At 71.2% G+C, this 56732-nt stretch carries 49 protein-coding genes (2 of these 49 only partly in view); 26 read left to right on the forward strand and 23 right to left on the reverse strand.

The window, feature by feature from the left end:
- From ACFUO4_RS26770 to ACFUO4_RS26780, 3 genes are all read right to left on the reverse strand, one after another.
- Positions 1-2415 carry the 5' portion of a HEAT repeat domain-containing protein gene (locus tag ACFUO4_RS26770; RefSeq protein ID WP_383489326.1) on the reverse strand. It extends 1539 nt beyond the left edge of the window, so the window shows 2415 of its 3954 coding nt (coding positions 1-2415); the start codon lies at positions 2413-2415; the stop codon falls past the left edge of the window.
- A gap of 30 nt (positions 2416-2445) precedes the next feature.
- Entirely contained in the window at positions 2446-2829 is a 384-nt protein-coding gene (locus ACFUO4_RS26775; protein WP_383489329.1) for a toll/interleukin-1 receptor domain-containing protein, read from the reverse strand.
- A gap of 106 nt (positions 2830-2935) precedes the next feature.
- Positions 2936-4693: a serine hydrolase gene (locus ACFUO4_RS26780; RefSeq protein WP_383489332.1), complete on the reverse strand. Its 1758-nt coding sequence runs from the start codon at positions 4691-4693 to the stop codon at positions 2936-2938.
- A gap of 104 nt (positions 4694-4797) precedes the next feature.
- Here ACFUO4_RS26780 and ACFUO4_RS26785 point away from each other — a divergent pair, with 104 nt between their 5' ends.
- Positions 4798-5907, forward strand: coding sequence for an NAD(P)H-dependent flavin oxidoreductase (locus ACFUO4_RS26785; protein ID WP_383489335.1), 1110 nt, complete (start codon positions 4798-4800; stop codon positions 5905-5907).
- Positions 5908-5971: 64 nt separating this feature from the next.
- Positions 5972-7534 (forward strand): acyl-CoA synthetase, encoded by a 1563-nt coding sequence (locus tag ACFUO4_RS26790; protein ID WP_383489338.1) that lies wholly within the window; start codon positions 5972-5974, stop codon positions 7532-7534.
- Position 7535: 1 nt separating this feature from the next.
- On the opposite strand, the gene ACFUO4_RS26795 is transcribed toward ACFUO4_RS26790, so the two are convergent.
- The gene (locus tag ACFUO4_RS26795) at positions 7536-9926 is read right to left on the reverse strand and encodes a penicillin acylase family protein (protein ID WP_383489341.1); all 2391 of its coding nucleotides are present in this window, start codon (positions 9924-9926) and stop codon (positions 7536-7538) included.
- Between the two features lie 63 nt (positions 9927-9989).
- On the opposite strand from ACFUO4_RS26795, the gene ACFUO4_RS26800 reads away from it, so the two are divergent.
- A complete protein-coding gene (locus ACFUO4_RS26800; protein ID WP_383489344.1) occupies positions 9990-11483 on the forward strand; it encodes an acyl-CoA synthetase in 1494 nt (497 codons plus the stop codon).
- Here ACFUO4_RS26800 and paaK read toward each other — a convergent pair.
- Entirely contained in the window at positions 11480-12775 is a 1296-nt protein-coding gene (gene paaK, locus ACFUO4_RS26805; RefSeq protein ID WP_383489347.1) for a phenylacetate--CoA ligase PaaK, read from the reverse strand. The genes ACFUO4_RS26800 and paaK overlap by 4 nt on opposite strands.
- Before the next feature lie 211 nt (positions 12776-12986).
- On the opposite strand from paaK, the gene ACFUO4_RS26810 reads away from it, so the two are divergent.
- Both ACFUO4_RS26810 and ACFUO4_RS26815 read left to right on the forward strand, forming a co-directional pair.
- Positions 12987-13853, forward strand: coding sequence for an alpha/beta fold hydrolase (locus ACFUO4_RS26810; protein ID WP_383489350.1), 867 nt, complete (start codon positions 12987-12989; stop codon positions 13851-13853).
- Positions 13854-13891: 38 nt separating this feature from the next.
- Positions 13892-14578 carry an alpha/beta fold hydrolase gene (locus ACFUO4_RS26815; RefSeq protein WP_383489353.1) on the forward strand — a complete coding sequence of 229 codons (687 nt, stop codon included), beginning with the start codon at positions 13892-13894 and terminating at the stop codon, positions 14576-14578.
- Positions 14579-14582: 4 nt separating this feature from the next.
- Here the strand turns inward: ACFUO4_RS26815 and ACFUO4_RS26820 are convergent, their stop codons facing one another.
- Both ACFUO4_RS26820 and ACFUO4_RS26825 read right to left on the reverse strand, forming a co-directional pair.
- Positions 14583-16307 (reverse strand): sulfatase, encoded by a 1725-nt coding sequence (locus ACFUO4_RS26820; protein ID WP_383489356.1) that lies wholly within the window; start codon positions 16305-16307, stop codon positions 14583-14585.
- A 163-nt stretch (positions 16308-16470) separates the two neighbouring features.
- Positions 16471-18096 (reverse strand): acyl-CoA synthetase, encoded by a 1626-nt coding sequence (locus ACFUO4_RS26825; RefSeq protein ID WP_383489359.1) that lies wholly within the window; start codon positions 18094-18096, stop codon positions 16471-16473.
- 181 nt (positions 18097-18277) lie between these two features.
- Here ACFUO4_RS26825 and ACFUO4_RS26830 point away from each other — a divergent pair, with 181 nt between their 5' ends.
- From ACFUO4_RS26830 to ACFUO4_RS26870, 9 genes are all read left to right on the forward strand, one after another.
- A complete protein-coding gene (locus tag ACFUO4_RS26830) occupies positions 18278-19078 on the forward strand; it encodes a crotonase/enoyl-CoA hydratase family protein (RefSeq protein ID WP_383489362.1) in 801 nt (266 codons plus the stop codon).
- Positions 19079-19090: 12 nt separating this feature from the next.
- The gene (locus tag ACFUO4_RS26835; RefSeq protein WP_383489364.1) at positions 19091-20074 is read left to right on the forward strand and encodes a Zn-ribbon domain-containing OB-fold protein; all 984 of its coding nucleotides are present in this window, start codon (positions 19091-19093) and stop codon (positions 20072-20074) included.
- A 5-nt stretch (positions 20075-20079) separates the two neighbouring features.
- Entirely contained in the window at positions 20080-21123 is a 1044-nt protein-coding gene (locus ACFUO4_RS26840) for a thiolase domain-containing protein (RefSeq protein WP_383489807.1), read from the forward strand.
- Positions 21120-22286, forward strand: coding sequence for a thiolase domain-containing protein (locus ACFUO4_RS26845; protein WP_383489367.1), 1167 nt, complete (start codon positions 21120-21122; stop codon positions 22284-22286). Before ACFUO4_RS26840 ends, ACFUO4_RS26845 begins: the two co-directional genes overlap by 4 nt.
- A gap of 106 nt (positions 22287-22392) precedes the next feature.
- Entirely contained in the window at positions 22393-22635 is a 243-nt protein-coding gene (locus tag ACFUO4_RS26850; protein ID WP_097260181.1) for a DUF397 domain-containing protein, read from the forward strand.
- 161 nt (positions 22636-22796) lie between these two features.
- A complete protein-coding gene (locus ACFUO4_RS26855; protein ID WP_383489371.1) occupies positions 22797-23699 on the forward strand; it encodes a universal stress protein in 903 nt (300 codons plus the stop codon).
- Between the two features lie 23 nt (positions 23700-23722).
- Positions 23723-24331, forward strand: coding sequence for a CGNR zinc finger domain-containing protein (locus tag ACFUO4_RS26860; RefSeq protein WP_383489374.1), 609 nt, complete (start codon positions 23723-23725; stop codon positions 24329-24331).
- Positions 24332-24440: 109 nt separating this feature from the next.
- Positions 24441-27323: an ATP-binding protein gene (locus tag ACFUO4_RS26865; RefSeq protein ID WP_383489377.1), complete on the forward strand. Its 2883-nt coding sequence runs from the start codon at positions 24441-24443 to the stop codon at positions 27321-27323.
- Positions 27324-27463: 140 nt separating this feature from the next.
- Positions 27464-27961 carry a hypothetical protein gene (locus tag ACFUO4_RS26870; RefSeq protein ID WP_383489380.1) on the forward strand — a complete coding sequence of 166 codons (498 nt, stop codon included), beginning with the start codon at positions 27464-27466 and terminating at the stop codon, positions 27959-27961.
- A 12-nt stretch (positions 27962-27973) separates the two neighbouring features.
- Here the strand turns inward: ACFUO4_RS26870 and ACFUO4_RS26875 are convergent, their stop codons facing one another.
- Complete coding sequence (locus ACFUO4_RS26875; protein WP_383489383.1) at positions 27974-29920, reverse strand: N-acetylmuramoyl-L-alanine amidase; 1947 nt, start codon at positions 29918-29920, stop codon at positions 27974-27976.
- Between the two features lie 272 nt (positions 29921-30192).
- Complete coding sequence (locus tag ACFUO4_RS26880; RefSeq protein WP_383489386.1) at positions 30193-31332, reverse strand: aminoglycoside phosphotransferase family protein; 1140 nt, start codon at positions 31330-31332, stop codon at positions 30193-30195.
- 289 nt (positions 31333-31621) lie between these two features.
- On the opposite strand from ACFUO4_RS26880, the gene ACFUO4_RS26885 reads away from it, so the two are divergent.
- Complete coding sequence (locus ACFUO4_RS26885) at positions 31622-33112, forward strand: hypothetical protein (protein WP_383489389.1); 1491 nt, start codon at positions 31622-31624, stop codon at positions 33110-33112.
- Between the two features lie 43 nt (positions 33113-33155).
- Here ACFUO4_RS26885 and ACFUO4_RS26890 read toward each other — a convergent pair whose 3' ends face one another.
- Complete coding sequence (locus ACFUO4_RS26890) at positions 33156-34583, reverse strand: PP2C family protein-serine/threonine phosphatase (protein WP_383489392.1); 1428 nt, start codon at positions 34581-34583, stop codon at positions 33156-33158.
- A gap of 413 nt (positions 34584-34996) precedes the next feature.
- Between ACFUO4_RS26890 and ACFUO4_RS26895 the strand changes: the two genes are divergently transcribed.
- Positions 34997-35410: an SsgA family sporulation/cell division regulator gene (locus ACFUO4_RS26895; protein WP_383489395.1), complete on the forward strand. Its 414-nt coding sequence runs from the start codon at positions 34997-34999 to the stop codon at positions 35408-35410.
- A gap of 11 nt (positions 35411-35421) precedes the next feature.
- Here the strand turns inward: ACFUO4_RS26895 and ACFUO4_RS26900 are convergent, their stop codons facing one another.
- Entirely contained in the window at positions 35422-35847 is a 426-nt protein-coding gene (locus ACFUO4_RS26900) for a hypothetical protein (protein WP_383489397.1), read from the reverse strand.
- A gap of 43 nt (positions 35848-35890) precedes the next feature.
- On the reverse strand, positions 35891-36991 hold the full coding sequence (locus tag ACFUO4_RS26905) for a chemotaxis protein (protein ID WP_079310318.1): 1101 nt from the start codon (positions 36989-36991) through the stop codon (positions 35891-35893).
- 116 nt (positions 36992-37107) lie between these two features.
- Here ACFUO4_RS26905 and ACFUO4_RS26910 point away from each other — a divergent pair, with 116 nt between their 5' ends.
- Together ACFUO4_RS26910 and ACFUO4_RS26915 are read left to right on the forward strand one after the other, a co-directional pair.
- Positions 37108-38526, forward strand: a complete 1419-nt coding sequence (locus tag ACFUO4_RS26910; RefSeq protein WP_079310317.1) for a basic amino acid/polyamine antiporter — start codon at positions 37108-37110, stop codon at positions 38524-38526.
- Between the two features lie 18 nt (positions 38527-38544).
- Positions 38545-39804 (forward strand): arginine deiminase, encoded by a 1260-nt coding sequence (locus ACFUO4_RS26915; RefSeq protein WP_079310316.1) that lies wholly within the window; start codon positions 38545-38547, stop codon positions 39802-39804.
- Position 39805: 1 nt separating this feature from the next.
- Here the strand turns inward: ACFUO4_RS26915 and ACFUO4_RS26920 are convergent, their stop codons facing one another.
- A complete protein-coding gene (locus ACFUO4_RS26920; RefSeq protein ID WP_383489402.1) occupies positions 39806-40240 on the reverse strand; it encodes a PaaI family thioesterase in 435 nt (144 codons plus the stop codon).
- 66 nt (positions 40241-40306) lie between these two features.
- On the opposite strand from ACFUO4_RS26920, the gene ACFUO4_RS26925 reads away from it, so the two are divergent.
- Entirely contained in the window at positions 40307-40735 is a 429-nt protein-coding gene (locus ACFUO4_RS26925; protein ID WP_383489405.1) for a MarR family winged helix-turn-helix transcriptional regulator, read from the forward strand.
- Positions 40736-40738: 3 nt separating this feature from the next.
- Here ACFUO4_RS26925 and ACFUO4_RS26930 read toward each other — a convergent pair whose 3' ends face one another.
- Both ACFUO4_RS26930 and ACFUO4_RS26935 read right to left on the reverse strand, forming a co-directional pair.
- Entirely contained in the window at positions 40739-42319 is a 1581-nt protein-coding gene (locus tag ACFUO4_RS26930; RefSeq protein ID WP_383489408.1) for an FMN-binding glutamate synthase family protein, read from the reverse strand.
- 90 nt (positions 42320-42409) lie between these two features.
- Entirely contained in the window at positions 42410-44005 is a 1596-nt protein-coding gene (locus ACFUO4_RS26935; protein ID WP_383489411.1) for an alpha/beta hydrolase, read from the reverse strand.
- A 296-nt stretch (positions 44006-44301) separates the two neighbouring features.
- Between ACFUO4_RS26935 and ACFUO4_RS26940 the strand changes: the two genes are divergently transcribed.
- A complete protein-coding gene (locus ACFUO4_RS26940) occupies positions 44302-44925 on the forward strand; it encodes a chaplin (RefSeq protein WP_383489414.1) in 624 nt (207 codons plus the stop codon).
- Between the two features lie 384 nt (positions 44926-45309).
- Here ACFUO4_RS26940 and ACFUO4_RS26945 read toward each other — a convergent pair whose 3' ends face one another.
- A complete protein-coding gene (locus ACFUO4_RS26945) occupies positions 45310-45789 on the reverse strand; it encodes a nucleoside deaminase (RefSeq protein ID WP_079310312.1) in 480 nt (159 codons plus the stop codon).
- A gap of 100 nt (positions 45790-45889) precedes the next feature.
- Here ACFUO4_RS26945 and ACFUO4_RS26950 point away from each other — a divergent pair, with 100 nt between their 5' ends.
- Together ACFUO4_RS26950 and ACFUO4_RS26955 are read left to right on the forward strand one after the other, a co-directional pair.
- On the forward strand, positions 45890-46666 hold the full coding sequence (locus tag ACFUO4_RS26950) for a GNAT family N-acetyltransferase (RefSeq protein ID WP_383489417.1): 777 nt from the start codon (positions 45890-45892) through the stop codon (positions 46664-46666).
- Between the two features lie 55 nt (positions 46667-46721).
- Entirely contained in the window at positions 46722-47663 is a 942-nt protein-coding gene (locus ACFUO4_RS26955) for an NAD(P)-dependent oxidoreductase (RefSeq protein WP_079310311.1), read from the forward strand.
- Positions 47664-47692: 29 nt separating this feature from the next.
- Here the strand turns inward: ACFUO4_RS26955 and ACFUO4_RS26960 are convergent, their stop codons facing one another.
- Both ACFUO4_RS26960 and ACFUO4_RS26965 read right to left on the reverse strand, forming a co-directional pair.
- On the reverse strand, positions 47693-48565 hold the full coding sequence (locus tag ACFUO4_RS26960) for a GNAT family N-acetyltransferase (RefSeq protein WP_383489420.1): 873 nt from the start codon (positions 48563-48565) through the stop codon (positions 47693-47695).
- Between the two features lie 93 nt (positions 48566-48658).
- Positions 48659-48922 carry a GlsB/YeaQ/YmgE family stress response membrane protein gene (locus ACFUO4_RS26965; RefSeq protein ID WP_059197029.1) on the reverse strand — a complete coding sequence of 88 codons (264 nt, stop codon included), beginning with the start codon at positions 48920-48922 and terminating at the stop codon, positions 48659-48661.
- 287 nt (positions 48923-49209) lie between these two features.
- Between ACFUO4_RS26965 and ACFUO4_RS26970 the strand changes: the two genes are divergently transcribed.
- Positions 49210-50655, forward strand: a complete 1446-nt coding sequence (locus tag ACFUO4_RS26970) for a hydrolase (protein ID WP_383489424.1) — start codon at positions 49210-49212, stop codon at positions 50653-50655.
- Here ACFUO4_RS26970 and ACFUO4_RS26975 read toward each other — a convergent pair.
- A complete protein-coding gene (locus tag ACFUO4_RS26975; RefSeq protein WP_383489427.1) occupies positions 50648-51193 on the reverse strand; it encodes a hypothetical protein in 546 nt (181 codons plus the stop codon). The two genes, ACFUO4_RS26970 and ACFUO4_RS26975, sit on opposite strands and share 8 nt — an antisense overlap.
- A gap of 55 nt (positions 51194-51248) precedes the next feature.
- On the opposite strand from ACFUO4_RS26975, the gene ACFUO4_RS26980 reads away from it, so the two are divergent.
- Positions 51249-51977, forward strand: coding sequence for a phosphotransferase (locus ACFUO4_RS26980; RefSeq protein WP_383489810.1), 729 nt, complete (start codon positions 51249-51251; stop codon positions 51975-51977).
- 152 nt (positions 51978-52129) lie between these two features.
- On the forward strand, positions 52130-52897 hold the full coding sequence (locus tag ACFUO4_RS26985; protein ID WP_383489812.1) for an ArsR/SmtB family transcription factor: 768 nt from the start codon (positions 52130-52132) through the stop codon (positions 52895-52897).
- A 67-nt stretch (positions 52898-52964) separates the two neighbouring features.
- On the opposite strand, the gene ACFUO4_RS26990 is transcribed toward ACFUO4_RS26985, so the two are convergent.
- On the reverse strand, positions 52965-53402 hold the full coding sequence (locus ACFUO4_RS26990; protein WP_079310307.1) for an SPW repeat protein: 438 nt from the start codon (positions 53400-53402) through the stop codon (positions 52965-52967).
- A gap of 151 nt (positions 53403-53553) precedes the next feature.
- Complete coding sequence (locus ACFUO4_RS26995; protein WP_383489430.1) at positions 53554-54159, reverse strand: sigma-70 family RNA polymerase sigma factor; 606 nt, start codon at positions 54157-54159, stop codon at positions 53554-53556.
- A gap of 118 nt (positions 54160-54277) precedes the next feature.
- Between ACFUO4_RS26995 and ACFUO4_RS27000 the strand changes: the two genes are divergently transcribed.
- Complete coding sequence (locus tag ACFUO4_RS27000) at positions 54278-55276, forward strand: MerR family transcriptional regulator (RefSeq protein WP_383489433.1); 999 nt, start codon at positions 54278-54280, stop codon at positions 55274-55276.
- An 11-nt stretch (positions 55277-55287) separates the two neighbouring features.
- On the opposite strand, the gene ACFUO4_RS27005 is transcribed toward ACFUO4_RS27000, so the two are convergent.
- Both ACFUO4_RS27005 and ACFUO4_RS27010 read right to left on the reverse strand, forming a co-directional pair.
- Entirely contained in the window at positions 55288-56661 is a 1374-nt protein-coding gene (locus tag ACFUO4_RS27005; protein ID WP_383489436.1) for a cryptochrome/photolyase family protein, read from the reverse strand.
- A 42-nt stretch (positions 56662-56703) separates the two neighbouring features.
- Positions 56704-56732, reverse strand: the end of a protein-coding gene (locus tag ACFUO4_RS27010) for an SDR family oxidoreductase (RefSeq protein ID WP_383489439.1). It continues 1501 nt past the right edge of the window; the window shows 29 of its 1530 coding nt (coding positions 1502-1530); the start codon falls outside the window, past its right edge; its stop codon occupies positions 56704-56706.

The following is a 56732-nucleotide window of genomic DNA, read 5'->3' on the forward strand; positions in this document are numbered from 1 at the left end:
GGTCAGATCGGGGACCTGGACGATTCTGCGGGTATAGGCGATCTCCATGAGTGCCAACGCGGCTTCGACGACCACCTCGGGCTCCGACCCGTCGAGGAGGGCGACCTGGTTCCGGACCCAGTCGGACAGAGCTTGCTCGTCGATCGGTGCCGACCGGCCCAGGACCATGGCGGCGGGGCCGGCCAGGCGGTGGTACTCGGAGGGATTGAGCAACCACTCGGCGACGGTCCTCCGGCTGAGAACCGCGGCCCAAGCGGAGCCGCCCACCTCTTCAAGAGTGAGGTCTGCGACGGTCTCTGCGGGGCCGGTTCCGTCGTGGTCGGTCAGCTCGGCGACGAACCGGGTGATGATGTCGGCCGCGACCTCCTCGCTGACGTTGGGTTCATCGGCCAGGCACGCACACGCGAGCGCTGCCCGCGCCCGTGCCGTCGTGGCCGCGTCCTCCCCGGGCAACGGCGTGGCGATGGCCCGGAGAACATCGTCCACGTCATCGTCGTTGCAGGTCATCACGGTCAGCCGGATGGCCTCCCGCCAGTTCTCGGCGATCACGGCCTCCACGCGATCCGTCGCCGTCTCGACGGGGGAGGTCTGCGCGGTCAGCGCGCCTACCTGTTCCGCGAGCGACATCTGCCGATTGCGTCCTGGGTATCTCCGCGCGACAAGGGCCAGGCCCGCCAGGTACTCCTGAAAGGTCAGATGCCGGAACTCATAGACCGGGATCAGCTCGCCGTCATGGCTGACGTGCCCCGATTCGACGAGGATTCCGGTCTGCCGTTCCAGTCGGCGCAGGAACTCGACGGCGGAACGCTGCCGGACCGCGCGCACGGCGGGAAACTCCCTGCGCATCCGCTCCAGGGTGTCGACGACCTTGTCCTGCCGAATCTGCTGGTCCCCGGACGCGCACATCGAATACGCGAGGTACTGCAACTGCGGAAGCGCCTCATGAGGATCCATGCGCTCGTCCACGTCACTGCGCCAGTGCAGCAACACGTCGACGGCCTCCCGGTACAGGTCCGCCCGGCGGCTCGGCAGCTTTCCGACCTTCTTCTTCACCAGCGCCATGGTGGTGAGCAGCATGGGGCTGCCGGTCAGACGCTCGATGCGGTCCGTGCTGTGGATGTCGCTGATGAGTTCCTGTGCCGCCGACTCACGCCGTGCCGGCGATTCGGTCACCACACACCAACGGCGGGCGAAGTCGTCCTTGTCCTCGGGTGTCAGCTCCTGGACCGTGACGTGCTCGAAGCCCCGGGTGATCCGCAGCTTCATCTCCCGGTATCCGACGATCCGGGACGTGACGATGACGGGGGCCTCGGGGAAGGCGAGGTGTATTTTCTCGACCTTGCGGCAGAACCGGGCCCGTAGACCGGCGTCCGAGATCTCGTCCAGGCCGTCGATGAGCAGCAGCACCCGGCCCTCCCGCATGCGGCGCAGCAGGAGCGGGGTGAGCTCGGCGGCCTCTTCGCTGGAGAACTCCGTGTCGCACAGATGATGCTGGATCATGTCTTCCAGCGACCCGGCGATCCTGCTCGTGTCGAGATCACGGCAGCGGATGAGCAGGGGGAGCCAGTCGGCGTCGGGCAGGGTGTCGACGTCCGGGAGCTGGCTCCAGTCGGGGTCGGACTTCAGGCGCAGCAGATACGCCGTCGCGATCCACCGCAGCATGGTGCTCTTGCCTGCGCCCGGGTCGCCGAGGACCACCAGGTGCTTGGAGTGGGTGAGCCGCTCTCCGACCGAGAAGCGCGATCCGGCCTCTTCCTGGTCTTCCTCCGGTTCCTCGTCCTGCTCCTTGCGCCGCGCTTCGAGATCCTGGAGCTTTCGGTCGAGGTCGTGCGACTCCATGCCCGGGGGAACGTCCACCGTGACGCGTAGCGACACGTACAGACTCCGCAGCAGCAGGTCCCTGGTGATGAGTTCACGGTCCCCGATGGGGAAGTTGGCGAGATCGACGATGTCGCAGGTTTCCAGGGCGAGTTCGCGATATCGCTGTTCGAGCTGGTCCAGCCGCTGCTCGGCGCCGGCCGGTTTCCGGGTCGGGTAGTACTCCGACAGCGCCGCCAGGAGCTCGGTGACGGCCCTGGCGGGGTCCTCCCAGTACCGGGCGATCCGGCCGTCGAGCGTCAGGAAGTCGAGATAGGCGTTCTCTTCCATCTGGAGCGCGAAGATCCGGGCCTCTTGATGCCGTCTGACGGCGTTGACGAGGAAGTGGGCCCAGCCGGTTCCCATCGCCTGGACGGTTCCGCACAGCACCACCGGACTGCCCTGCGCGATCGCCTGCGACGCCTTCTGCACGAGGGAGTCGCCGACGAACAGACTGCCGTGGTGCACGACTTCGTACCCGGCGTCCTCCAGCGGTCTCGCGACCTCGGCGGCCACCGCCTCGTCGCCGTCGGCATGCGCGATCAGGATCTGGACCATCGTGCCCCCGAACATGGTCAGCGAACGGCCTCAGCGAATGGCCTTCAAGAGCTGCCCGAATCCCGTGTCCCAGTCCTGGGAGAGATCCGCGTAGCGGAGATCGGCCAGAATCGCCGGTGCGGAGCCACCGAACTTCACCGGCAGGATGCGGACCCCGCAGCCGTCCAGTTGGCGGTGGAGGGCCGACATCCATTCCCGGGAGATCCACGGGCTCATGACACCGGCCGCCGAATAGCAGAGCACCAGATAGGACGTTCCTTCGAGCCCGGAGGTGATGCGGTCGACGATGGAGTCCCCGATTCCGATCTCCCACTCGTCGAACCACACCTGGTGCCCCGCGGCGGAGACATCCTTGGCGAGCCGCTCCGCCTGGGACACATCGACCTTGCGATGACTGATGAAGACGTTCGCCATTTCCATCCCGGGTCGACGGTCGTGCGCGAGAAAGCCCGCGAACTACCTTAATTTACGCGGCTCATGTGATTCCCCAAGATGCTACCTGCCGGTGGCAGCACCACCGTCAGTCGACGGCCGGGGCCCACCCCGCGGTGGCGATCCGCCCGGCGTCACCCGCCCGTGACTCGTCGAAGAGGACGGCGTCAGCGGTCTCAACCCGCAGGCCGTCGACATACGCCCCACGCCCCACGTACAGCCGGTCCGTGGTGTAACGCCAGCGCAGGGTCAGCTGCCGGTGTGCCGGGAGGCCGGCCGTCAGCCGGTGCCACACCCGCCCCGACCAACCGGTGACCGTCCCGGAGGGGTGCTCCTCATGGCCGGTCGTGAACGGCACCGGCTCCCAGCTCGCGCCCCCGTCCGTCGAGGCCTCCAACGCCAGGGCGTCCGCCTGCGGTTCGGTGTCCCACCACAGGGCGCAGCGCAGGCGTGCGGCTCCGGAGGAGGTGTCCAGCACGGGGAGCGTGAGGGTTGCCGTCGTGGCGTTCGCCATCCCGGAGAACCAGGCGGTACGACCGTGCCGTGGGCGGACGGGGACCGCCCGCGACAGGTTGTTCGCGGCGGCTACCCGGGGCGCCGAGCCCGAGCGCCAACTGCGCACGGGGTGCACCGAGTTGCCCAGCACGATCAGGAACGAGTCGGTCGTCGGGTCGAGGACCAGTGACGTGCCGGTGAAACCGGTGTGGCCCGCGGTGCGCGGTGTGGCCATCGCGCCCATGTACCAGTGCTGGTAGAGCTCGAAACCGAGGCCGTGTTCGTCGCCGGGGAAGGCGGTGTTGAAGTCGGTGAACATCAGCTCCACCGACTCGGGGCGCAGGATGCACGTCCGGCCGTACACGCCGCCGTTGAGCAGTGTCCGCCCGAGTACCGCCAGATCCCAGGCGCAGGAGAAGACGCCCGCGTGACCGGCGACCCCGCCCAGGCTGAACGCGTTCTCGTCGTGGACCTTGCCCCACACCAGGCCCCGGTCGAGGCCTGACCAGGGCTTACGGGCGTCCTCTGTCGCCGCGATCCGCGGTTTCCAGGAGGCGGGCGGGTTGTAGCGGGTGCGGCGCATGCCGAGCGGGGCGGTGATCTCGTCGTGCAGGAGGGCGTCCAGGGTGCGGCCGGTCAGCTTCTCCAGGACCAGTTGGAGCGAGATCAGATTCAGGTCGGAGTAGAGGTACTTGGTGCCGGGCGGGTTGAGCGGCGCCTCGTTCCAGATGAGGCGCAGCTTCTCCTCGTAGGTCGGCGCGTTGTAGAGCGGGATCCAGGCACGGAATCCCGAGGTATGGGTCAGGAGTTGACGGATGGTCATGCCCTGCTTGCCCGCGGCGCCGAACTCCGGGAGGTAGGAAGCGACGGTTGCTTCCAGCTCCACGTGACCTCGCTCGATCTGCTGGACGGCGAGGATCGAGGTGAACAGCTTGGAGACCGAGGCCAGGTCGAAGACGGTGTCCTCGGCCATGGGGATCTGGTCGGCGGGCGGGAACTCCACGCCCGTGTCCGTCTTCTCGTCGTACGCCGAATAGCGCACCGCCGTCCCGATCGGCCTGTGCAGGGCCACGGTGCCGCCGCGTCCGGCGAGGAGCACCGCGCCCGCGTACCAGGGGTGCTTGGGGGAGGGGCCGAGGAACGTCTCGGCGTCGGTGACGAGTCGGCGGAGGTGGTCCTCCAGGAGACCTGCCCGCTGCGCGGATCCGTGGCGGAGAGTGGGCCGGCCTCCGAGGGGCGCCGCCGACGCGGGGCCGGCCGGGAACGGGGCGATGGCGAGGGCGCCTCCGAGTGCGAGGGCTCTTCGGGTGAGCTGACGGCGGGACAGTCCGGTGTGCGCCTCATCAGTCATCGGGAAACTCTATCCCCGGCAGATGACTTCAGCCCCGGCACGGAATCTGACGGAGCATCAGAAAACCTCTTCCGTCCTCCGGAGGACTGCGGCATCCTGCGCCCATGCAGACGGAGCTGAGCAAGAAACTGGGAGTCGAGCACGCCGTCTTCGGCTTCACGCCGTTCCCCGCCGTCGCTGCGGCCATCAGCCGGGCCGGTGGCTTCGGGGTGCTCGGCGCGGTCCGCTACACCGCCCCCGACGACCTCAAGCGCGACCTCGACTGGATCGAGGGGCATGTGGACGGCAAGCCGTACGGCCTGGACGTCGTCATGCCCGCCAAGAAGGTGGAGGGCGTCACGGAGGCGGACGTCGAGGCGATGATCCCCGAGGGACACCGGCAGTTCGTCCGGGACACCCTCGCCAAGTACGGCGTGCCCGAGCTGGCCGAGGGGGAGGCGTCCGGGTGGCGCATCACCGGGTGGATGGAGCAGGTCGCCCGCACCCAGCTCGACGTCGCCTTCGACTACCCGATCAAGCTGCTCGCCAACGCCCTCGGCTCGCCGCCCGCCGACGTGGTGGAGCGCGCCCATGACCGGGGCGTCCTCGTGGCCGCGCTCGCGGGCAGCGCCCGGCACGCGCTCAAGCACAAGGAGGGCGGCATCGACGTCGTCGTCGCCCAGGGCTACGAGGCCGGCGGCCACACCGGCGAGATCGCCTCCATGGTGCTGACCCCCGAGGTCGTGGACGCCGTCGGCCCGCTGCCCGTGCTGGCCGCGGGCGGCATCGGCAGCGGCCAGCAGGTGGCGGCCGCGCTCGCCCTCGGCGCGCAGGGTGTGTGGCTGGGCTCGCTCTGGCTCACCTGCACCGAGGCCGACATGTCCTCGCCCGCGGTGACCCGCAAACTCCTCGCCGCGAGCTCCTCCGACACCGTCCGCTCCCGTGCCCTCACCGGCAAACCCGCACGTCAGCTGCGCACCGAGTGGACCGACGCCTGGGACGACCCGAACGGCCCCGGCACCCTCCCCATGCCGCTTCAGGGCCTCCTCGTCGCCGACGCCCTCACCCGCATCCAGAAGTACGAGGTCGAGCCGCTGCTCGGCACCCCCGTCGGACAGATCGTCGGCCGGATGAACCGCGAACGCAGTGTCCAGGACGTCTTCGACGACCTCACCCGCGGCTTCGAACAGGCCGTGGACCGCATCAACCGCATCGCCGGAAGGAGCGGCCGGTGACCAGCACACGCCCGCCGGAAGAAGCGGTGGGGGACAGGCGCACGTCCACCGGAAGGAGCGGCCGATGACCAGCACCACGAGCACACCCCCCGCCGGATTCTGGGCGCAGGCCGCCGCCGACCCCGATCGCCCTGTCCTCGTCGACCCGGGCGGTGAGGAATGGACCGCCGGCCGGCTGCACGCCGCCGCCAACCGTCTCGTCCACGGCCTGCGTGCCGCCGGGCTGCGGCGCGGTGACGCCTTCGCCGTCGTCCTGCCCAACGGTGTCGAGCTCTTCACCGCTCATCTCGCCGCCACCCAGGCGGGGTTGTACCTCGTCCCGATCAACCACCACTTCGTCGGCCCCGAGATCGCCTGGATCGTCGCCGACTCCGGCGCCAAGGTCTTCCTCGCCCACGAACGCTTCGCCGCGGCCGCCCGCCACGCCGCCGACGAGGCCGGCCTCCCGGCCACGCACCGGTACGCCGTCGGGAAGGTCGAGGGCTTCCGGCCGTACGCCGAACTCCTCGACGGACAACCGGAGTCGGCGCCCCGGGACCGCGAGCTCGGCTGGGTCATGAACTACACCTCGGGTACCACGGGCCGCCCCCGCGGCATCCGCCGCCCGCTGCCCGGCAAGGCCCCCGAGGAGGCCTATCTGGGCGGTTTCCTCGGCATCTTCGGGATCAAGCCGTACGACGACAACGTCCACCTCGTCTGCTCGCCGCTGTACCACACGGCGGTCCTCCAGTTCGCGAGCGCGTCCCTGCACATCGGCCACCGCCTGGTCCTGATGGACAAGTGGACGCCCGAGGAGATGCTGCGCCTGATCGACACGCACCGCTGCACGCACACCCACATGGTCCCCACCCAGTTCCACCGCCTGCTGGCGCTGCCCGAGGAGACGCGGGCACGGTACGACGTCTCGTCGATGCGGCACGCCATCCACGGCGCCGCCCCCTGCCCCGACCATGTCAAGCGGGCGATGCTGGACTGGTGGGGTCCGTGCGTGGAGGAGTACTACGCGGCCAGCGAGGGCGGCGGCGCCTTCGCCACCGCGGAGGACTGGCTGAAGAAGCCCGGCACGGTCGGAAAGGCCTGGCCCATCAGCGAGTTGGCGATCTTCGACGACGAGGGCAACCGGCTGCCTGCCGGTGAACTCGGCACCGTCTACCTGAAGATGAACACCGGCGGCTTCGCGTACCACAAGGACGAGACGAAGACGAAGAAGAACCGCATCGGCGACTTCTTCACCGTCGGGGACCTCGGCTACCTCGACGAGGACGGCTATCTCTTCCTGCGCGACCGCAAGATCGACATGATCATCTCGGGCGGGGTCAACATCTACCCCGCCGAGATCGAGTCCGCCCTCCTGTCCCACCCCGCCGTCGCCGACGCGGCCGCCTTCGGCATCCCGCACGACGACTGGGGCGAGGAGGTCAAGGCCGTCGTCGAACCGGCCCCCGGTCAGGAACCCGGCCCGGACCTCGCCGCCACCCTCCTCGCCCACTGCGCCGGGCAACTGGCCGGCTACAAATGCCCCAAGACCGTCGACTTCATCACGGAGATGCCCCGCGACCCCAACGGCAAGCTGTACAAGCGGCGGTTGCGGGATCCGTACTGGGAGGGGCGTTCCCGGCCGGTCTGAGTCACGAGTGAACCCGCACCACGCGCAGCGACGGCGACGACAGGATGTCCTTCTCGCAGAAGCGGGACGTCACCCAGCGCTCCTGGGAGAAGAGCCGGGTCTGGTCGCTGTAGTGCGGGGAGTTGGGGTTCGAGGACTGGGAGTACGTCAGGAGGGTGCGGGCCACCGGGCAGCGGCTGCCGTCCCAGCCGACCGCCTGGATGTAGCTTGAGCCGGTCGACACCTCGGTGTAACCGCCGGCCGCCGCGTCCCACACGGGCTCGACCTTGTTCCAGACGCCGAGCGACTCGGTGCCCCCGGGGACGGGGATGCGCTTGCCGTTCCGGACGACGAACTGGTGGTCACCCAACGGGGAGTTGAGCGGGATGTCCGCCGTGCGCAGCTCGGTGACGGTGTCCGCCAGCGCGGTGGTGAACGCCGCGGTGCCCGCGTTCAGGGTGTTCGGGGTGCCGACCGGGTCGGCTGCCGAGAACGGCACCTTCCACAGCTGGGCCGCGGGGAGGCGACGCCACAGGCGGTCGAAGAGCAGCGCGCCCCGGCTGTCGGTGTCCGCCGTCCGGTCCCACGCCGCGAGCACCCCGCACGCCTCGGACACGTCGACGGCCTTGCCGTCACTGCCCGTTGCCGTGCCGCCCGGCAACGCGGCACAGGCCTTCGCCGCGTCGGCCGCGATCAGGTCGCCGGCCGGGACCCGGTTGGCGAACTGCTGCCCCTGGAGGTCCTTCACCGTCAGATCGCCGCGCCGCGCCATCGCCGCCACGTCCTCGATCGCCCCGCGCGTCCGCATCGACCGCTGCGTACCGATCGTGCCGAAGATCCGCTCGTATCCGGTCAACGGCCGCTCGGCGTTGGCCAGCCAGGCGCTGTCGTTGGAGTTCTCCGCGTACGGGGCGTCCGTGAGGGTCGGCATCCTCGCCGGGCCGAAGATCCCCGGCTGGACGGCGTCGGGGTCGCTGCCGAGAGCGCAGTCGCCGCGCGAACCGTCGAGCACCGCCAGACCCGCGGACGGGTAGGTGACCTTGCCGAGCGGGGTGGAGCAGCGCTGGGCCAGCTCGTCGGTGATGCGGGGGAGCACCTGGGACTGGGTGAACAGCGAGTGACCGGCCGCGTCGGCGGCGATCGTGTTCACCCACGGCAACCCCTGCGTCCGCTGCAGGGACTTCAGCACGTCCGCCGTGCCGCGCGCCTTGCTGAAACCGAGCGCGGTGTCCGAGGCGCGCAGGTTCGCCGCGTTCGGGTCGTTGAGGGCGTACGCCGTCGTGGTCGTCCAGGGCAGCGGGACGGACGCGCCGAGCGAGGTGACGACGGGGCCGTACCGCGTCCACCACTGGGTGCGGGTGACCGGGGCGCCGTCCTTCGTCTCGACGGTGACCGTGCGCTTCGTCATCCGCTCGGGCCTGCCGTCCACGAGGTACGTCGTCGGGTCGGCCGGATCGAGGGTGAGCTGGTGGAGGTTGAGGGGGACTCCCGTGGCGACGGTGTGGCTCCACGCCACCCGGGAGTTGTGGCCTATGGACACCGTCGCCGTGCCGAGCAACGAGCCACCGGAGACGTTCAGTTCACCCGGGATCGTCTGCTGCGACTGCCAGAACCGCCGGCCGCCCTGCCAGGGGTAGTGGGGATTGCCCAGCAGCAGACCGCGGCCGTTCGCGGTCGTCGCGCCGCTGAAGGCGACGGCGTTGGACCCCATGTCGGCGGAGTCGGCGGCCAGCAGCTCGCGGGCCGCCCGGGCCGTGTCCCGGGCGTTCGGGGCGCCGGTCGCGGTCGTCGTCGGCGGCTGGGCGGCCGTGATGCCGTCGACGCCTCTGCCCTGGCCACCCAGCACGGCGAACGCCAACCCGCGCGCCGCGACGTCGAGTTCGGTCACCGGCCGGACCCAGGCGGCACCCTTGCACGCCGGGTCGGTGATCCGGTTCTGCCGCAGCCAGGCGTTGTACCCGGTGGCGAAGCCCCGCATCAGATCCTTCGCCCGTCGGCTCGGGCCCGTCGGCGCCGGTTCGGCGAGGAGCTTCTCCACCGTGCCCGACTCCCGAACTCCCTTGAAATAGAGGTCGCTCGAGAGGTTCTTTGTGGCCGAGGAGAGGGAGAAGTCGGGTGCGGCGTCCGGCCCGAAGAAGCGGGACCGCTCGCCGCGCACGGTCACGAATCCGTCGGCGAGCGTGCACACCTGGTCGGCGGCCTGTGCCCACCCGGTGCCGAAGCCGAGGTCCGCGTAGTCCTTGGCGACGATGTGCGGAATGCCGTACTCGGTGTAGCGGATGGTGGCGGACAGTCCGCCGTGCGAGGGGTGTTGCTGCCGGCCTTGGCCCTGAGCGGCGGCGGCCGGCAGGGCGGTGGCGGCGGTGAGCAGGGCGACGGCCGTGACGACGGCACGTCTGAGGCGGGTGCGCATGGTGCCTCCCAACGTCATTGAGGGAAGGAGCGGTTGAGCGTACCAACCGGTAGGTTGACCTGTATGACGTCTGGACACGGCAGCACGGTTGACGGGGTGCTGCGCCGCAGCGCCCGGCGCACCCCGGCGCGGGTCGCGGTGGAGTACGCCGAGCGCTCATGGACGTACGAGGAACTCGACGCGGCCGTCTCCCGCGCGGCGAGCCTGTTGCTGGGCGAGGGCCTCTCGCGCGGCGACCGGGTCGGCGCCTACGGCCACAACTCCGACGCCTACCTGATCGCCTTCCTCGCCTGCGCCCGCGCGGGCCTCGTGCACGTCCCGGTCAACCAGAACCTCACCGGCGACGACCTCGCGTACATCGTCGGCCAGTCGGGCAGCACGCTGGTCCTCACGGACCCCGACCTCGCCGCCCGACTCCCGGACGGCGTAAGGACGTTGCCGCTGCGGGACGCCGACGACTCCCTGCTCGCGCGCCTGCCCGGGGTGCCCGCCTACGACGGCCCGGAACCGCGCAGCGAGGACCTCGTCCAACTGCTCTACACCTCCGGTACGACCGCCCTCCCGAAGGGCGCGATGATGACGCACCGCGCCCTGGTGCACGAATACCTCAGCGCGATCACCGCCCTCGACCTGAGCGCCGGCGACCGCCCCGTGCACTCGCTCCCGCTGTACCACTCGGCGCAGATGCACGTCTTCCTGCTGCCCTATCTCGCCGCCGGCGCGACGAACATCATCCTCGACGCCCCCGACGGCGACCGCCTCTTCGACCTGATCGAGGCGGGCCGGGCCGACAGCCTCTTCGCCCCGCCCACGGTCTGGATCGGCCTGTCCAACCGCCCCGACTTCGCCACCCGCGACCTCGGCGGACTGCGCAAGGCCTACTACGGTGCCTCGATCATGCCGGTACCGGTCCTGGAACGCCTGCGCGAACGGCTCCCGAAGCTCGCCTTCTACAACTGCTTCGGCCAGAGCGAGATCGGCCCGCTGGCGACCGTCCTCGCCCCCGACGAGCACAAGGGCCGGATGGACTCCTGCGGCCGCCCGGTTCTCTTCGTCGACGCACGGGTCGTGGACGAGGACGGCAAGGAGGTGCCCGACGGCACGCCCGGCGAGATCGTCTACAAGTCCCCGCAGTTGTGCGAGGGCTACTGGGACAAGCCCGAGGAGACCGCCGACGCCTTCCGCGACGGCTGGTTCCACTCCGGCGACCTCGCGGTCCGCGACGCACACGGCTACTTCACCATCGTCGACCGGGTGAAGGACGTCATCAACTCCGGTGGCGTGCTGGTCGCTTCCCGCCAGGTCGAGGACGCCCTCTACACGCACGAGGGCGTCGCCGAGGTCGCGGTGATCGGGCTGCCCGACGAACGGTGGATCGAGGCGGTCACGGCGGTGGTCGTGCCGCGGGGCGACGTGACGGAGGAGGCCTTGATCGCTCACGCCCGGGAACAGCTCGCCCACTTCAAGGCACCCAAGCGGGTGCTGTTCGTGGAGGAGCTGCCGCGCAACGCGAGCGGGAAGATCCTGAAACGGGAACTGCGGGACAGGTTCTCCTAGCGGGGCCGCAGGTCCACGATCCGCCGGATCTTCCCCACCGACCGCTCCAGCGACTCGGGTTCGACGACCTCGACGGAGACCGACACACCGATGCCGTCCTTGACGGCCGCGGCGATGGACCGTACGGCGGCCTCCCGGTCCTCCGGTGTGGCGTCGGGCCGGGCCTCGGCCCGGACGGTGAGGGCGTCGAGGCGGCCCTCGCGGGTCAGCCGCAGCTGGAAGTGGGGCGCGACGCCCGGCGTGCGCAGCACGATCTCCTCGATCTGCGTGGGGAAGAGATTGACGCCCCGCAGGATCACCATGTCGTCGCTGCGCCCGGTGACCTTCTCCATACGGCGGAAGACGCGGGCGGTGCCCGGCAGCAGGCGGGTCAGGTCCCGGGTCCGGTACCGGATGACGGGCATCGCCTCCTTCGTGAGCGAGGTGAAGACCAGCTCGCCCTGCTCGCCGTCCGGCAGCACCTCGCCGGTGATCGGGTCGACGACCTCGGGGTAGAAGTGGTCCTCCCACACATGGAGGCCGTCCTTGGTCTCGACGCACTCCTGCGCGACGCCCGGGCCGATCACCTCCGACAGCCCGTAGATGTCGACCGCGTCGATCGCGAACCGCTCCTCGATCTCCCGGCGCATCTGCTCCGTCCACGGTTCGGCGCCGAACACGCCCACCTCCAGGGAGGTGCCGCGCGGGTCCACGCCCTGCCGCTCGAACTCGTCGAGGATCGTCAGCATGTACGACGGCGTCACCATGATGACCCGGGGCTTGAGGTCCTGGATCAGCTGGACCTGACGGCCGGTCATGCCGCCGGACGCGGGGACGACCGTACAGCCCAGCCGTTCGGCACCGTAGTGCGCGCCGAGACCGCCGGTGAACAGGCCGTATCCGTAGGCCACATGAACCGTGTCGCCGGGACGCGCGCCGGCCGCGCGCAGGGAGCGGGCCACCATGTCGGACCAGAGCGAGAGATCGCCGTCGGTGTAGCCGACGACGGTCGGGCGGCCGGTGGTGCCGCTGGAGGCGTGGATGCGCCGGATACGGTCCCGGGGCACGGCGAACATCCCGTACGGGTAGTTCTCGCGCAGGTCGGCCTTGGTGGTGAAGGGGAAGCGGGCGAGGTCGGCGAGGGAGCGGCAGTCGTCGGGATGGACGCCCGCCTTGTCGAAGGACTCCCGGTAGAACGGCACATGGTCGTACGCGTGCCGCAGCGACGCCCGCAGCCGCTCCGACTGAAGCGCCCGCAACGCCTGCCCGTCCAGCCGTTCCCCCGCGTCCAGCAACTCCGCCGCATCCGCCATCGGGACGTCCACCTCACCAACCACAGCAATCCGGGCGACCGATCATTCGGTCGAGGTCTCGGGGATCAGTAATCCAGGCCGCGGGAGATCAAGCAAGAGGTGGGCGTCCACTTTTCCGGATGCGCCGGGGCAGCGGACGGAATCGGGTTGCGGCCAGGGCGGCGGACGGAATTGCCTTGCGGGCCGGGCGGCCGGTCGTGAGGATCGCGGTATGCCGATCTTCGCCGCGCCCGACGGAACCGAGCTCACCTATCACCTGAAGGGCGAGGGCGAACCCCTCGTCGTCCTGCCCGGAGGGCCCATGCAGGCCTCCCGCTACCTCGGCGATCTGGGCGGGCTCGCCGCCCACCGGCAGCTCGTGCTGCTCGATCTGCGGGGGACCGGCGACTCCGCCGTGCCAGTCGACCCGGCCACGTACCGGTGCGATCGGCTGGTGGACGACGTGGAGGCGCTGCGGGTGCGGCTGGGACTGGAGCACATGGACGTCCTGGCGCACTCGGCCGGTGGCAGCCTCGCCATGCTGTACGCCGCCCGGTACCCGGAGCGGGTGCGGCGGCTCGTGCTGGTCACCGCCAATCCGTGGGCGCTCGGGACGGCGGCCCCGCCCGAGGACCGGCTGGCCGCGGCGCTGCTGCGGAAGGACGAACCGTGGTTCCCGGCGGCGTTCCCGGCTTTCGAGGCCTGGCTGAGCGGTGCGCCCGACTACGATCCGGCCATCGCACCGTTCTTCTACGGCCGCTGGGACCGGGCCGCCCAGGAGCACCACGCCCGCGGCGACGAGGAGTTCAACGAAGAGGCCGAGGCCGTGTACGGCTCCGAGGGCGCCTACGACCCGCCCGCCACGCACGCGGCGCTGTCCCGGCTCCCTGCCCCGGTCCTCGTCCTCGCCGGTGAGCTCGACGGGGCCCCTCGGCCCGAACTGGCCCGCCGCACCGCCGACGTCTTCCCGCACGCCGAACTCGCCGTCCAGCCCGGCGCCGCGCACTATCCGTGGCTCGACGATCCGGAGTGGTTCGTACGACATGTCTCCGCGTTCCTCGACGGGAGCGGAACCCCGGCTCTGCCCTCGGCAGAGTAGGGGCGTGCGGCGTCGCGTCCCCGGATACGTTGCCCCGCATGAACACCGTCAAGGCCAACGGCATCACCCTCGCCTACCGCGCCTGGGGTCCCGAGGACGCGCCCCCCGTCCTCCTGCTGCACTGCCGTGGTGCCGACGGCGCGGACTGGACCCAGATCGCGGAACGCCTCGCGGCGGCGCCGCGCCGGGTCTACGCCCCTGATCTGCGCGGTCACGGGCGCAGCGACTGGCCGGGCGGCTACGCGTGCGAGGCGATGCGTGACGACATCCATGGCTTCCTCGACGCGCTCGGCGTCCGGCGCACCGACCTCGTCGGGCACTCCCTCGGCGGCACCGTCGCCTATCTCCTCGCCCAGCACACACCGGACCGCGTACGACGCCTCGTGCTGGAGGACGTACCCGCGCCGTTCCCCCTCGACCCGCCCCGCCCGCCCGCCGAACGGCCCGACGGGGAACTGTCGTTCGACTGGGCGATGGTGCGCGACACCGACCGGCAGCGGAACGCCCCCGATCCTGTGTGGTGGGACCACATGAGGCGGATCACCATGCCCACGCTGGTGATCGGGGGCGGGGCCACGAGCCTGATTCCGCAGGACCAGGTCGCCGCGGTCGCCGCGACGATCCCCGGCGCACGGCTCGTCACCGTCGACGGGGCCGGGCATCTCGTGCACGAGACGTGTCCGGAGGAGTTCCTGGCGGTGGTGGAGCCCTTCCTCAAGGAGTGACCCGCTACTTCGCGTACGCCGTCATGAACCGGTCCCGGAACTTGTCCATGGGCCACACCGGCGCGTTCCCGGCCGGCTTGAGGCCCTCCGTCCAGCCCCAGGAGGAGATCCGGTCCAGCACCTTCGGGTCGCGGGCCACGATCGTGATCGGCACGTCCTTGTTGGTGTCGCCGCCGGTGACGGTCGGGACGGGCTGGTGGTCGCCGAGGAAGACGAGGACCGTGTTGTCGTCGCCGTAGCGCTCGACCCACTCGGTGAGGCTCTGCAGCGAGTACTCGATGGCCTTGCGGTACTCGGTGCGCACCCGCTTCGCGCTCTTCCAGACCTCCTTGGGGTCCGTCCCCTCCTTCTTGATCTGCTCGAAGACCGAGCCGTCGCCGAGCTGGTCCCAGTCGATCATGTGGGCGATCGGCGACCAGGGGTTGTGGCTGGAGGCCAGGATGATCTCCGCCATGATCGGGTCGCGGTTCTGCTTGCCGTGCTCAAGGCGCTCGAAGGATTCGAGGCTGAACTGGTCAGGGACCGGCGTCCAGCTGAAGTAGGGGCCGTTGTAGCCGAGGTGGGTGGAGTCGTAGATGTGGTCGAGGCCGAAGTACTTGCCCTCGGGCCACGCCTTGCGCACCCCCGGCACGATCCCGACCGTGCGCCAGGCGCCGGTCTTCTGGAAGTAGCTGGTGAGGGTGGCGCGGTCGCCGGTGGTGAGGCTGCGGTAGCGCTGCTGGTTCTTGACCCACAGGCCGGAAAGGAACGTCGAGTGCGCCAGCCAGCTGCCCGCGCCGGTGACGGGCGAGCTGAGCCAGCCGCTGCGGGACTGGAATCCGGCGGCCTTGAGCCGGTTGTTGCCGTCCTGGAGCGCCGCGTCGATCTGCGGGGCCATCGCCGGGTCGTCGATCGCGACCCGGCCGTAGCTCTCGATGAACGTGAACAGCACGTCCTTGCCGCGCAGTCCGGTCAGCAGCTGGTCGGGCGGGGTGTTCGCGAAGGCGTCGACCTTGGCCTGCTTCTCGAAGACCTTGGCGTCGACCAGGCCGTCGTGCACCTGCTGGACCCGGTTGGCGACGAACTGGATGTTGCCCTTGGTGGCGAAGGTGAGCCCGCCGAACTGGACGCCCATGGTGAAGCAGACGATCCACACGGTGCCCAGGACGAGCGTCGTACGGGCGGCCACCGCGCGGTGCCGGACCATGAGGTTCGACAGCCGCACCACGGAGAGCGTGCACAGCGCGAGCACGGACACGAACAGCACGATCACCGCGGTGATGGCGAGCAGCTCGCCCGAACGGCCGTACGACTCCCGGACGAAGTCCGCCGCGTCGTCCAGCAGGATCCAGTCGAAGACCAGGTCGAAGGGGCGGGCCAGGGTCTGCCGGAAGCCCATGTCGAGGAACTTGACGACCGTGAACAGGCCCAGGAACACGCCCGAGGCGACGGCCGTGATCCGGCGCGCCCTCGCCGGCAGGGCGAGGAGCAGGCCCGCGAGGAGGATCGCCTCGACGGGCAGGCGCAGGAAGGACTCGAACCTGATCCAGTCGAGGCGGTTGGGCACGAGCAGCGCGCCGAGCACCAGCGCGGCGGCCAGCACGGTCGTGCCGAGGGCCACGCCGCGCGCGGTACGGGGGTAGCGGCGACGCCAGCCGAACCACCCGGGTTTCCCCGAGGGCGCCACATCCTCCGGCCCTTGTGTCGCTTCCGCCTCAGCCGGTTCCTCGCCCCCGGTGGCGTCCGACATCTCGGTGCTGTCCGACGACTGACGAGAGCGAGGTGTGAAGAGCGACACCCGGCGGTCCTTCCGTACGGTCTTGCGATGGCATGACGAACAAAGCCCTGTGAGCGAGCCTGCCACCACCAGTACGTCCGTGGGTCACCGACGGTTCAATCGTGACGACCGGAATTCATCCGTCCGCCCCCGCCGCCACCTCTCCCGCCGCCACCTCCCGCGCCCACCGGTAGTCCGCCTTGCCGCTCGGGGAGCGCTGTATGGACTCCGCGATCACCAGCTGCCGGGGGATCTTGTACCCGGCGAGACGGGACCGGCAGTGCGTCTGTATGTCGTCGAGCGACGGCCGGGCCGCGCCGTCCCGCAGCTGTACGACCGCTGCCACGTGGTGGCCCCACTTCACGTCCGGCACCCCGGCCACCAGGGCGTCGTACACGTCTGGATGGGACTTGAGCGCCTGCTCCACCTCCTCGGGGTACACCTTCTCGCCGCCGGTGTTGATGCACTGCGACCCGCGTCCCAGGACGACGACGACCCCGTCCTCGTCGACGGTGGCCATGTCGCCGAGCAGCACCCAGCGCTCGCCGTCCTTCTCGAAGAAGGTCTCGCCCGTCTTCCGCGGGTCGTTGTAATAGCCGAGGGGGACGTGGCCGCACTGCGCGACCCGGCCCACCTCGCCCGGCACGACCGGCTCGTGGGTGGCCGGGTCGACCACCTGGGTACGGGAGTTGACCCGGACCCGGAAGCCCCGCTCGGGGCCGGAGTCGTCCGTCGCGGTGCCGTTGAAGCCGGACTCCGAGGAACCGAAGTTGTTGAGCAGCATCACGTTCGGGACGAGGGCCTGGAACTGCCGGCGCACCGTGTCCGACATGATCGCCCCCGACGACGACACGCTGAACATCGACGACATGTCCGTGCCCTTCATGGGCCCCTCGAGCGCGTCGATCAACGGGCGCAGCATCGCGTCGCCGACCAGGGACATGCTGGTGACGCGCTCCTTCTCGACGGTCCGCAGCACCTCCTCGGGGACGAACTTGCGGTGGATCACGACGCGTTGGCCGAAGTTGAAGCCGATGAAGGCGGTGAGGGTGGAGGTGCCGTGCATCAGCGGGGGAGTGGGGAAGAAGGTGATCCCCGAGCCGCCCGCGGCGACCCGTTCGGCGAGTTCCCCGGGCTTCTTCACCGGCTCGCCGGTCGGTGCGCCGCCGCCCATCCCCGAGAAGAACAGGTCCTCCTGACGCCACATCACACCCTTGGGCATCCCGGTGGTGCCGCCGGTGTAGATGATGAACTGGTCGTCTCCGGAGCGTCGCGGGAACCCGCGCTCGGGCGACCCGGCGGCCTCGGCGTCCGCGAACGCCGTGGCGTCCGGCCCCGCCTCCCCGTCCCCGACCCGCACCAGGTGACGCAGCTTCTCCGTCAGCGGCAGTGCCGCCGCCACCCGTTCGCCGAACTCCGCGTCGAAGAACAGCCCCACCAGGTCGGCGTCCCGGTACAGGTACACCAACTCGTCCTCCACGTACCGGTAGTTGACGTTCACCGGCACGATCCGTGCCTTGAGGCAGCCGATCGCGGCCTGGAGGTACTCGATGCCGTTGTACAGGTGCAGTCCGACGTGCTCGCCGGGCCGGATGCCGTGGTCGATCAGATGGTGGGCGATGCGATTGGCGGCCGCGTCCAGTTCCGCGTACGTCAACCGGCGATCCGCTCCGGTACCGGGGATGTCGAGGTAGACCAGCGCCTCACGGTCCGGGACCACGTCCACGACCGACTCGAACAGGTCGGCAAGGTTGTACTCCACAGCTCCTCCTGACCTCGCCCATGACCGGTTGCCGGCCATCAGAGCAAAGGGCGGCACAAGTGTGAAGGGTCCGCGCGAAGAAATCTGACTGTCTGTCAGAAAACTCTTGAAGAGCCCGGGCGGCTCCTGCAACCTGTTCTCGTTCTGCCAGTGGGAGAGCCTTTTCGAGGGGAGACGGTCAATGGGTGGGACGGAACACCTCACCGTGCGGCGCGAGGGCGCCACACTGGTGCTCACGCTCAACCGGCCGGAGGCCAGGAACGCGCTCTCGCTGGCGATGCTCGTCGGCTTGTACGACGGCTGGCTGGAAGCCGACGCGGACGACACGGTCCGCTCGATCGTGTTCACCGGCGCGGGCGGCTCCTTCTGCGCCGGCATGGACCTCAAGGCCCTCGCCGGCAACGGCATGGAGGGCGAGCAGTACCGCGACCGCCTCAAGGCCGACCCCGACCTGCACTGGAAGGCGATGCTCCGCCACCACCGCCCCCGCAAGCCGGTGATTGCCGCCGTCGAGGGGTACTGCGTCGCGGGCGGCACCGAGATGCTCCAGGGCACCGACATCCGCGTCGCCGGGGAGTCGGCGACCTTCGGCCTGTTCGAGGTCAGGCGCGGCCTGTTCCCGATCGGCGGCTCCACCGTCCGCCTGCCGCGCCAGATCCCGCGCACCCACGCCCTGGAGATGCTGCTCACCGGCCGCCCGTACAGCGCCCGCGAGGCCGCCGGCATCGGCCTGATCGGCCACGTGGTCCCCGACGGCACGGCCCTGGCCAAGGCCCTGGAGATCGCCGAACAGATCAACTCCTGCGCCCCGCTGGCGGTCGAGGCCGTCAAGGCGTCCGTCTACGAGACCGCCGAACTGACCGAGACCGACGGCCTCGCCGCCGAACTCAAGCGCGGCTGGCCGGTGTTCGACACCGCCGACGCCAAGGAAGGCGCCCGCGCCTTCGCGGAGAAGCGCCCGCCCGTCTACAAGCGCCACTGAAGGAGGCCGGCGATGCCGGAAGTCCTGAAAGCCCCGCTGGTCGTCGAGTTCCCCTTCACCCGCTCCCTCGGCCCGGTCCAGAGCGCCTTCCTGACCGGCCTGCGCGACCGCGTCGTCCTCGGCGTCCGCACCGGCGACGGCCGCACCCTCGTACCGCCCGTCGAGTACGACCCCGTCACCGCCGAGGAGATCCGCGACCTCGTCGAGGTGGCCCCCACCGGCACGGTCACCACCTGGGCCTGGAACCACGAGCCGCGCCGCGGCCAGCCGTTGGACACCGCCTTCGCCTGGGTCCTCGTCCGTCTCGACGGCGCCGACACCGCCCTCCTGCACGCCCTCGACGCCCCCGGCCCCGAGGCCGTCCACACCGGCATGCGGGTCCGCGTCCGCTGGGCCGAGGACCGCGTCGGCGCGATCACCGACATCGCCTGCTTCGAGCCGTACGACGGAGCCGCGGCACAACCGAGCCGCCACGACGGCGGGTTCGAGGAACACGCACACCGACCGACCGGTCACAGCGGCGAGTTCGAGGACCCGGTCACCGGCATCATCGCGGCCGCCCGCCTCGACTACACCTACTCACCCGGCCGCGCCCAGACCGCCTACATCAACGCCCTCGCCGACCACCGCGCCGTGGGCGAACGCTGCCCGTCCTGCCGCAAGGTGTACGTCCCCCCGAGGGGCGCCTGCCCCACCTGCGGCGTCGCCACCTCGGAACAGGTCGAGGTGGGCCCGGCGGGCACGGTCACCACCTTCTGCATCGTCAACATCAAGGCGAAGAACCTCGACATCGAAGTCCCCTACGTCTACGCCCACATCGCCCTCGACGGCGCCGACCTCGCCCTGCACGGACGCATCGGCGGCATCCCGTACGACCAGGTGCGGATGGGCCTCAGGGTCGAGCCGGTGTGGACGGAAGGCGGCCGCTACCCCGACCACTACCGGCCCACCGGCGAACCCGACGCGGACTACGAGACCTACAAGGAGCTGCTGTGACAGCCGTGACCAGGGACATCGCCGTCGTCGCCTTCGCACAGTCCGACATCCTGCGCACCACCGAGGAGCAGTCGGAGGTGGAGATGCTGATGCCGGTCCTGCACGACGTCCTCGACCGCACCGGCCTGAAGACCGCCGACATCGGCTTCACCTGCTCCGGCTCCTGCGACTACCTCGCCGGACGCGCCTTCTCCTTCACCCTCGCCCTCGACGGCGTGGGCGCCTGGCCGCCGATCTCCGAGTCGCACGTCGAGATGGACGGCGCGTGGGCGCTGTACGAGGCGTGGACCAAGCTCCTGTCGGGGGACGCGGACACCGCGCTGGTGTACTCGTACGGCAAGTCCTCGCCCGGCTCGGTGCGTGACGTGCTGACCCGGCAGCTCGACCCGTACTACGTGGCACCCCTGTGGCCCGACTCGGTCGCCCTCGCCGCCCTCCAGGCGCAGGCCCTGATCGACGCGGGCGACACCGACGAGCCCGCCCTGGCCGGGATCGGCGCCCGCAGCCGCGCCACCGACAACACCCGCGCCCAGCTGCGAGGTTCGGTGCCGCAAGGCGACTATGTCGTACGCCCCCTGCGCACCGGCGACTGCCCGCCGATCGGCGACGGCGCCGCCGCCGTCGTCCTCGCGGCGGGGGAGCGCGCCCGGGAACTGTGCCCACGCCCCGCCTGGATCCGCGGCATCGACCACCGCATCGAGGCCCACGGCCTCGGCGTCCGCGATCTCACCGACTCGCCCTCCGCCCGCCTGGCCGCCGAGAAGGCGGGCGCCTTCGAACGGCCCGTGGACACCGCCGAGTTGCACGCCCCGTTCAGCTCGCAGGAGGTCGTGCTGCGCAAGGCGCTGCGGCTGGACGAGAACGTACGGGTCAACCCGTCCGGTGGCGCCCTCGCCGCCAACCCGATGATGGCCGCGGGACTGATCCGCATCGGCGAGGCCGCCTCGCGCATCCACCGGGGCGAGTCCGACCGGGCCCTCGCCCACGCCACCTCCGGCCCCTGTCTGCAACAGAACCTGGTCGCCGTACTCGAAGGGGATCCGCGATGAGCAAGGAGCCCGTGGCCGTCACCGGCATCGGCCAGACCAAACACGTCGCCGCCCGCCGGGACGTGTCGATCGCCGGGCTCGTCCGGGAGGCCGCGCAACGGGCCCTCGACGACGCCGAGTTGACGTGGGCCGACATCGACGCCGTCGTCATCGGCAAGGCGCCCGACTTCTTCGAGGGCGTCATGATGCCGGAGCTGTACCTCGCGGACGCGCTCGGTGCGGTGGGCAAGCCGATGCTGCGGGTGCACACGGCGGGATCGGTCGGCGGGTCCACCGCCCTCGTCGCCGCCAACCTGGTGGCGGCCCGCGTCCACGGCACCGTGCTCACCGTCGCCTTCGAGAAGCAGTCCGAGTCCAACGCCATGTGGGGACTGTCCCTCCCCATCCCCTTCCAGCAGCCGCTGCTGGCCGGGGCGGGCGGCTTCTTCGCGCCGCACGTGCGCGCCTACATGCGCCGCACCGGCGCGCCCGACACGGTCGGCTCCCTGGTCGCGTACAAGGACCGGCGCAACGCGCTGAAGAACCCCTACGCGCATCTCCACGAGCACGACATCACCCTGGAGAAGGTCCAGGCCTCGCCCATGCTCTGGGACCCCATCCGCTACTCCGAGACCTGCCCGTCCTCCGACGGTGCCTGCGCGATGGTGCTCACCGACCGTGCCGGAGCCGCCCGCGCGCCCCGACCGGCCGCCTGGATGCTCGGCGGCGCGATGCGCAGCGAACCCACACTCTTCGCCGGCAAGGACGCGGTGTCGCCGCAGGCCGGCAAGGACTGCGCGGCCGACGTGTACCGCCAGGCCGGGATCGCCGACCCGCGCCGGGACATCGACGCCGTCGAGATGTACGTGCCGTTCTCCTGGTACGAGCCCATGTGGCTGGAGAACCTGGGCTTCGCCGACGAGGGTGAGGGCTGGAAGCTCACCGAGTCCGGGGTGACGGAACTCGACGGCGACCTGCCGGTGAACATGTCGGGCGGCGTCCTGTCCACCAACCCCATCGGCGCCTCCGGCATGATCCGCTTCGCGGAGGCGGCGCTGCAGGTGCGCGGACAGGCCGGGGAGCACCAGGTGGACGGGGCGCGGAAGGTGCTCGGGCACGCCTACGGCGGCGGCTCGCAGTTCTTCTCGATGTGGCTCGTGGGGTCCGAACCCCCTGATGCGTGAAACGCCACCCGGAAGGTCGTGGAAAGGTCCCCCTCACGTGGCCTGTCGGCGGCCGAAGTGGATCGCTAGGCTGGCCGCGGACGACGCAATCGGGAGGAGCACGGACGTGGCCGAGACCACCATCCAGCAGCAGCCGCTCATGGGCTGGGACAAGCCCGAGCTGGACCTCAGCACCGCCGAATGGCAGTCCAGCAGCCGTGGCCTGGGGGATGTCCAGATCGCCTTTGTCGAGGGATTCATCGCGATGCGCAACAGCGGCCGCCCGGAGAGCCCTTCCCTGATCTTCACACCCGCCGAGTGGGGCGCCTTCGTGTCGGGCGCGAGGGAAGGGGAGTTCGACCTCACCTGACGCAGACGAGACGAGGTGACGTGTCGCGGCTCGGGGTGAGCCGCTGATCCGGGGGTGTTCCACCCGTTTTTCCGGACACGCGACCGTGAGCACACCCCCGGGGTGACGGCCTGAGCGAGGCTGGCCCCGGGGGACGGTCGTATCCCGGAGGTGAGGAACCCATGAGCACCCTGCCGGTCATCGCGGCGGTCGACGGTTCGGACGACAGCCTGCGTGCCCTGGACTGGGCCCTGGACGCCGCCCGCAGACGGCAGGCACCGCTGCGGGTGGTCCATGTACGGCAGTACGCCGCCTGGGCGCAGCCCGAGGTACTGGCTGCCGGACCGCCCGCGCCGGACGACGACCCGGTCCTCGACGACGTGCGCGACCGCCTCACGGACGTCGCCGGCCGGCCGGTCACGGAGTACCTCGCGCTGGAGGGCGCACCGAGCGCCGTCGTGCCCGAACTCGGTTCCACAGCCCAGCTGTTGGTGCTCGGCTCCCGGGGACGCGGCGGTTTCGCCAGTCTGCTGCTCGGCTCCAACGGCATGGCCGCGGCCCGTGACGCGGAGTGCCCGGTGGTCGTGGTGCCCCGGCCGGGGCGCGAGGTGCCCGAGGGCGTGGTGGTGGAGCCGGGCCCGCGCGTGGTCGTCGGACTCCAGGTCGACGCCCCCGATGAGGCGACACTCGCCTTCGCCCACGCCGAGGCCGCCCTGCGCGGCGCCCGCCTCCAGGTCGTCGCCGCCTACCAGTGGCCGCTCCAGGCCTGGGCCGTCCCCGGCGAACTCGTCCCGCCGGTGATCGACCAGGACGCCGTCGAGAACGAGACCCGCACGCTCGCCGAGGGATTCCTCGCCCCGCACCGCAAGCGCCACCCGGACGTGCCGGTCGACATCCACGCCGCGCCGGGTGACGCGGCGGGTCATCTCGTTGCCGCCTCCAAGGACTCCGAGCTGGTCGTCGTCGGCCGCCACCGGCGCAGACTGCTGGCGCCGGCGCGCATGATGGGGTCCGTGACACAGGCGGTGCTGCTGCATGCGGCGAGCCCGGTGGCGGTGGTGCCGCCCGAGGCAGCTAATGGGTAAGTGTGCCCTCTATCATTAGCTCCATGCAGGACTCGATCAGCAGGGACACCCGGCTCGTCCTCAACCTCGCCCTCACCATCCGCCACGACGGCCAGGGCGGCGTCGCCGACGACCTGACCGACCCGGCGGGCCTCACGGCCTGGGTCCAGGCCCACCCCGACACCGTGGCGCCGGGCTTCGTCGCCGGGGACGCGGAGCTGGCCGCCGTACGCGAACTGCGGGCGGCGGTCCGCGCCCTGTTCGCCCGTGCGGTACGCCCGGGAGCCCCGAGTCCCGCCGACGCGGCCCGCCTGATGCCGGTACCCGACGCCGTCCGCCTCCTCAACGCGGCGGCCGCCCGCACGCCCACCGTCCCGGTGCTGCACTGGGCCGAGGACGCCGATCCCGTCGTGGAACACCGGGTGTCGCACGGCGAAGACGACCTCACGGCGGTGCTCGCGCGGGCCGCGATCGCCTTCCTCGCCGGCCCCGACCGCGAGCGGCTGCGCGCCTGCCACGGACCACGCTGTGTGCGGTACTTCCTCAAGGAGCATCCACGGCAGGAGTGGTGCAAGCCGGCGTGCGGCAACCGGGCGCGGGTGGCCCGGCATCACGAACGGCACCGGAAACCCGCCGACAGCCGCGGCCAGTAATGGCCGAACCGGGTCGCGCGACCCGCGTGAGGCGTACGCTGAGGTGCCTGTAGGTCACGGTGTGCGCCCGCTCCCCGCGCGGACGTGCCACCGCGGCAGGGGGTGTGCCATGGGTCGGCGCAGCATGCGGAGCAGTCGGACGCTGTTCGAGCGCGAGAGTGAACTCGCCGCAGTGGACGAGGCGTTGGCAGAGCTCACCGGGCTGCGCCCCGACGGCGCCGAACCGGTCGGGCAGCCCCGCGGCGCGCTCCTCGCCTTCGCCGGACCCGCCGGACTCGGCAAGACGACCCTGATGGCCGAGGTCCGCCGCCGCGCCGCCGCCCGTGGCTGCACCGTCCTGTCCGCCCGCGGCGGCGACCAGGAACAGCGCGTCGCCTTCCATGTCGCCCGGCAACTGCTGCAACCCCGGTTCGCCGGCGCGGCGGAGGCCGACCTCCGCGCCCAGCTGGGGAGTTGGTACGACATCGTCGGACCCGCCCTCGGCCTGTGCGCCCCGACCGGCGGCGCCCCGCCCGACCCGCAGGGTCTGCGCGACGGTCTCGACTGGGTGCTCACCCATCTCGCCGTGCAGCGCGCCCCGATGGTCCTCGCCCTGGACGACGCGCACTGGGCCGACCCCGAATCCCTGGGCTGGCTCGCCGCGTTCGCGCCCCGCGCCGAGGAACTCCCGCTGCTGGTCGTCGTGGCGTACCGGCCCGACGAACTCCCCGACCACGCCGAGTCGTTCAGGGGACTGCCGGGGCGCGCGGGCGGTCGTCCCATCGGCCTCGAACCGCTCAGCGCCGTCGCCGTCGCCCGCCTCGTCCGTGAGGCCCTCGGCACCCACGCCGACGACGCGTTCTGCCGCGAGTGCTGGGCCGTCACCGCAGGCAACCCCTTCGAGACCGTCGAGCTCACCGCCAAGGTCCACGACCGCGGCCTCGACCCGACCGAGGCCGGCGCCCATCTGCTGCGCGACCTCGCCGCCGCCGTCAAGGGCAGCGGCCTGATCACCCGCCTCGAACGCCTCGGCACCTCCACCGTCCGCTTCGCCTGGGCCTGCGCCGTCCTCGGCACCGAGATCCACCCCGCGCTCGCCGCCGCCGTCGCGGGGCTCGGCCACGAAGAAGCCGCCGACGCCGCCGACGCCCTGCGCGGCGCCCGCATCCTCACCGGTGCCGAGACCCTGGAGTTCGTCCACCCCCTCATCGCCACCGCCGTCTACCGGGCCATCCCCTCCGGCGTCCGCGTCGCCCTGCACGGCCAGGCCGCCTGGTGCCTCGTCAACGACGGCCAGGGCCCCGCCGCCGCAGCCCGCCACCTCCTGGAGACCCACCCCGACGGCGACAACTGGGTCGTGCAGCAACTGCGTGCCGCCGCCGCCGAGACCCTCCGCTCCGGCGCCCCCGCCGCCGCCCGCAGCTACCTCGCCCGCGCCCTGCGCGAACCCCCGCCCTTCGAGGACCGGGCCGCCGTCCTCCACGAACTCGGCAGCGCCTCCCTGCTCACCGAACCCGCCACCACGGTCAACCATCTGCGCGCCGCCCTCGAAGAACCCATCGCCGACCCGGAGTTGCGCCACCAGATCGTCTACCGCCTCTCCCAGGTCCTCGCCCACAGCGACCGCCTCGCGGAGGCCTCCGACACCCTCGCCCGCGAGATCCGCGTCACCGACGACGCCCGCGTCAAACTGCGCATGGTCTCCGAACAGTTCATGTGGGACGCCTTCCGGGCCGACGAACCCGACCACCCCTCCCGCTCCCGCCGCCTCGCCAAACTCGCCGACCGCCTCAAGGGCCGCGACCTCACCGAGCGGTACATCATCGGACTGCGCACCTGGGACGCGGTCCTGCGCGGCGAGCCCGCCCACGTCGCGCTCCACCACGCCGAGCGCGCCCTCGCCGGCGGCCTCGGCTGGGCCGAACCCGACCGCGGCTTCGAGGTCCCGGTCCTGGTCGCACTCGCCTTCATGTACGCCGACCGCCCCGGCCGCACCGAGGAACTCTTCGCCGCCGGCATCGCCGACTTCGAACGCCAGGGCTGGCGCGGCGCCCACCTCTCCTTCGGCTACACGCTCCTCGCCTACCTCCGCTACCGTCGCGGCCGTCTCGCCGAGGCCGAGGACTTCGTCCGCGCGGGACTGCGGCTGGCCGAACGCGTCGGCCCCGGCACCCCCGCCCACTGGTACGCCGTCGGCATCCTCATCGAGGTCCTCCTCGCCCGCGGCCGGGTCACGGAGGCCGCGCAGACCGCCGAGGACTACGCCTTCAGCGAGCCCTTCCCGGCCGCCGTCGTCTTCCCCGACGCCCAGACCGTCTACGGCGAACTGCTCCTCGCCCGGGGCCTCACCAAGGAGGCCGTGGGCCAGCTGGCCGCCGCGGGCCGCCGCCTCGACCCACGCGGCATCCGCAACCCCGCGTGGTGCCCCTGGCAGCTCCACCTGGCCCGGGCGGAGAGCCACGACACCCCCGAACGCGCGGTCACCACGGCCCGCGAAGCCCTCTCCCGGGCCCGCCAGTTCGGCACGCCCTCCGCCATCGGCCAGGCCCTGCGCACGGCAGCGGAGGTGTCATCGGGTTCAGCGCGGGTGAAGTACCTGGAGGAGGCCGTCGCCCACCTGGAATGCTCCCCGGCCGGGTACGAGCTGGCGTGCGCGCTGGTCGCCCTGGGCACCGAGCTGCGGCGTACGGGGCGGGCGGCGGAGGCCGCCGAGCATCTGTACCGGGGGCTGGACGCGGCGGTCCAGTGCGGCGCCGACGGTCTGGTGGAGGAGGCCCGCGACGAACTGGCAGCGGCGGGCCTGCGCCCGCGCCGCCTGCACAGCACGGAGACGGACACGCTCACGTCCCGGGAGCGCATGGCGGCCAACCTGAGTCTGGAGGGCCTCGGCAGGGCGGAGATCGCGATGGAATTGCACATCGACGAGCAGATGGTCGTACGCCTGCTCTCAGCGGTCTACCGAAAGATGGGCACGGACAGCACAGGACTGCGGGAGGCGCTGAAAGGGGGCTGAGGACAACGCCGCTGAAGGGCGCGGGGCTGTATCGACGTGCGGCTCCGCCGAGGGGCGCGACCAGCCCCCACGGACCCGCACTCCGCAACCGTCCGATCCCACCCCGCACCAACCCGGCCCGGCCCCTTACCATGGGGCACATGTCGTTCCTCCGCCGCCGCAGCGCGACTCCCGCCGGCCCAGACTTCGACGTACTGGCCATGGACCCGGGCGACTGGCCCGGAAACCTCGGCGCCGGCCTGCTGCCCGCCCCCGACGGCACCTGCCAGGGCGTCTTCCTGCGCTACGACCTCTTCGGCGGCCGCGGCCCCGCGATGATCATCGGCAACCTCCCCGAGGGCTCCCCGGCCCGTGACCTCGCCGAGGGCGAGATCCCCTTCGAGGTCGCCCAGCTGCTGATCGCGCTGGAGAACGACGAGGAGGTGACCGTCACCGAGACCGAGGACATGCCCGTGATGCAGGGCGACAACCTCATGATCGTGCGCCGCCTCAAGCTCTCCGAGAGCCGGATCTCCTGCGTGCAGTTCGACCGCAGCGACCACGTCCTGGTGACCATCGCCGCCTGGGACCGCCCCATCACCGACGACCTGTACGCCCTGCTGAAACCGCTCCCGGCGGAACTGTTCCAGCAGGGCTGAGCCTGCCGTCCCCTACCGGGACGGCAGCACGTCGACGTCGGCGGCCCGCACGAACGCCACGCGGTGGCCGTACTGGATCTCGTAGTAGAGGTCCTTGCCGACCACGACCTTGTGGGAGTCCGTGGTGAAGGTGACCGCGTAGTAGTACTCGCCGGGCACCTTGTCGCCGACCACGTACTTCTGGTTCGCCGGCACCTTGTACGGCAACGGCGACACCGCCTGCGCGGGCACCCCCGTCGGATAGGCGGAGGCCTCGGGGTAGGCGCGCCCGTACACCGGGATCTCCTTCAGACCCGCCTTGGGCGTGATGACCTGGCCGGACGCGGGCACCGCGGTCGGGGCCTTCTTCGGGTTCCTGAACCAGGCCGTCTGGCCCAGGTACCAGATCGCCGTCCAGTCCCCGTCGCGGTCGGCGACCGCGTACTGCTGGCCGGTGGAGACCCGCGAGGAGATGTCGTTCACCCCGGTCGTCGGTGCGGTGCCCCGGCCGATGTCCTTGATGAGCGGGTAGCCCTCGCCGGGCCCGGAGTACAGGCGCACCTCGCTCGACCCGTGCGCCGCGCACGGCACGTCCTTGGTGACGCAGCCGGTGTACTCGGGCTGGTTCGTCGCGTAGTCGGGGCGGATCGTCACCACCCCGGACTGCTTCTTCGCGGTGGCCTTGAAGGGGTGGCCGAGCAGGGCGAAGTAGTGCCGCCAGTCCCAGTACGGGCCGGGGTCGGTGTGCATACCGGGCACCGTCGACGTGGTCGGGCCCGGCACGTTGTCGTGGCCGAGGATGTGCTGGCGGTCCAGCGGGATGCCGTACTTCTTCGCGAGGTACTTCACCAGCCGCGCCGACGAGCGGTACATCGCCTCCGTGTACCAGGCGTCCGGGTTCGCCAGGAAGCCCTCGTGCTCCAGACCGATCGACTTGGCGTTGATGTACCAGTTGCCCGCGTGCCAGGCCACGTCCTTGGCCTTCACATGCTGGGCGATGTGGCCGTCGGTGGAACGCAGGGTGTAGTTCCACGACACGTAGGTGGGGTCCTGGACCAGGTTGAGGACACCGTCCCAGGCGCCCTCCGTGTCGTGGATGACGATGTACTTGATGCTCTGCGCGGCCGGGCGGTCGCCCAGGTCGTGGTTGCCGTAGTCGTTGTCGCCGAACTCCTCGTACGGCGCCGGGATCCACTCGCAGGACACCGACTTCGGGCACTCGGTGTCACCGGTGTCGAGCGTGCGCAGACCGGTCTGGGCGAGCTGCGCGGTGGCGGGGGAGACACCGGGCTGCGGCGCGAGGGCGACGAGCTGGCCGGCGTCCGTGGTGCGCTCCTCGCCGGTACGGATCACGTCGTAGACGTCGTTCGCGTACGCCGCCGCCGTCGCGGTGTCGTCCGCACCGGAGAAGCGGGCCACCGCCGCGTACCAGTCCGCCGGGTCGTCGCTGAGCGGCTCGCCCAGGTCCTTCTGGGCGTCGGCCAGCAGTGCGGCACCGCCGGCGACGTTCGCCGCCGGGTCGGTGCGCAGCTCCTTCGCGCTCAGGCCGGTCAGCCGCGCCGCCTCCGGCAGCGTCCTCAGCCGGGCCGGGAGCTCGGCGGGCGCCGGCACCTCGGCGGTGGGCAGGAGCGGGGAGCGGGCGCTGTCGCCGCGCGCGTCCTCCGTGCCCTCGCCGTGGTGCGTGGCGGCACCGGCCAGGGCGGTACGGGCGTCGGTGAGGTGCATGGGGCCGTAGCCGCCGGTCACGCTCGGCGCCCCGGCGTGCGCGTCCCAGCGGGACTGGAGGTAGGAGACGCCGAGGAGGACGCTCTGCGGCACGTGATACTCGGCGGCCGCCGACGCGAACGCCAGCTGGAGGCTGTTCGCCGACGTCCGCGCGCCGGACGGGGCCGCGCCGAGGAGGGGGAGCAGCAGCGCCGCCGTCGCGATGACGGTGCGCGTACGTCTGTGCCCGGAGGCACGGTGGGCAGGGACTCGCAAAGCAGCCTCCTGGGACGGTCGGGCGCGATGAGCCGTGCGGGGCCGGGCGTGCGTCAGTGGTACCGGCTTGCCGACGATCCGTCAATCATGCCCAGCGAAGGGCGAATTCCCTTGTCAACCAGGGGGTGCGGGAGTTTCGTGGCGGCGGCCCGCGTGCCTGCGGGGCGTCAGTGGCGTACACCAATGGACCGGCTCGAGGGGCATCGGCGAGCGGACATACGAAGGTCCGCGGTGCGCCGCTGTCCCTGGCGCACCGCGGACCTTCGTCCCCGTCAGCGAGTGCCGACCGCCGCGCGTACGGCCCGCCGGGCCAGCTGGCAGTCGTCGTGCAGCCGCCTCAGCAGCAGCCGCTGTTCCTCGCCGGACGGCGCAGCACCCGGGTGGGCCGCTCCCGGTGCCGCCGGGGTCGTGTCATGCATCGAACGCTGCACGGCTGTCTCGTACGTACGGATCTCACGGGTCAGTACGAGCATCAGGTTGACCAGGAACGCGTCACGCGAGGCCGGACCGGCCGACTGCGCGATCTGGCTGATCTGACGCCGGGCCACCGGCGCGTCCCCGAGCACCGACCACAGCGTCGCCAGGTCGTACCCCGGCAGGTACCAGCCCGCGTGCTCCCAGTCCACCAGCACTGGACCGGCCGGTGAGAGCAGGATGTTCGAGAGCAGTGCGTCGCCGTGGCAGAACTGGCCCATGCCCTGCCGGCCCGCCGAGAGCGCGATGCCGTGCAGCAGCTTCTGCAGGTCGCCCATGTCCCGGTCGGTCAGCAGGCCCAGCTCGTGGTAGCGGTTGATGCGGGCCGCGTAGTCCAGCGGGGCGTCGAAGGTGCCCGCCGGGGGCCGCCAGGCGTTGAGCCGGCAGATCGCGCCGAGTGCCGCCCTGATGTCCGTCCGCGGCGGCGCCTCCGCCGGGTGCCGGTGCAGGGCCGCCACCCGGCCGGGCATCCGCTCGATCACGAGGGTGCAGTTGTCCGGGTCCGCCGCGATCAGCCGGGGCACCCGCACGGGCGGGCGCTGCCGGACGAACGAGCGGTATGCCGCTATCTCGTGGCGGATCCGCTCGGCCCACGCGGGGGAGTGGTCCAGTAAACACTTCGCGACGGCCGTGCTGCGCCCGGTCGTCCCCACCAGGAGGACGGAGCGTCCGCTGCGGCGCAGCACCTGCACCGGAGCGAACTCCGGGCAGATCCGGTGCACCGACGCGATCGCCGTACGCAACTGCGCGCCCTGAGGGCCGGACAAGTCGAGTCTCCCGCTGAGCGGTTGGGTACCGATCCCCGGAACACGCCGCGTCCTGCCGGCTCCGAGTACGGGGGCCGCCGGGCGGGCGGGATCGAGGTAGGGGCCGCTGCCCGCCGGGCGGGGGTGCAGCGACCGGGGCGGGGCGGACACGGAGGACGATGCTGCGTACATGGGCGAAACAGATCCCTTCGTGTGCCAGCAGTACAGGTGTGTCTGCGCGACAGAGGTGCCGTGCGACGGCATGTGTCGCGCTGTCGCGCCACCCGGCCCGGCCGCCCGGGTGCACCCTGGGGAATGCATCCGTCATATGGCAGCGGCCGGGTCGGGGTGGCGCGTTCCTACCTGACACCCGATGCCCAGTGGCACACCATCTGGCGCACCCTGGCGAACCCTGGCGAATAGTCGCCCGGCAACTCTGCCCGGGCTACTGTCAACTCAGCCGAGAACCTGGGGGCTTGACGTGAGCGGACAACCCAACACCCGACTCTCGGACCTGTTCGGCCTGGCCGGCTGGTCCAAGGGTGAACTCGCGAGGCTGGTCAACCGGCAGGCGGCGGCCATGGGCCACCCCCAGCTGTCGACCGACACCTCGCGGGTGCGGCGGTGGATCGACATGGGAGAGATCCCGCGCGATCCGGTGCCCCGGGTGCTGGCTGCCCTGTTCACCGAGCGTCTCGGCCGTGTCGTGACCATCGAGGACCTCGGTCTGGTCCGGCACGGGCGTACGGGGAAACGGCAGGGCGACGGGAACGCTGAACATCCCGACGGCATGCCGTGGGCGCCCGACCGAACCGCTGCGGTCCTCACCGAATTCACGGGAATGGACCTCATGCTCAACCGACGCGGCTTGGTGGGTGCGGGTGCCGCGCTCACCGCGGGATCCGTACTCAGCAGTGCCATGCACGACTGGCTGCACACCGACCCGACCCTCACCGCCGACGCCCCCCAGTTCGACGACCCCCTGCACGCCGACCCCGCTGGGTTCGACCGCTACGAGGCCGCCCCCATCGGGTCGCAGGAGATCGAGGAACTGGAGCGCTCGGTCGAGGTGTTCCGGGCGTGGGACGCGGCCCGCGGCGGCGGGCTGCAGCGCAAGGCAGTCGTGGGCCAGCTCAACGAGGTGGGCGGCATGCTCGCCTATCGCCACCCCGACCATCTCCAGCGGCGCCTGTGGGGCGTCGCCGCCAACCTCGCCGTCCTCGCGGGCTGGATGTCGCACGACGTCGGCCTGGAGCCCACGGCCCAGAAGTACTTCGTCATCGCCGCCCATGCGGCCCGTGAGGGCGGTGACCGGCCGCGCGCCGGGGAGGCGCTCTCCCGAGCGGCTCGCCAGATGGTGCACCTCGGCCGGCCCGACGACGCGCTCGACCTGATGAAGCTCGCCCAGTCCGGCTCCGGCGACGAGGTGCTGCCGCGGACCATGGCGATGCTCTACACCGTGGAGGCCTGGGCACAGGCGTCCATGGGCAAGGGACAGGCGATGCGCCGCACCCTCGGCCAGGCGGAGGATCTCTTCGTCTCCGACCGCAGCGACGTGCCGCCGCCGAGCTGGATGCAGATGTTCAAGGAGGAGGATCTGTACGGCATGCAGGCCCTGGCCTACCGCACGCTGGCGGAGCACGAGCCCGGCGCGGCCGTGCACGCCCAGCACTACGCGGAGAAGGCCCTGGCCCTGCGGGTCGACGGACGGCAGCGGTCGAAGATCTTCGACTTCCTGTCGATGGCCTCCGCCTGCTTCATCGCCGACGACCCCGAGCAGGGCGGCACCTACGCCCGGCTGGCCCTGGTGTCGATGGGTTCCAACTCCTCGCACCGCACCTGGGACCGGCTGCGCCAGATGTACCGGCTCACCGCCGAGTACTCCAGCTACCCGAAGATCCACGAGCTGAGGGAGGAGATCAAGCTGGCCCTGCCGAAGCAGGTGAAGGGCGGCAACAGTGCACGGGCATAGGGGGTTTGTGCGCTGAGACAGATTCGCTGAGACAGATTTTGAGCTAGTTGGTGAGCTTGGCGATGAGCACGCAGGCGTCGTCCGCGCGCTCGGTCCCGCCGAACTCCTCCACGACCAGCCGTACGCAGTCCTGTGCGGTGCCGGCCTCGCCGAAGCGCGGTGCCAGGTCGAGGAGACGGTTCACGGCCTCCGCGCTGTCCTGCCCGGGCATCAGCCCATCGGTGTGCAGGACCAGCAGATCGCCGGCTTCGAGGGCCTCTTCGGCCTGTTCGTAGACGGCGCCAGAGGTCGCGCCGAGCAGGACGCCGTCCGGTGCGCTCAGCCTGCGCCCCGTCCCGTCGCGGAACAGCAGCGGGGCGGGGTGTCCGGCTTGCGCCCAGGTGAGGGTGCGGGTCTCGGGCCGGTAGCGGCAGCAGACCGTGCTGCCCAGGGCCGGTTGGACGGTGGCGTCGAGTAACTGGTTGAGCCAGGACAGCAGTTGACCCGGTCCGGTGCCCGCCATGGCCATACCGCGCACGGCACCGAGCAGGGTCGCCATGCCCGACGTCGCGGCGACGCCGTGACCGGTGAGGTCGCCCACGCTGAGCAGCATGTCGCCGTCGGCGAGTTGAAGGGCGTCGTACCAGGTGCCGCCGATGAGCGCGCTCGTGGACGACGGCAGATAGTGCGCCGCGAGATCGAGGGTCTCCGTTCCCTGCTGCGGGAGCCGCAGGGAACCGCGCCACGGCGGCAGCACGGCCTCCTGCAGTTCGACCGCGAGCCGGTGTTCCGTCTGCGCGCGGTGCCGGTGGCGCTGGAGCGAGTCACGGGTCTCGCTCACCGCCCTCTGACTGCGGCGCAGTTCGCTGACGTCCCGCAGGACGGCCCACATCGAGGCGGTGCTGCCGTCGGTGTCGAGCACGGGCTCGCCCATCATGTGCACCGTGCGCACGGAACCGTCCGGGTGGAGCACCCGGAACTCGCCGTCGATGGGTCGCGCGTCGACGAGACAGTCCGTGACCATCGAGGTCAGTTTGGGCCGGTCCTCGTCGAGGACCAGGGCGGGCAGTTCGTCGAGGGTGAGTGGGGGAGCGGCCGGGTCGCGGCCCAGGATCTGATACAGCTCACCGGACCAACTCGCCTCGTCCGTCAGCAGGTTCCACTCCGCACTGCCCACCCGGCTGAGCAGGGAGCCGCGCCGGGGAGCGGTCGGCGCGGACTGCTCGGTGGCTGCTGGGCCGGCGGGCGCGGGCACGGACGGGCCGTCCCGCAACTGGGCCAAGTGCTCGTCCAGGTCGTTGAGTTGGTGCAGCGCCAGGTCGCAGAGGGCGCGCTGCCAGCGTCCCTGGGGGTCCGATCCGTCCTCCTGCGCGTCCCGCCGCACGGCGTCCACGTCGCCCTTGAGCCGCCGCGCCTGCGATATCAGCGCGTCGACCGAGCCGCGCCCGGGTGGCTGGGCGGCTGGGTGGTCCGCGGAGAGGTGGGACGGCATGACGCACTCCGATGCGGGACGGTACGACCAAGGCGGGCGGAGGGACCGTTACGACTGTTGCACAGCCCGCGACGCCCTGTAAGGGATTTGGCAACACACGATACGGTGGTGCTTCTGGCATATGCCACAGTCTTCACGGAGGGGTTTCGCCGTGTTGTTGCTGTACGCCGCCTGGTGGGGCAAGTCGTAGTCAGCGTACGTGAGTTGGGGGAGCGTCAGAGGCTTTGGGCGCGCATTCATTTGTGTGTTCGACGGGCGAATGTTCTAAGGGTGCCGTCGTCGGCGGTCTCGACCTCGATAGTGACGCAGATCACAGTAATTGATGAGGGCTTCCGCGTAATGCAGACGGCCCCTGCGAGGTCGTAAAGACATCGGCAATACGGCCGACCTCCGACCCGTAGTGGAGACCGCCCATGGACATCACCATCGAGCAGCCCGCCCAGGGCAGTCTGGTCACGGCCGACGAGCAGGAGCTGCCCGTCGCCGCGATCTTCCGCTACACCGCCGCCGACCCGCTCGCGGTGCACATCGACTTCCCGCCCGAGATCTCCCTCGACGGCGGCGTGGTCACCTGGACCTTCGCGCGCGCTCTGCTGGAGGCGGGCCTGCGCGGTCCGGCGGGCAGCGGGGACGTGCACCTGTGGCCGTGCGGCCGGGCCCGTACGGTCGTGGAACTGCACTCGCCGTACGGTCTGGCGCTGCTCCAGTTCGACACCTGTGCCCTGCGCCGGTTCCTGCTGCGTACGTACGCCGTCGTGGCGGCCGGTCAGGAGGACGTCGGCGCGGAGGTCGAGCGCGGGCTGAGCGCGCTGTTCGGGAGCGTCTGACGGGCCTTCTCTCAGGGGTGCCGGTCGTCCGTGGCCATGGCTCTGGCCAGGGTCCAGACGGCGACGATGTCGAGCGTCATCACGCTGATCGACCACAGCGGATAGAACGGGATGAACATGAACTGCGTGATCAGGCTGATCGCGCCCAGTGCGGCGCCGGCCCCCGTGCCCCAGCTCTTGCCGAGCAGCACGCCCAGGCCGGCGGCGACGAGTCCGATGCCGACGACGATGTGGATCCAGCCCCAGGCCGTGAGGCTGAACTCGTAGGTGTAGTCGGGCGAGCTGAAGATGGTGTCGCGGGTGACGCCGACGACACCGAGAAGGATGCTGAGTGTCCCGCTCAGCTCCAGTGCCCAGCCGGCGAAGAGGGTGAGGCCGCCGCCCAGGCGTCGTGCGCTGTATTCGGGGCGTCGGACCCCGCTGGATGTCTGCGCCATTTCAGGGCCTTTCCGTGCGGTGTGGTCTTCCCCGAGTCAGGCGTCAGTACCGCAGCACCCCCGCGATCCCCTGTGCGTCGCCCAGCGTGCCGTCCGGGACGAAGCGCACGTCGGCGCCCGTCTCCAGGCACTGCTCGACGATCTCGTCCACGATGTCCTCGCGGGCGTCGAGGTCGTCGCTCGCGGCCGGGACCAGATGGTCGCCGCCGGTGTCACGCACGGTGATCCGGTAGTTCTCCTCCACGGCCAGCAGCCGGACCCGGCCCTCCCGGGCGTTCTGCCAGACCTCGTCGACGCCGGCCGCGAAGGCCCGCCGGCCGCGTGCCGTCTCCAGCTCGCGGGCCACGGCGGCGGTGTTCTTGCGGTTCTCGGCCTCGTGCAGCGGCCGTACCGCCTGCCAGACGGCGTCCGGAGTGCCGTGCGCCAGGCCGCCGTGCGGGACGTGCACGGCCTCCTTGGTGACGCTGCCGACCTCGTCCAGCACGGACAGCGCGGCCTGCTCGCCGGTGACGTACAGCGGGCGTGGCTGATCCCTGAGGATCTTGGCCATCGCGGTGTCGGCGTCGCGCAGGAAGTGGCGGGTGCTCTCGTCCCGGAACGTGCTCGGCATGTCGCCGATGCGTTCCTGGCGTTCGGCGTCGAAGTTCTCGCGGTGGTCCCTGGTGAGCGGGAAGCCCGCCAGGTGCGCCTCGACGACACGGTCCGTGCCGCCGTTCCAGAGCGTGGCGCGGTCGGGGGCGACCGAGAGGACCCAGAAGGGGCGCTCGGAGGCCTGCGCGGAGACGAGGTTGCGGGTCAGGAAGGTGTCCGACAGCACGACGCGTTCGGGCACCGGACGGGCGAGCGACCACACCTGGTGCTCACCCGGCGCGGCGAAGATCACCAGACCGTCCTCGGCGTGGGCCAGGTCCACCTCGGTGAGGGCCTGGTCGAGCTGGCGGGCGACGTCGATGCGCCGCTCCCGGGGAACGGCCGGATCGGCCTCCAGCTGTTTCTTGGCCTCGGCCACGACATTGCGCAGCCGGACCGGGTCCTGGGTGTTCTCGGGCTCCCGGCGATGGGTCGGAGTCAGCACGGACACCGCCGGATAGGGGCGCGGGCGCCGCAGCTCGGAGAGAGTCGTGGGACTGAGTGCGTGCTCCATATCAGCACGATAGGACTGATTGCCGGATAGGGCATTAGGGGCAATCAAGTCAGGCAATCCGGGCATTTCGCTGTTAACGTCGCTGGGGTCTCCTCAGGACGGACGGTAGGTCTCCGATGAGTCAGGCCGACACCAAGACCCAGGCCCCTCCCGCCGCGAAACTGTCCCTGCCGACGCTCACCACCATGGTGGTCGGCTCGATGGTCGGCGCCGGGGTGTTCTCCCTGCCGCGCCGGTTCGCGCAGGAGACCGGGGTGGCTGGGGCGCTGATCGCCTGGGCCGTGGCCGGTACCGGCATGCTGATGCTCGCGTTCGTCTTCCAGACGCTCGCGGTGCGCCGGCCCGACCTGGACGCGGGCGTGTACGCGTACGCCAAGGCCGGTTTCGGTGAATACCTGGGCTTCTTCTCGGCGTTCGGCTACTGGGCGAGCGCCTGCGTCGGCAACGTGACGTACTGGGTGCTGATCATGTCGACTGTCGGCGCGATCGCCCCCGCGCTCGGCGACGGTGACACCGTCCTCGCGGTGGTGCTCTCCTCGGTCGGGCTCTGGCTGTTCTTCGCGCTGATCAGCCGGGGGGTGAAGGAGGCGGCGGCGATCAACCGCATCGTCACGGTCGCCAAGGTCGTGCCGATCATCGTCTTCGTCATCCTCGCGCTCTTCTACCTCAAGCCCTCCGTCTTCGCCGACAACTTCGGCGGCGCCGACTACGCCGGCTCCCTCTTCAACCAGGTCAAGGGCACCATGCTGGCCACGGTGTTCGTGTTCCTCGGGGTCGAGGGCGCGAGCGTCTACTCCCGGCACGCGCGCCGCCGAGAGGACGTCGGCCGGGCCACGATCCTCGGTTTCGTGAGCGTCTTCGCGACCTTCGCGTCGGTGACGATCGTGTCGTACGGCATCATGCCGATGGCGGAGATCGCCGAACTGCGCCAGCCCTCCATGGCCGAGGTGCTGGAGCACGCGGTCGGCACCTGGGGCAAGGTGTTCGTGAGCGTCGGCCTGATCGTCTCCGTGCTCGGCGCCTATCTGGCCTGGACGTTGATGGCGGCCGAGGTGCTGTACGTGGCCGCCAAGGACGACGACATGCCCCGCTTCCTCAAGCGCGCCACCGCCGCCGACGTGCCCGTGCCGGCGCTCGTGATGTCCACGGTGCTCAGTCAGATCGTCCTCGTCGTCACCCTGTTCTCCGACGACGCCTTCAACTTCGCGCTCGACCTGACCAGCGCCCTGACGCTGATCCCGTTCCTGCTGGCCGCGGCCTTCGCGGTGAAGATCGGCCGGCGCGGACCGCGGGGCCAGTTGGCGATCGCGGTCATCGCCACCGTGTACACCGCGTTCCTCATCTACGCGGCGGGCCTGAAGTTCGTCCTCGTCTCCTTCATCATCTACGCCCCCGCCACGGTGCTGTTCGTGATGGCACGCAGGGAACAGGGCCGACGGCCGTTCTCACCACGTGAGTTGGTGATCCTCGCGGTGTCGGTGGCCGGCGCGGCCGTCGGCGTCGTGGCCCTGGCGGTGGGCTGGATCAGCCTGTGAAGACCCGGAAGGTGCACCGTGACCAGTAGCCAAGACACCCGTCCCGCGTACGGCGTCCACTCCGAGGTCGGCAGACTCCGCAAGGTGCTGGTCTGTGCCCCCGGGCTCGCCCATCGCAGGCTCACCCCGACCAACTCCGACGACCTGCTCTTCGACGACGTCATGTGGGTGGAGAACGCCCAGCGCGACCACGCGGACTTCGTCAACAAGCTGCGCGAACGCGACGTCGAGGTCGTGGAGTTGCACGAGCTGCTCGCCCAGACCATGGCGGTGCCGGGCGCCCGGGACTGGCTCCTGGACCGGAAGATCGTCGCCAACGAGGTCGGCCTCGGCCTGGTCGAACAGACCCGCGCGTACCTGGAGTCCCTCGAACCCGACCGCCTCGCGAAATACCTGATCGGCGGCCTGGCCACGACCGACCTGCCCGAGGACTTCCGCTCCGGCTATCTCGACCTCGCCCGTGAATCCACCGGCGTACGCGAGTACTTGATGCCGCCGCTGCCCAACACCCTCTACACCCGCGACACCACGTGCTGGCTCTACGGCGGCCTCACGCTCAACCCGCTGTACTGGCCCGCCCGGCACGACGAGACGCTGCTGATGAAGGCGGTCTACAGCTTCCACCCCGACTACGTCGGCTCCACCGTCTGGTGGGGCGACCCCGAACTCGACTGGGGCCAGGCCACGTTCGAGGGCGGCGACATCATGCCCGTCGGCAACGGCGTCGTCCTGATGGGCATGAGCGAGCGCACCTCACGCCAGGCCATCACCCAGGTGGCCGCCGCACTGTTCCAGAACGGCGCCGCCGAGCACGTCATCGTCGCCGGCATGCCGAAACTGCGCTCCGCGATGCACCTCGACACCGTCTTCACCTTCGCCGACCGCGACCTGGTCACCCTCTACCCGACCATCATGGACGGCGTCCACACCTTCTCCCTGCGCCCCAGCGACAAGGCGCCCGGCATCGAACTGACCGACGAGGGCTCGACCCCGTTCGTCGACGTCGTCGCCAAGGCGCTCGGACTGCCCGGGCTGCGGGTCGTGGAGACCGGCGGCGACGTGTACGCCTCCGAGCGCCAGCAGTGGGACAGCGGCAACAACGCGGTCGCCCTGGAACCCGGCGTGGTGTTCACCTACGACCGCAACACCCAGACCAACACCCTGCTGCGCAAGGCCGGCATCGAGGTCGTCACCATCGTCGGCGCCGAGCTCGGCCGCGGCCGGGGCGGCGGCCACTGCATGACCTGCCCGATCGTGCGGGACCCGGTCGAGTTCTGAACTAGCTTCTGCCACCCGGTCCTTCGAGCACGGCGATGTTCCCCTGCGCCACCGCGCACAGGCTCTCCGCGCCGGTGTCGTCCACCGTGACGACCTCGCAGCGGGTCACGACACGGGTGCGGCCGGCCCGCACCACCTGGCCGTGCGCGCGCAGGACCGAGCCGGTGGCCGGGCGCAGATAGTCGATGGTGAACCCGGACGTGATCAGCCCCGGCCCCACGACGGTCGCCGCGGCGAGCGTGAGGGTGTTGTCGGCCGCGTAGGACAGCACCCCGCCATGGACGAAGCCGTACTGCTGGAGCAGCTCCTCGCGGATGTCCAGCTCCAGGGTGGCCGTGCCGTCCCCGAAAGCCGTCACCCGGGCGCCCAGCAGTCTGCTGAAGGGCTGTTCCCCGAGGACCTTCCGGGCCAGCTCCAGATCCATCGTGTCGCTCACCGCACACCTCACTTCATCAGTGAAGTGAGAGTGGCGCCCGCCGGTGTCCTCTGTCAACATCGGCCCATGTCCGCCGAGCCCGACCTGCGCCTCTACTTCCTGCTCCAGCGGGCGGCCCACCGGCTGCGCACGAGCGCCGACCGGCGCTGCCTGGCCGCCGCCGGGGTGACCACGGCCCAGATCGGCGCGCTGTTCGCGGTGCGCGACGAGCCCCGGCAGACCCAGCAGCAGCTCGCCCGCACGCTCGGCCTGCGCGAGTCGGCGGTCACCGCGCTCGTCGCCCGGCTCACCGCGGCGGGGCTCGTCGCGAAGTCGGCGCATCCGCGTGAACACCGGGCCGTGATCCTGGAGTTGACCGAGGCGGGGGAGAGAGCGCTGACCGCCGCGCAGCCGGAGATCGACCGCTTCAACGCGGAGCTGCGTGCCGTGCTCGGCGACGACGGCTTCGGCCAGGCCGCGCAGGCGCTGCGGCGGTTGGCGTACTGGGAGGGCTGACCCTCAGGCGAAGGAGTCCGGGTCCGCCGCCCGCCAGTCGGCGTCCCAGGAGGCGGGCGGCTGCTGGAGCAGCTCGCCGGGGGCGAGCCACTCGTACAGCTCGGCGTACGGCGTGACCGTCGTCGGACCGAGGCGGCGCACCAGCATCGCGGGGGTCAGCTCCGTGGGGTCGCCCACCCCCATGGCCGCCATGATCTGCATGGCGCTCTTGACCGTCGCCCGCTGGAACCGGTGCACGCGCGCCGACTTGTCGGCCACGTCCAGTGCGCGGACCCGGCGCGGGTCCTGGGTCGTGACGCCGACGGGGCAGGTGTTGGTGTGGCAGCGCTGGGCCTGGATGCAGCCGACCGCGAACATCATGGCCCGGGCCGCGTTGGTGTAGTCGGCGCCCTGGAGCAGCCGCTTGACGATGTCCGAGCCCGTGGCCACCTTGCCGCTCGCGCCGATCCGCACGCGGTCCTTCAGCCCGGCGCCGACGAGGGCGTTGCGCACCGTGATCAGCCCCTCCGTGAGCGGCATCCCGAGATGGTCGGCGAACTCCAGCGGAGCCGCGCCCGTCCCGCCCTCGGCGCCGTCCACCACGATGAAGTCGGGCGTCACCCCCTCCGCGAGCATCGCCTTGCACACGGCGAGGAACTGCCGCCGCGACCCCACGCACAACTTGAACCCGGTCGGCTTGCCGCCCGCCAACTCCCGCATCAGAGCGAGAAACTTGACCAGCTCGCGGGGAGTGCCGAACACCCGGTGGTACGGCGGCGACACCACCGTCTCGCCCTCCGGCACGTCCCGGGCCCGCGCGATCTCGGCGTTCACCTTGGCACCCGGCAGCACTCCGCCGATCCCCGGTTTGGCACCCTGGGAGAGCTTGAGGGACACGCACTTCACCTCGGGCAGGGCGGCCTTGTCCGCGAACTCCCGCCCGTCGAACCGCCCTTCGGGGGTGCGGCAGCCGAAGTACCCGGTCCCGATCTCCCAGATGAGGTCGCCGCCGCCCCGCAGGTGGTACTCGGACAGGCCGCCCTCGCCGGTGTCGTGTGCGAAACCCCCGAGCGCGGCACCCCGGTTCAGGGCGAGGATCGCGTGTGAGGACAGGGAGCCGAAGCTCATCGCGGACACGTTCAGCAGGGCCATGTCGTACGGCGCCCTGCAGTCCGGACCGCCGACCCGCACCGTCGGCACCTCCTTCGGCACCTCGACCGGCCGCATCGACGGCACCAGGAACTCGTACCCGTCGGCGTACACGTCCCGCTCCGTGCCGAACGGCTCCTCGGCGTCCACGCCCTTGGCGCGCTCGTAGACGATGCTGCGCACATCACGGTCGAAGGGCCGGCCGTCGTAGTTCCGCTCGACGAAGTACTGCTGCATCTCCGGCCGCAGCCGCTCCAGCAGGAAGCGCAGATGTCCGAGCAGGGGGTAGTTGCGCAGCACCGAGTGACGGGCCTGGACCAGATCCCAGGCGCCGAGCGCGGTGAGGGCGAGCAGCGGCCCCGCCGCGCACCACCACCAGGGAGAGACGGCGAGGCACAGGGCCAGGGCCCCGACCGCGGCCAGGGCGACGCACACGAGCAACAGGAACCGACGCACACCACGAGTCAAACGCAGGTGGGGGCGAACGGCGAAAGGAGCGGGGCGGACGGGTTCATCCGAGGCCGGGTGAGGGCGGCGGAGGCGTGCTCAACGGTCGTCCTCCTCCGAGCCGCAGGAGCTGCCGCTGGGCGGCAGGGAGCCGTACAGCAGGAAGGTGTCGACCTTGCGCTGCACGCACTTCGAGGAGCCGTACCCGGTGTGGCCGTCGCCCTTGTTGTCGAGCACCACGGCGGCGTCGCCCAGCCGCTTCGCGGTCTCCACCGTCCAGCGGTACGGCGTCGCCGGGTCGCCGCGGGTGCCGACGAGGAGCATCTTCGGGCCGTCGACGTCCCGGACGTCCTCGCGGATGTAGTCGGTGCCCTTGGGCCGGCCGTAGCACATCAGCACCTCGGTCAGGCGGTAGCGGCCGAAGACGGGGGACACCTCCTCGTACTCGGCGCGCAGCCGGCCGAGGTTCCGGGTGATCTCGTCGGCGCTGGGGCGGTCCGGGTCGTCCGCGCAGTTGATCGCCATCAGCGCGGCCGGCAGGTTGTCCAGCGGGACGTCCTCCTCGTCGGCGAGCTCGCCGTTGCCGTTGCCGTCGTCGTCGGCCGCCCTGCGCGGCAGCGCGTAGCCGCCGCCCGTGAAGCTCAGGACGCCACGGGTGTCGCCGTCCTCGACGAGCTGGGCGATCGCCCGCTCCAGGGACGGCCACAGCTCTCTGCTGTAGAGGGCCTGGGAGATGGCGCTCACGAGGTCCTGGCCGGAGAAGGTGCCGCCCCAGTCGGTCGGCACCGGGTCCTCGTCCAGCGAGTCGATCAGCCGTACGACCTGCTCCCGGGCGCTGCGCGGGTCCTGGCCGAACGGACAGGCGATGTCCTCGGCGCACCAGTCGATGAAGTCGTCCAGCGCCTTCTGCTGCCCCTCGGCGCCCACCAGGGCCTGCTCCGTCATGGGCTCGGTCAGGGTGTCGACGCCGTCGAGGACCAACCGGCCCACTTTCTTGGGGAATTGGGCCGCGTACACCGCGCCGAGCCGGGTTCCGTAGGAGAAACCGAGGTAGTTGAGCTTCTTGTCGCCGAGTGCCTGGCGCATCACGTCGAGGTCGCGGGCCGCCTCGACCGTGCCGATGTGGGGCAGGACGGGGCCGGAGTGCTCGGCGCACGCGGCGGCGGCCTTCTTCAACTGCGTGAGCACGGCGCGCGGATCGTCGCTCACCTCGGAACCGTCGTCCGTCGCCGCCAGCGCCTCGTCGGTGCCGTCCCCGCAACTGACGGGCGAGGACCGGCCGACGCCGCGCGGGTCGAAGGACACCACGTCGTAGCCCTTGGCCAGGCCCATGAACTCGTCTCCGCCGGCGGCGAGTTCGCTGACGCCGGCGCCGCCCGGACCGCCGAAGTTCAGCAGCAGCGAACCCCGGGAATCACCGGTCGCCCGATAACGGGCCAGGGCCAGTTCGAGCGTGCCCGCCTTGGGCCGGGAGTAGTCGAGGGGGACGGTGACCTTGCCGCACTGCAGGTCCTTGGGCGCGTCCAGGCCCTTGCACTTGGACCACGTGACCTTCTGGTCGTAGAAGCGCGAAAGGTCCGGCGTGTCCGTGTCCGTGGTCACCGTCGGCAGCCCCGCGCCCAGCAGCGCCAGTCCGACCGCCCCGGTGACGGCGCCATACCGAAGCAGGGGCCGCCCAGACAGCTTGGCCAGCATCGATGCCTCCAAGGGCGCCCGTCGCGGACCGGGAGAGCGGCACCCACGCTCACGATAGGCGGCCTCCGGAAGGGTCGCCTCCGGACGGGCGGGATCATATGAAGTGCCTTATCCTGCGCCGCTCCATGCGCATTCGACGGTTTTACTGCTAGTTCGACAACCGTGCCGCTCGATGGGGTGAAAGGCCGATAAGCCATAACTCGGATTGGTTCACCCGCGTTTTATCCGGTGCGGGCGACTGCCCGTGACCAAGTCTGGAAGGCAGGGAACCTATGAAACGGGTTACCCGAAACGGCGTGATCGCCGTCGCCACGGTGTCCGGCGCCATGGCTGTGTCGATGCCGGCGTACGCGGATTCGTCGGCGGACGGTACCGCGGTCGGCTCGCCCGGGGTGATCTCCGGCAACACGATCCAGCTGCCGGTGCACGTACCGGTCGACGTGTGCGGCAACACCGTGAACGTGGTGGGGCTCCTGAACCCGGCCGCGGGCAACAGCTGTGTCAACGAGGGCGGGGCGGACTCCGGGGCACCCGCGGGCGCCACGGCCGAGGGCGACGAGCAGGACTCGCCCGGCGTGATCTCCGGCAACGGCGTTCAGCTCCCCGTCCATCTGCCCGTGAACATCACGGGCAACAGCGTGAACGTGGTCGGCATCGGCAACCCGGCCACCGGCAACGAGTCCGTCCACACCCCCGGCGACACCCCCGGCGAACCCCCGCAGCACCCGGCCCCGAAGCCGCACACGCCGCCCAAGGCCCACCCGGGCCCCAAAGCCACCGTGCCCACGCCCCGGCAGCCCGTGGCCTCCCTCGCCCACACCGGCACCGACCTCACGCTCCCGGCCGCGGCGGGCAGTGCCGCGCTGCTGCTCGGCGGGGCGGCGCTGTACCGGCGGTTCCGCCCCGGGTCGGCGCGCTGAGTCCCGTCCTGGCGAGGACGACGGAAGACCCTGCCGGAATGGCGACCGGCGGGGCCTCCGCCGCACTCACCGAGGCGCCGCGCCAGCCGTCGCCGGGGCCTTGCCGTCCCCGTGCTCACCGAAGCGCCGCGCCGAGCCTCGGCGCCCGTCCGCCGTCAGCGGATCATGTCGGACAGGCCGATCGCGAGGAGCGGTACACGGTGGGCGGCAGGGGGCTGCGGGCGGCGGTGACCGTCGAGATGTGGGCCCGCCATCGGCCGACGTGCCAACAGCAAGGGCAAGCGCCTCCCGCTGTGTCGGATGCCGGGCCGTCCTCCCTGGCCCGGAGGCCTTTCGGGTCGTAGCCCCCTCACCCGGACGGCTGCGTCCCGGGCCCCGCGGGCCTCACCGCCGGTGGAAGCGGCGATGCAGTGCGTGCACCTCCTCCGCGAGCTGCGGCACCGGCCCGTCCACGACCACGTCCGGTGCCACCTCCCGCACCGGCAGGGCGCGCACCGGAGCCGCCGGTACGCCCAATTGGCCGAGCCAGTCGACCAGTTGCGCGGAGGAGGCCACGTACACGATGCGGCCGAGCCCCACCCAGGCATGCGCGGCCGCGCACATCGGGCAGTGCTCGCCGGAGGTGTACACGGTCGCCGCCGCCCGCTCCTCGGGCGTCAGGTGGGCCGCGGACCAGCGCGCCAGTTCGAACTCGGGGTGGCGGGTGCGGTCCCCGGAGGCGACCCGGTTGTGGTCCTCGGCGAGCACCGCGCCGTCCCCGCCCACCAGGACCGAGCCGAACGGCTCGTCCCCGGCCTCCAACGCCTCGGTGGCCAGCTCCACACAGCGGCGCAGATGCGGCAGCTCCTCGTCCTTCACAACCATGGCGTACGGCCCTCCTCGACCGGGCGGCTACGGGATGCTCCCGGACATCATGACCCGTAATGGTGTTGCCCCGGGTGCCTCCTGGTGCTGGAGTGAACTCATGGATCATGACGCGGTGCTCGCCCTGTACGACCGGGACATGCGCGAGGGCGCACAGCCGGACAGCCCGGAGTCCCGGATCGAACGGACGGGGAGGGTGGTCCGGCAGGTCTCCACCGCGCAGGGCTGGAACGGCGTGGTGTGGTCCGATCTGGACGCCGGCAGCGCGGACGCCGCGATCGCCGAGCAGATCGCGTACTACTCCGGACTCGGCCACGAGTTCGAATGGAAGCTCTACGGCCACGACCTGCCCGTGGACCTCGGACAGCGGCTCAGAGCGGCGGGGTTCACCCCGCAGCCCGAGGAGACCCTGATGATCGGCGAGGTCAACGACCTCACCCTGGACGCCGAGCCGCCCGCGGGCATCCGCGTCCTGCCCGTCACCGACCAGGCCGGTGTCGACCTTGTGGCCGACGTGCACGAGGCGGCCTTCGGCACCGACAGCACCCGGCTGCGCCACCAACTGCTCGCCCAGCTCACCGCCGACCCCGAGACCGTGGTCGCCGTCGTCGCACTGGACGGGGACACCCCGGTCAGCGCGGCCCGGATGGAGCTGGTGCCCGGGACCCGGTTCGCCGGCCTCTGGGGCGGCGGCACCGTCGAGGCGTGGCGTGGCCGGGGTATCTACCGCGCCCTGGTCGCCCTGCGGGCCCGCGAGGCCGTGGAACGCGGCTACCGCTACCTCCAGGTCGACGCCATGAGCACCAGCCGCCCCATCCTGGAACGCCTCGGCTTCGAACCGCTGACCACGACGACGCCGTATCTGTACACACCGTGAGCCACGGCACAGGGCGGGATGTCACATCCCAGCCCTCCCGATCCGTCGCAGAGTCATGACGACGAACCAGAGCAACCCCAGCAGCCAGAACCAGAGCCAGAGCATCCTGCTCGCGGGCGCCAGTGGCGTCCTCGGCCGGCACATCATGCATGCTCTGACCGAGGCCGGGCACAAGGTCACCGGCCTCGGCCGCGGCCGGGACAACGACGTGCGCGCCGACCTCCTGGACCGCGAGGCCGTGCTTCGCGCCGTTGACGGCCACAGCTTCGACACGGTGATCCACGCCGTGACGGCTCTCAGCAAGCCACCCCTGCGCCACCGCGACATGTACACCACGGACGCGCTGCGCATCGAGGGCACCGCCCACCTCATCGAGGCCGCGCAGGCGACCGGCGCGCGCCGCTTCGTCGCGGAGTCGATGGTCTTCGGCTACGGCTACGGCGACCACGGCGACCGGGAGCTCACCGAGGACGACCCCTTCGGCCCGCCCGGGACGAACCCGGAGTTCGAACGGCACCTCGCCGGGATGCGCACCAAGGAACGGCTGACCTTCGAGGCCGCCGGTCTCGAAGGCGTGGCCCTGCGCTACGGCGCCTTCTACGGCCCCGGCGGCACCGAGAATCTCATGCCCATGCTGCGCAAGCGGCAGCTCCCCGCCCCCGCCGACCACGGTCACGTCGTGCCCTGGGTCGAGCTGACCGACGCGGCCCGCGCGATGGTCGCCGCCGTCGAGCACGGCCGCCCCGGCCAGGCCTACAACATCGCCGACCGCACGCCTTTCGGGTTCCGGGCCCATCTCCTCGCCGTGGCAGAGGAGTTCGGGCTCCCGAAGCCCCTGCCCGTGCCGCTGTGGATGATGCGGCCGATGGCGTACGCCCACGCGATCATGGCGTCGACGCTGCGGGTGTCCATCGCGAAGGCGGAGCGGGAACTGGGCTGGGCGCCGGTGTACCCGTCGGCTCGAGAGGGGCTGGCGGCGTTGCGGGCGGCGGCCTGAGCCGGGAAGTCCCTCCCCTTCAGGGCGGTTCAGAGGTCCAGTTGGTACTCCGCCGCCTTGTGCGTGGGGACGTACCCGAGGGCCGCGTTGACCGCGAGCATCGGGGCGTTGCCGTCCGCGGTGTCGGTGAGGAGCCCGGTGAGGTCCGGGTGCCGCTCGCGGGCCCGGCGGATCGACGTCGCCTTCATCCAGCGGGCGAGGCCCCGGCCGCGGTGTTCCGGCAGGACGGCCGTGCCGTAGTGCTGGCCGTCGCCGAGTCCGTCACCCGGTACCACCAGCTCCGAGAAGCCGACGATCGAGCCGTCCGCCGTGTCGACCGCGGCGACGGTGTGCAGCAGGTCCCCGCGCCGCGCGACCGCGTCGGCGGCGGCGACCACGCGGTCCACGTCCCACACGACCGTGCCGTAGTCGGTGTCGTCCATGGGCATGTCGTCCATGGCGCGCCGCGAGTCGGCGTAGGACTGGGCCAGTTCGGCGGGGACCGTGCCGTCCCACTCGGTCAGCTCGTAACCGGGCCTGTCCTGTTCGGCGAGTGCGGCGAGGTCGACGTCCTTGAGCGCGAGCCTCGCGTACGTCAGGGACAGCACCCGGCGGAAGCCTCGCGCGGCGAGGAACTCGTCGCCGGGGGAGCCCTGTTCGGCCTGCGCGATGACCGACCGCCGCCCCTCGGTCCGGGCCGCGGCCACGGCGGCGTCCAGCAGCCGGGTGCCGACTCCCCGCCGCCGCTCGGCGGGGTGCACGGCGATCTCCAGCTCGGCGAGATGCTGCTGGCCCTCCTTGGTGAACAGCCGGAGGAAGGCGGACCCGACCGGTGCGCCGTCGGTGCCCGAGGCGAGCCAGGCCAGCCTGCGGCTCGACGTGCCGGGTTCGGGGTCGGCCAGGGGCGTGATGCGCAGGGTCAACGGGGCTCCGTCACTGTGGGTTCTGGCGGCGAGCCAGGAAACTAGCCGCCGCCCCAACCCGTACGCAACGGGTTATCCACCCGTCTCCTGCGTTCAGCGCCGCACCCTCGACCGGTCGAGCGCCGCGACACCCACCGCGGCGAGACCGATCTGGATGAGCCATTCGACCCAGTCCACGCCCTTGGTGTCGGCCACGTCGAGCCCCGCCGCGATCGCCGAGCCGAGCAGCGCGGCGACGATGCCGACGACGATGGTCAGCAGGATGCCGATGTGCTGCCGGCCCGGCACCACGAGCCGGCCCAGCACGCCGATGACGATGCCGATCACGATGGCGCTGATGATGCCTGAGATCTCCATCCCAACCCCTCCTCTCCGGGCCCCCGCACTCGTTCACATGCCCCCGGAAACGGGTAGCAGTCCGTGCCGTTTCAACCAACGGCCAACGTGGGGTCAAACGTTGACCGGGTGTGTGAAGTGACGTCTGTTCAGTGCCCCGGCTGCCATGTACCTTTCAAATCGGCGTCGGTCGAGGGCTTCCCGCGACCGAAGTTCTACGCGCGCAGATCTGCCCCGCGTCTACGCGTGTAGCTCGATCCCGCACCCGCACCCCGCCCCTTCCCCAACCCCACTCGGAGGTAAGCCGGATGCCCCCGCTCCCCAGATCCCGACGCAGACTCCCCACCGCCCTCGCGGTCCTCGGCCTGCTGGTCACGGGTGCCGCGGTCGAGACGTCCACGGCCACCCCGGCCGCCGCGGCCACCCCGCACCGCATCCTGTTCGACAACGCCCACGCCGAGACCGCCGGCAACGCCGACTGGATCATCTCCACCAGCCAGCCCGACCCCCTGGGCGAGGATTCCTCCCCGTCGACGGAGACCGACTGGACCGGCGCCATCTCCTCCTGGGGTGTCGCGCTCCAGAAGACAGGCGACTACAGCCTGAAAACGCTGCCCTCCGGATCCAGCCTCACCTACGGCGGTTCCGGCGCCCAGGACCTGGCGAACTTCGACACGCTGGTGCTGCCTGAACCCAACACACTGTTCACGACCGCCGAGAAGACGGCGATCATGAACTTCGTGAAGAACGGCGGCGGTCTGTTCATGATCTCCGACCACACCGGCGCCGACCGCAACAACGACGGCGAGGACGCGGTCGAGATCCTCAACGACCTGATGACCGACAACAGCGTCGACTCCACCGACCCGTTCGGCTTCTCCATCGACTCGCTGAGCATCAGCTCCGACTACCCGAGCGCGATCAGCGACAGCACCAACCCGGTGCTGCACGGCTCGTTCGGCACCGTCACCAAGAGCCTGATCGCCAGCGGTACGACGGCCACGCTCAAGCCCGCCGACAACTCCTCCGTCAAGGGCCTTCTCTACCGCACCGGTTACTCCGGCAACACCGGCGCCTTCTTCGCCACCAGCACCTTCGGCAGCGGCCGGGTCGCCTTCTGGGGCGACAGCTCGCCCATCGACGACGACACGGGCCAGTCCGGCAACACGCTCTACGACGGCTGGAACGACTCCGGCGCCACCAACGCCGCCCTCGCGCTGAACGCCACCGAGTGGCTGGCCGGCGCGAGCGGCAGCGGGGGCGGCGGCGGGGGTACCACGTGCACCGCGGCCCAGCTCCTGGGCAACAACGGCTTCGAGTCGGGCAACAGCACCTGGAGCGCCGGCAGCGGTGTCATCACCAACTCCACCAGCAAGTCCGCCCGTTCCGGTTCCTACTACGCCTGGCTGGACGGCTACGGTTCCGCCCACACCGACACGCTCTCGCAGTCGGTGACCGTCCCGTCGGCCTGCACCACCGCCACGCTCAGCTTCTACCTGCACGTCGACACCGCCGAGACCACCACCAGCACCGCCTACGACACCCTCAAGGTGCAGGTGCTCAACAGTTCCGGAACGGTCCTCGGCACCCTGGCCACCTACTCCAACCTCAACGCCGCGAGCGGCTACACCCAACGCAGCTTCAGCCTGGCGAGCTACGCCGGCCAGACCGTGACCCTCAAGTTCACCGGCACGGAGGGCTCCACGCTCCAGACCTCGTTCGTCATCGACGACACGGCGCTCAACGTCAGCTGACCCTCGCCGTGGCCCATCCGGTCGCGGCCACCACCTCGGCCGCGATGTCGATCACCGTGCGCCCGTCGGTCACCACCCGCAGGGTGTCGGCGGGCGCGCGCTCGTCCAGCATCCGCGCCTTGCGCGCGCTGCCGAGCAGCTCCCGCTCCAACTCGGAGCCCAACTCCCTTCCGGTCAGCCGCTGTCGGGCCGTCTCGTCGTCGGCGGTGAGCAGAATCCGTACGATCCGCACGTCGTCGCCCATGACCCGCCGCCACATGCCGGCCGCCTCCTCCAGCACGGACACGGTGTTCGTGTAGACGAGCCTCCGGTACCCGAGCGCCGCGTAATTGGCCCACACGGCAGTGATGTTGCGCTCGGCGACCACGGCCCGATGCGGGTCCCCGGCGGGCGCGGGGTGCACCGCCCCCATGAAGTCCCCGTCGAGCACGGCGTGCGCGACCTCGGCGCCCCGCAGTCGCGCGGAGACCTCCCAGCCGACGGTCGTCTTCCCGACCCCGGCCCGGCCGCCGATGAGCAGTACCTCGGAGTGGCCCATGGGCCGAGCGTGCCAGTCGGCCCGCAGGGCCGGATACTTCTTTTCCGTGGAGGAGATGCCGCTGGAGGGCGGAGCCGTCAGCGGGGCCGTACGGATCGGTTCGACCGTGCGTCGCGCCCCGTCGGCCGGATCGGAGCACGTCCGCGAACTGCTGGCGCTCTTCGCGGACCGGGGCTGGGCGGGTGCTCCCCGGCTGCTGGGGACGGACGAGCAGGGCCGGGAGGTGCTCGGCTACCTGGAGGGGCGCGCGGCCGTGACGGCGGAGGAGCGGGCCGCCGCCCGCCGTGACGAGACGCTCGTCCGTGTCGCCCGGCTCGTCCGGGAGTTCCACGACCTCACCCACGGCACAGCGTTGGCGGGCGACCAGGACGTCGTCTGCCACAACGACCTCGCGCCGAAGAACACCGTCTACGCGGTCGACGACACCGGGTGGCGGCCGGTGGCCTTCGTCGACTGGGACCTCGCGGCCCCCGGCGAACGGGTGCACGACGTGGCGCATGTCTGCTGGCAGTACCTGGACCTCGGGCCGGGCGGGACGGACGTGGCGGAGGCGGCACGCGGCATGCGGCTCGTCCGGGAGGCCTACGGTCTGACCGGCGGGGGCGGGCTGGTCGAGGCGGTCCTGTGGTGGCAGGACCGGTGCCGGCGAGGCATCGAGGCTGGGGCGGAACGGGGTGAGCCCGCTCTGGTCGCGCTGCGCGAGCGTGGGGCCGTGGACGAGGTGCGGGCCGCGTACGAGTGGGTCGACCGGCATCGGCGGGAACTGGACGCGCGGCTGCGCTGACGGCGCGGCGCGAACCCTGCGACGGAATCCGGCGACGCGCCGGTACGCGCGCGGGTGTCAGTGGGTGGACGCGGAGAGCGGAACTGGCCGCGATTGACATGCAGGCAATTGCCTGCATAACGTTGAGTGTGCGATCAGAGAGCGACCCGGGGTTGGACCCGGTCTTCAAGGCGCTGGCCGACGAGACGCGCAGGCGGTTGTTGGACCGGCTGCACGAGGAGAACGGTCAGACGCTCGGCGAGCTGTGCGAGCGCATCGCCATGACGCGGCAGTCCGTGACCCAGCACCTGTCCGTCCTGGAGACCGCCAACCTGGTCAGCACGGTGCGCAGGGGGCGGGAGAAGCTGCACTACCTCAACCCGGTCCCGCTCCACGAGATCCAGGAGCGGTGGATCGACAAGTTCGAGCGCCCGCGCCTGAGCGCGCTCGGCGCCGTGAAGCGACGAGCCGAGGAAGCCATGGCCGACAAGCCCACGTTCGTGTACGTCACCTACATCCGGAGCACCCCTGAGAAGGTCTGGGACGCGCTCACCGACGCGGATCTGACCGCGGCGTACTGGGGGCACAGCAATGTCTCCGACTGGCAGCAGGGCTCCCGCTGGGAGCATGTCCGCACGGACGGCTCCGGCATCGCCGACGTCGTCGGCACCGTCGTGGAGAGCGACCGCCCCCGTCGCCTCGTCACCAGGTGGGCCGCGCCCGAGGACGAGGGGCAGGACGACAAGTACTCCCGGGTCACCTTCGACATCCAGTCGCACGGCGAGATCGTCCGCCTCACGGTCACCCACGAGGACCTGCCCGACGAGGGCGCGCTCGGCGAGGTGTCCCTGGGCTGGCCGGCGGTGCTGTCCAACCTCAAGTCGCTCCTGGAGACCGGCAGTCCGCTGCCTGAGGAGCCGTGGCTGATGCCCAACGGCTGAGCCGCGCGCGAAACGGCCGGCCCGCGAGGCGCGGGCCGGCCGACTCTCGTCCTTTCGTGACCCGCCGTCACGTCCGGGCGCTCTTCGCCGCGGCACTCGTGCACAGCAGCCCCAGGATCACGGCGAGGCCGCCGATGATGATGTTGTTGAGTGCGACGCCGGTGTCCGGGCTGTCGCCGACGACCCACGGGGCGACGATCATCCAGACGCCGACCGCGCAGAACGCCCAGCTCAGGCCGTACATGCGCTCCGGGGTCTGGGTGAACCCGAGGGCGAGCAGGCCGATCGCGATGCCGACGATGAGGTTGTGCGTCACGAGAGCGGGCTGGCTCGTCGTGTAGTGGAGTATCCAGGGGGACACGGCGCAGTACAGACCGAGCAGGAACACCGGTCCGTCCACGAGTGCCACATCGCGACCGCCGAGCATACGGGCGTACCGTGCCCGCATTTCGGAAACATCGGGGTGGCTGGTCATGTCACCCCGGGTGGGCGAGACGTTGGCCATGACTCGTCTCCTTCTGACTCACAGGCTGACCGCGTCTGCTGCGGTGTGCGGTAAGCGCCGCCTGCGTACATTCTGCTCTTATTTTTCTTTTATGTGTAGATGTCCGTTGCGTCCTCTCGGGGGCGAGGTGGCGGTCCCCGGGGAGCCCCTGTCAGGGCTCCGGATGCGGGTCCTGCTCCAGATACCCCCGCAGCTGACGCAGCCCGCGCCGGGCGTGGCTCTTCACGGTGCCGAGCGGCCAGCCGGTGCGGTCGGCGATCTGGGTCTGGGTGAGGTCCGCGTAGAAAGCCAGCCGCAGCACGCGCTGCTGGGCGGCCGGCAGCCTGGCCAGCTGGTGCTGCACGACGACCCGGTCCAGGACCGCCTCGGCGTACCCGGCCGCGGGGGCGGGGAGCCCGGACGCGGAGCCGACGGCCGCCACGAGGTCCGTACGGCGGGTGCGGGCGGACAGCGCGTCGGCGATCTTGCGCCTGGTGATGCCGACGATCCACCCGCCGATCGCCCCGCGTTCGGGGCGGAAACCCCCGCGTCCGCGCCACACCCCGAGGAACACCTGCTGCGTCACGTCCGCGGCCTCCTCGGCGTCGCCCAGGGACCTTCGTGCCAACGTGTGCACCAACCCGGACCAGCGACGGTAGGCCTCGGCCAGACACGCCTCGTCGCCCGCCACGAGACCCCGGGCGACCTCCTCGTCGGTGATGTCCGCTTCCCCGTGCGCCCATCGGGACGCCGGGGCGGCGATCAGTTGCTCGGTCATGACGACGGCTCCTCACCCATCGGGAACGCCTCACCGGAACTCGGTCCGGTGCGCCCATCGTGTGATCCGTCGTTCCAGGTCAGCAACTTGCATCGATTTTGCGTCGTATGCTGGAGCCATGAGTAAGTCGCCAGCGCACCGAACTCCCACGGAGACGGCGGAGCCGGCCGCCCCCACCGCCCACGTCCCTCTCACCACCGGCGCCCTCGCCCGGCGGCTAGGCGTGTCGCCCACCACGCTGCGCTCCTGGGACCGCCGTTACGGCATCGGGCCGGCCGTACGGGACGAAGGGCGGCATCGGCGCTGGAGCCCGCGGGACATCGAGGTCCTGGAGGAGATGTGCCGGCTGACCGCGTCCGGGGTGCCGCCCGCCGAGGCGGCCCGCGCCGCCCGCTCCAGCACCGGGGGTCCCGGCCCGGCCGCCGAGGTGCCCGCCCGGGAGACGCCGCGCTCGCGCGCGGCCGGCGCTCTGCCGCTCGGTGACGTGCGCCAGGAGGCGCGGGGGCTGGCCCGCGCCGCCGTCCGGCTCGATGCCCCGGCCATCGAGGAGCTGCTCGCCGCGGCCGTGGAGCAGTACGGCGTCGTCGCCGCCTGGCAGGAGGTGATGATGCCCACCCTGAACGCGGTGGGCCGCAAGTGGGCGTCCTCCGGCGATCGTTACGTCGAGGTCGAGCACCTGCTGTCCTGGCATGTCTCCACCGCGCTGCGCCGCCGGGCCCCCGCGGCCCCGCAGTCGGCGACCGGCCCCGTCGTCCTGGCCTGTGCGCCCGGCGAACAGCACTCCCTGCCTCTCGAAGCGCTCAACGCCGCGCTGGGTGAACGTGGCGTTCCCACAAGGATGTTCGGCGCGGCGGTGCCGGGGGAGACGCTCGTCGCCGCGGTGCGACGGCTCGGGCCGTCCGCCGTGTTCCTGTGGGCGCAGGGACGCTCCACCGCGGACCTGCCGCTCGCCCGCCATGTCGCCACCACCCGCTGGGGCGTGAAGGGCGCCCGTCGACGGCCGGCGGTGGTGCTCGGCGGGCCCGGCTGGTCGGGCGCGGCGGCGCGCGAGATGCCGTGGCCCGCGGCCCTCAAGGACGCGGTCGAGCTGCTGTCCGCCGCCGCGACCGGCTCCTGACGCGGGCCCCGTCAGTCGAGTCCGCGGGACCGCTTGAAGCGGGCGAGGCCCTCGGAGAGGTCGACGATCGGGTCCGGGTAGTCGCCGAGGGCCGCCCGGTCCAGGCCGCGCAGCTTCCACGGCTCGTGCACCAACGGTGCCTCCACATCGCCCAGTTCGGGCACCCAGCGCCGTACGTACGCGCCGTCCGGGTCGTACCGCTTGGCCTGGGGGACCGGGTTGAGGACCCGGTTGGGGCGCGAGTCGGTGCCGGTGCCCGCCATCCACTGCCAGTTGAGCTGGTTGTTGGCGATGTCGCCGTCGACCAGGAGCTCCAGGAAGTACCGGGCGCCCACGCGCCAGTCGACGTACAGCGTCTTGGTGAGGAAGCTCGCGGTCAGGAGCCGGCCGCGGTTGTGCATCCAGCCCTCATGACGCAACTGGCGCATCGCCGCGTCGACCACGGGGTAGCCGGTGCGGCCTTCCTTCCAGGCCTCGACGTCCTCGTCGGCCGTACGTCCGGACCGCCAACGGTCGTGTTTCGTGCGGTAGTCGGCGAGGGCGGCGGCCGGACGCACGGCGAGCACCTGACGGTGGAAGTCCCGCCAGGCGAGCTGCCGTACGAAGGCCTCGGCGCCCGGTCCGCGGACCTTGCGGGCCCGGTGGACCAGTTCGACCGCGGAGAGGGTGCCGAAGTGCAGGTGCGGCGAGAAGCGGGAGGTGGCGTCGCCGGCCAGGTTGTCGTGCTGGACCTCGTACGCGCCGACGCCCTCGCGCAGCCAGGACGTCATCCGCTCCCGGCCCGCCGCCTCACCGCCGGCCGCCAGGCCCGCCGAGACCCCCGACAGCCCGGTGCGCGAGGGCGGTTCCTCCGAGCCGACCCCATCCGGGACCCGGACGGTGCGCGGCGCGGCCATCGGCTCCCGCAGCCGTACGCCGCTCCAGTGCCGGAAGTACGGGGTGAAGACGGCGAAGTGGTCGGAGGCGCCCGGGGCCACCGCGCCCGGGGCGACCGCCGAGGTCACCGTGTCGTGAACGTGCAGACGGCGGCCGTCCGCCTCCAGGGCGCGCCGCAGCCGCTGTTCACGTCGCTGCGCGTAGGCGCTGAAGTCGGCCGCCATGTGCACCTCGTCGGCGTCCGTCTCCGTGGCCACCTTGCAGACCTCCTCGACGACGTCGCCGCTGCGGACCACCAGACGGCCGCCCCGCTCGCGCAGGCCCGTGTCGAGGTCGCGCAGACAGTCGGCGAGGAAGGCCAGCCGGTTCGGGGCGGCGAACCCGGCGTCCGTCACCCCCCGGTCGCGCACGAACAGCGGCACCACGTGCCGCGCCTCGCTCGCGGCCCGCAGCGGAGGGTGGTCGTGGAGGCGGAGGTCCGAGGTGAACAGGACGATCGAGACGTGCATGGCGCGAGCTCCGGGGGAGGGGGAGGGGTATGGGCGACGGGGTCAGCGGGTGGGGGAGGTGCGGTGCGCGG

Origin of the sequence: Streptomyces sp. NPDC057280 (genome assembly GCF_042668605.1) — a bacterium.
Classification (GTDB): Bacteria; Actinomycetota; Actinomycetes; order Streptomycetales; family Streptomycetaceae; genus Streptomyces.

What these genes read in the sequence shown, in the direction of transcription:
- ACFUO4_RS26775 (WP_383489329.1), bottom strand. Translation starts at nt 2,829, where the DNA reads ATGGCGAACGTCTTCATCAGTCATCGCAAGGTCGATGTGTCCCAGGCG.
- ACFUO4_RS26780 (WP_383489332.1), bottom strand. Translation starts at nt 4,693, where the DNA reads ATGACTGATGAGGCGCACACCGGACTGTCCCGCCGTCAGCTCACCCGA.
- ACFUO4_RS26785 (WP_383489335.1), top strand. Translation starts at nt 4,798, where the DNA reads ATGCAGACGGAGCTGAGCAAGAAACTGGGAGTCGAGCACGCCGTCTTC.
- ACFUO4_RS26790 (WP_383489338.1), top strand. Translation starts at nt 5,972, where the DNA reads ATGACCAGCACCACGAGCACACCCCCCGCCGGATTCTGGGCGCAGGCC.
- ACFUO4_RS26795 (WP_383489341.1), bottom strand. Translation starts at nt 9,926, where the DNA reads ATGCGCACCCGCCTCAGACGTGCCGTCGTCACGGCCGTCGCCCTGCTC.
- ACFUO4_RS26800 (WP_383489344.1), top strand. Translation starts at nt 9,990, where the DNA reads ATGACGTCTGGACACGGCAGCACGGTTGACGGGGTGCTGCGCCGCAGC.
- paaK (WP_383489347.1), bottom strand. Translation starts at nt 12,775, where the DNA reads ATGGCGGATGCGGCGGAGTTGCTGGACGCGGGGGAACGGCTGGACGGG.
- ACFUO4_RS26810 (WP_383489350.1), top strand. Translation starts at nt 12,987, where the DNA reads ATGCCGATCTTCGCCGCGCCCGACGGAACCGAGCTCACCTATCACCTG.
- ACFUO4_RS26815 (WP_383489353.1), top strand. Translation starts at nt 13,892, where the DNA reads ATGAACACCGTCAAGGCCAACGGCATCACCCTCGCCTACCGCGCCTGG.
- ACFUO4_RS26820 (WP_383489356.1), bottom strand. Translation starts at nt 16,307, where the DNA reads ATGTCGGACGCCACCGGGGGCGAGGAACCGGCTGAGGCGGAAGCGACA.
- ACFUO4_RS26830 (WP_383489362.1), top strand. Translation starts at nt 18,278, where the DNA reads ATGGGTGGGACGGAACACCTCACCGTGCGGCGCGAGGGCGCCACACTG.
- ACFUO4_RS26835 (WP_383489364.1), top strand. Translation starts at nt 19,091, where the DNA reads ATGCCGGAAGTCCTGAAAGCCCCGCTGGTCGTCGAGTTCCCCTTCACC.
- ACFUO4_RS26845 (WP_383489367.1), top strand. Translation starts at nt 21,120, where the DNA reads ATGAGCAAGGAGCCCGTGGCCGTCACCGGCATCGGCCAGACCAAACAC.
- ACFUO4_RS26855 (WP_383489371.1), top strand. Translation starts at nt 22,797, where the DNA reads ATGAGCACCCTGCCGGTCATCGCGGCGGTCGACGGTTCGGACGACAGC.
- ACFUO4_RS26860 (WP_383489374.1), top strand. Translation starts at nt 23,723, where the DNA reads ATGCAGGACTCGATCAGCAGGGACACCCGGCTCGTCCTCAACCTCGCC.
- ACFUO4_RS26865 (WP_383489377.1), top strand. Translation starts at nt 24,441, where the DNA reads ATGGGTCGGCGCAGCATGCGGAGCAGTCGGACGCTGTTCGAGCGCGAG.
- ACFUO4_RS26870 (WP_383489380.1), top strand. Translation starts at nt 27,464, where the DNA reads ATGTCGTTCCTCCGCCGCCGCAGCGCGACTCCCGCCGGCCCAGACTTC.
- ACFUO4_RS26880 (WP_383489386.1), bottom strand. Translation starts at nt 31,332, where the DNA reads ATGTACGCAGCATCGTCCTCCGTGTCCGCCCCGCCCCGGTCGCTGCAC.
- ACFUO4_RS26890 (WP_383489392.1), bottom strand. Translation starts at nt 34,583, where the DNA reads ATGCCGTCCCACCTCTCCGCGGACCACCCAGCCGCCCAGCCACCCGGG.
- ACFUO4_RS26895 (WP_383489395.1), top strand. Translation starts at nt 34,997, where the DNA reads ATGGACATCACCATCGAGCAGCCCGCCCAGGGCAGTCTGGTCACGGCC.
- ACFUO4_RS26900 (WP_383489397.1), bottom strand. Translation starts at nt 35,847, where the DNA reads ATGGCGCAGACATCCAGCGGGGTCCGACGCCCCGAATACAGCGCACGA.
- ACFUO4_RS26905 (WP_079310318.1), bottom strand. Translation starts at nt 36,991, where the DNA reads ATGGAGCACGCACTCAGTCCCACGACTCTCTCCGAGCTGCGGCGCCCG.
- ACFUO4_RS26910 (WP_079310317.1), top strand. Translation starts at nt 37,108, where the DNA reads ATGAGTCAGGCCGACACCAAGACCCAGGCCCCTCCCGCCGCGAAACTG.
- ACFUO4_RS26925 (WP_383489405.1), top strand. Translation starts at nt 40,307, where the DNA reads ATGTCCGCCGAGCCCGACCTGCGCCTCTACTTCCTGCTCCAGCGGGCG.
- ACFUO4_RS26935 (WP_383489411.1), bottom strand. Translation starts at nt 44,005, where the DNA reads ATGCTGGCCAAGCTGTCTGGGCGGCCCCTGCTTCGGTATGGCGCCGTC.
- ACFUO4_RS26945 (WP_079310312.1), bottom strand. Translation starts at nt 45,789, where the DNA reads ATGGTTGTGAAGGACGAGGAGCTGCCGCATCTGCGCCGCTGTGTGGAG.
- ACFUO4_RS26950 (WP_383489417.1), top strand. Translation starts at nt 45,890, where the DNA reads ATGGATCATGACGCGGTGCTCGCCCTGTACGACCGGGACATGCGCGAG.
- ACFUO4_RS26955 (WP_079310311.1), top strand. Translation starts at nt 46,722, where the DNA reads ATGACGACGAACCAGAGCAACCCCAGCAGCCAGAACCAGAGCCAGAGC.
- ACFUO4_RS26965 (WP_059197029.1), bottom strand. Translation starts at nt 48,922, where the DNA reads ATGGAGATCTCAGGCATCATCAGCGCCATCGTGATCGGCATCGTCATC.
- ACFUO4_RS26970 (WP_383489424.1), top strand. Translation starts at nt 49,210, where the DNA reads ATGCCCCCGCTCCCCAGATCCCGACGCAGACTCCCCACCGCCCTCGCG.
- ACFUO4_RS26975 (WP_383489427.1), bottom strand. Translation starts at nt 51,193, where the DNA reads ATGGGCCACTCCGAGGTACTGCTCATCGGCGGCCGGGCCGGGGTCGGG.
- ACFUO4_RS26980 (WP_383489810.1), top strand. Translation starts at nt 51,249, where the DNA reads ATGCCGCTGGAGGGCGGAGCCGTCAGCGGGGCCGTACGGATCGGTTCG.
- ACFUO4_RS26990 (WP_079310307.1), bottom strand. Translation starts at nt 53,402, where the DNA reads ATGGCCAACGTCTCGCCCACCCGGGGTGACATGACCAGCCACCCCGAT.
- ACFUO4_RS26995 (WP_383489430.1), bottom strand. Translation starts at nt 54,159, where the DNA reads ATGACCGAGCAACTGATCGCCGCCCCGGCGTCCCGATGGGCGCACGGG.
- ACFUO4_RS27000 (WP_383489433.1), top strand. Translation starts at nt 54,278, where the DNA reads ATGAGTAAGTCGCCAGCGCACCGAACTCCCACGGAGACGGCGGAGCCG.
- ACFUO4_RS27005 (WP_383489436.1), bottom strand. Translation starts at nt 56,661, where the DNA reads ATGCACGTCTCGATCGTCCTGTTCACCTCGGACCTCCGCCTCCACGAC.